The 56110-nt window shown below is 66.1% G+C and carries 51 protein-coding genes and 1 tRNA gene (2 of these 52 only partly in view); 18 read left to right on the top strand and 34 right to left on the bottom strand.

Annotated features, from left to right (window positions below):
* The 4 genes from ACQR1X_RS04740 to ACQR1X_RS04725 all read right to left on the bottom strand — a co-directional run.
* Window positions 1-39 carry the start of a methyl-accepting chemotaxis protein gene (locus ACQR1X_RS04740; protein WP_434893274.1) on the bottom strand. It extends 1977 nt beyond the left edge of the window, so the window shows 39 of its 2016 coding nt (coding positions 1-39); it begins with the start codon at window positions 37-39; the stop codon falls past the left edge of the window.
* Between the two features lie 35 nt (window positions 40-74).
* Entirely contained in the window at window positions 75-1052 is a 978-nt protein-coding gene (locus tag ACQR1X_RS04735; RefSeq protein ID WP_410051989.1) for a TRAP transporter substrate-binding protein, read from the bottom strand.
* Between the two features lie 180 nt (window positions 1053-1232).
* The gene (locus tag ACQR1X_RS04730; protein ID WP_316216805.1) at window positions 1233-1877 is read right to left on the bottom strand and encodes an NAD(P)H-binding protein; all 645 of its coding nucleotides are present in this window, start codon (window positions 1875-1877) and stop codon (window positions 1233-1235) included.
* 165 nt (window positions 1878-2042) lie between these two features.
* Window positions 2043-4355 carry a Tex family protein gene (locus ACQR1X_RS04725; RefSeq protein WP_316216806.1) on the bottom strand — a complete coding sequence of 771 codons (2313 nt, stop codon included), beginning with the start codon at window positions 4353-4355 and terminating at the stop codon, window positions 2043-2045.
* Between the two features lie 196 nt (window positions 4356-4551).
* On the opposite strand from ACQR1X_RS04725, the gene ACQR1X_RS04720 reads away from it, so the two are divergent.
* On the top strand, window positions 4552-6612 hold the full coding sequence (locus ACQR1X_RS04720) for an ATP-dependent helicase (protein WP_434893236.1): 2061 nt from the start codon (window positions 4552-4554) through the stop codon (window positions 6610-6612).
* A gap of 246 nt (window positions 6613-6858) precedes the next feature.
* On the opposite strand, the gene ACQR1X_RS04715 is transcribed toward ACQR1X_RS04720, so the two are convergent.
* Together ACQR1X_RS04715 and ACQR1X_RS04710 are read right to left on the bottom strand one after the other, a co-directional pair.
* The gene (locus tag ACQR1X_RS04715; protein ID WP_434898422.1) at window positions 6859-7812 is read right to left on the bottom strand and encodes a fatty acid desaturase family protein; all 954 of its coding nucleotides are present in this window, start codon (window positions 7810-7812) and stop codon (window positions 6859-6861) included.
* Window positions 7813-7826: 14 nt separating this feature from the next.
* A complete protein-coding gene (locus tag ACQR1X_RS04710; RefSeq protein ID WP_434893238.1) occupies window positions 7827-8858 on the bottom strand; it encodes an alpha/beta fold hydrolase in 1032 nt (343 codons plus the stop codon).
* 876 nt (window positions 8859-9734) lie between these two features.
* On the opposite strand from ACQR1X_RS04710, the gene ACQR1X_RS04705 reads away from it, so the two are divergent.
* Both ACQR1X_RS04705 and ACQR1X_RS04700 read left to right on the top strand, forming a co-directional pair.
* Complete coding sequence (locus tag ACQR1X_RS04705; RefSeq protein WP_434893239.1) at window positions 9735-10772, top strand: LLM class flavin-dependent oxidoreductase; 1038 nt, start codon at window positions 9735-9737, stop codon at window positions 10770-10772.
* Between the two features lie 234 nt (window positions 10773-11006).
* Window positions 11007-11390: a hypothetical protein gene (locus ACQR1X_RS04700; protein ID WP_316216811.1), complete on the top strand. Its 384-nt coding sequence runs from the start codon at window positions 11007-11009 to the stop codon at window positions 11388-11390.
* Between the two features lie 10 nt (window positions 11391-11400).
* Here ACQR1X_RS04700 and ACQR1X_RS04695 read toward each other — a convergent pair whose 3' ends face one another.
* The 3 genes from ACQR1X_RS04695 to ACQR1X_RS04685 all read right to left on the bottom strand — a co-directional run bounded on the left by ACQR1X_RS04695 (window position 11401) and on the right by ACQR1X_RS04685 (window position 14568).
* Complete coding sequence (locus ACQR1X_RS04695; protein WP_434893240.1) at window positions 11401-13536, bottom strand: tetratricopeptide repeat protein; 2136 nt, start codon at window positions 13534-13536, stop codon at window positions 11401-11403.
* Window positions 13537-13618: 82 nt separating this feature from the next.
* Window positions 13619-14311, bottom strand: a complete 693-nt coding sequence (locus ACQR1X_RS04690; protein ID WP_434883770.1) for a flavin reductase family protein — start codon at window positions 14309-14311, stop codon at window positions 13619-13621.
* A gap of 180 nt (window positions 14312-14491) precedes the next feature.
* Window positions 14492-14568: transfer RNA gene (locus ACQR1X_RS04685), tRNA-Arg, on the bottom strand.
* 390 nt (window positions 14569-14958) lie between these two features.
* Here ACQR1X_RS04685 and ACQR1X_RS04680 point away from each other — a divergent pair.
* Genes ACQR1X_RS04680 through ACQR1X_RS04670 form a run of 3 tightly spaced genes read left to right on the top strand, consistent with a single transcriptional unit; the run spans window position 14959 to window position 17466 of the window.
* Complete coding sequence (locus ACQR1X_RS04680; RefSeq protein WP_434893241.1) at window positions 14959-15882, top strand: spermidine synthase; 924 nt, start codon at window positions 14959-14961, stop codon at window positions 15880-15882.
* Window positions 15879-16496 carry a fused MFS/spermidine synthase gene (locus ACQR1X_RS04675; protein WP_434888166.1) on the top strand — a complete coding sequence of 206 codons (618 nt, stop codon included), beginning with the start codon at window positions 15879-15881 and terminating at the stop codon, window positions 16494-16496. The genes ACQR1X_RS04680 and ACQR1X_RS04675 overlap by 4 nt, the downstream gene beginning before the upstream one ends.
* A gap of 25 nt (window positions 16497-16521) precedes the next feature.
* On the top strand, window positions 16522-17466 hold the full coding sequence (locus ACQR1X_RS04670) for a M28 family peptidase (protein ID WP_434898421.1): 945 nt from the start codon (window positions 16522-16524) through the stop codon (window positions 17464-17466).
* A 9-nt stretch (window positions 17467-17475) separates the two neighbouring features.
* On the opposite strand, the gene ACQR1X_RS04665 is transcribed toward ACQR1X_RS04670, so the two are convergent.
* The gene (locus ACQR1X_RS04665) at window positions 17476-19602 is read right to left on the bottom strand and encodes an FAD-dependent oxidoreductase (RefSeq protein WP_434898420.1); all 2127 of its coding nucleotides are present in this window, start codon (window positions 19600-19602) and stop codon (window positions 17476-17478) included.
* 353 nt (window positions 19603-19955) lie between these two features.
* Here ACQR1X_RS04665 and ACQR1X_RS04660 point away from each other — a divergent pair, with 353 nt between their 5' ends.
* From ACQR1X_RS04660 to ACQR1X_RS04650, 3 genes are all read left to right on the top strand, one after another.
* Entirely contained in the window at window positions 19956-20672 is a 717-nt protein-coding gene (locus ACQR1X_RS04660; protein WP_316216817.1) for a hypothetical protein, read from the top strand.
* A 101-nt stretch (window positions 20673-20773) separates the two neighbouring features.
* Window positions 20774-21370, top strand: coding sequence for a YidB family protein (locus tag ACQR1X_RS04655; protein WP_315800563.1), 597 nt, complete (start codon window positions 20774-20776; stop codon window positions 21368-21370).
* A 27-nt stretch (window positions 21371-21397) separates the two neighbouring features.
* Window positions 21398-21664: a GlsB/YeaQ/YmgE family stress response membrane protein gene (locus ACQR1X_RS04650; protein ID WP_315800564.1), complete on the top strand. Its 267-nt coding sequence runs from the start codon at window positions 21398-21400 to the stop codon at window positions 21662-21664.
* Between the two features lie 131 nt (window positions 21665-21795).
* Here the strand turns inward: ACQR1X_RS04650 and ACQR1X_RS04645 are convergent, their stop codons facing one another.
* Entirely contained in the window at window positions 21796-22575 is a 780-nt protein-coding gene (locus ACQR1X_RS04645) for an SDR family NAD(P)-dependent oxidoreductase (protein ID WP_315800565.1), read from the bottom strand.
* 246 nt (window positions 22576-22821) lie between these two features.
* Between ACQR1X_RS04645 and ACQR1X_RS04640 the strand changes: the two genes are divergently transcribed.
* The 3 genes from ACQR1X_RS04640 to ACQR1X_RS04630 all read left to right on the top strand — a co-directional run bounded on the left by ACQR1X_RS04640 (window position 22822) and on the right by ACQR1X_RS04630 (window position 26103).
* Window positions 22822-23886 (top strand): acyl-CoA dehydrogenase family protein, encoded by a 1065-nt coding sequence (locus tag ACQR1X_RS04640; RefSeq protein ID WP_316182930.1) that lies wholly within the window; start codon window positions 22822-22824, stop codon window positions 23884-23886.
* A 19-nt stretch (window positions 23887-23905) separates the two neighbouring features.
* On the top strand, window positions 23906-25063 hold the full coding sequence (locus ACQR1X_RS04635) for an acyl-CoA dehydrogenase family protein (RefSeq protein WP_316182929.1): 1158 nt from the start codon (window positions 23906-23908) through the stop codon (window positions 25061-25063).
* A gap of 233 nt (window positions 25064-25296) precedes the next feature.
* Entirely contained in the window at window positions 25297-26103 is an 807-nt protein-coding gene (locus ACQR1X_RS04630; RefSeq protein WP_316182928.1) for an enoyl-CoA hydratase/isomerase family protein, read from the top strand.
* A 57-nt stretch (window positions 26104-26160) separates the two neighbouring features.
* On the opposite strand, the gene ACQR1X_RS04625 is transcribed toward ACQR1X_RS04630, so the two are convergent.
* The 3 genes from ACQR1X_RS04625 to ACQR1X_RS04615 form a co-directional block, all read right to left on the bottom strand.
* Complete coding sequence (locus ACQR1X_RS04625) at window positions 26161-26931, bottom strand: hypothetical protein (RefSeq protein ID WP_434890430.1); 771 nt, start codon at window positions 26929-26931, stop codon at window positions 26161-26163.
* 68 nt (window positions 26932-26999) lie between these two features.
* Complete coding sequence (locus tag ACQR1X_RS04620; RefSeq protein WP_434840307.1) at window positions 27000-27794, bottom strand: enoyl-CoA hydratase; 795 nt, start codon at window positions 27792-27794, stop codon at window positions 27000-27002.
* Window positions 27795-27903: 109 nt separating this feature from the next.
* Window positions 27904-29088, bottom strand: coding sequence for an ABC transporter substrate-binding protein (locus ACQR1X_RS04615; RefSeq protein WP_316182943.1), 1185 nt, complete (start codon window positions 29086-29088; stop codon window positions 27904-27906).
* 222 nt (window positions 29089-29310) lie between these two features.
* Between ACQR1X_RS04615 and ACQR1X_RS04610 the strand changes: the two genes are divergently transcribed.
* Together ACQR1X_RS04610 and ACQR1X_RS04605 are read left to right on the top strand one after the other, a co-directional pair.
* Window positions 29311-30087, top strand: a complete 777-nt coding sequence (locus ACQR1X_RS04610; protein ID WP_434898419.1) for a thermonuclease family protein — start codon at window positions 29311-29313, stop codon at window positions 30085-30087.
* Between the two features lie 48 nt (window positions 30088-30135).
* A complete protein-coding gene (locus ACQR1X_RS04605; RefSeq protein WP_315800914.1) occupies window positions 30136-31602 on the top strand; it encodes a M48 family metalloprotease in 1467 nt (488 codons plus the stop codon).
* A gap of 92 nt (window positions 31603-31694) precedes the next feature.
* Here the strand turns inward: ACQR1X_RS04605 and ACQR1X_RS04600 are convergent, their stop codons facing one another.
* Window positions 31695-32480 carry an N-acyl homoserine lactonase family protein gene (locus tag ACQR1X_RS04600; protein WP_315800915.1) on the bottom strand — a complete coding sequence of 262 codons (786 nt, stop codon included), beginning with the start codon at window positions 32478-32480 and terminating at the stop codon, window positions 31695-31697.
* Between the two features lie 34 nt (window positions 32481-32514).
* On the bottom strand, window positions 32515-33270 hold the full coding sequence (locus ACQR1X_RS04595; RefSeq protein ID WP_434846531.1) for an SDR family NAD(P)-dependent oxidoreductase: 756 nt from the start codon (window positions 33268-33270) through the stop codon (window positions 32515-32517).
* A gap of 136 nt (window positions 33271-33406) precedes the next feature.
* On the opposite strand from ACQR1X_RS04595, the gene ACQR1X_RS04590 reads away from it, so the two are divergent.
* Window positions 33407-34297 carry an AraC family transcriptional regulator N-terminal domain-containing protein gene (locus ACQR1X_RS04590; protein WP_434898418.1) on the top strand — a complete coding sequence of 297 codons (891 nt, stop codon included), beginning with the start codon at window positions 33407-33409 and terminating at the stop codon, window positions 34295-34297.
* A gap of 130 nt (window positions 34298-34427) precedes the next feature.
* Here the strand turns inward: ACQR1X_RS04590 and ACQR1X_RS04585 are convergent, their stop codons facing one another.
* The 5 genes from ACQR1X_RS04585 to ACQR1X_RS04565 form a co-directional block, all read right to left on the bottom strand.
* Window positions 34428-35258, bottom strand: coding sequence for a CarD family transcriptional regulator (locus tag ACQR1X_RS04585; protein WP_315800572.1), 831 nt, complete (start codon window positions 35256-35258; stop codon window positions 34428-34430).
* Between the two features lie 499 nt (window positions 35259-35757).
* Window positions 35758-36096 (bottom strand): ferredoxin FdxA, encoded by a 339-nt coding sequence (gene fdxA, locus ACQR1X_RS04580; protein ID WP_035660174.1) that lies wholly within the window; start codon window positions 36094-36096, stop codon window positions 35758-35760.
* 113 nt (window positions 36097-36209) lie between these two features.
* A complete protein-coding gene (locus ACQR1X_RS04575; RefSeq protein ID WP_315800916.1) occupies window positions 36210-36467 on the bottom strand; it encodes an RNA-binding S4 domain-containing protein in 258 nt (85 codons plus the stop codon).
* Between the two features lie 73 nt (window positions 36468-36540).
* The gene (locus tag ACQR1X_RS04570; RefSeq protein WP_434898417.1) at window positions 36541-40098 is read right to left on the bottom strand and encodes a helicase-related protein; all 3558 of its coding nucleotides are present in this window, start codon (window positions 40096-40098) and stop codon (window positions 36541-36543) included.
* Between the two features lie 534 nt (window positions 40099-40632).
* A complete protein-coding gene (locus ACQR1X_RS04565) occupies window positions 40633-41409 on the bottom strand; it encodes a DUF3108 domain-containing protein (protein ID WP_315800917.1) in 777 nt (258 codons plus the stop codon).
* 608 nt (window positions 41410-42017) lie between these two features.
* Here ACQR1X_RS04565 and rpmB point away from each other — a divergent pair.
* Together rpmB and ACQR1X_RS04555 are read left to right on the top strand one after the other, a co-directional pair.
* Entirely contained in the window at window positions 42018-42326 is a 309-nt protein-coding gene (gene rpmB / locus ACQR1X_RS04560) for a 50S ribosomal protein L28 (RefSeq protein WP_172114511.1), read from the top strand.
* A gap of 342 nt (window positions 42327-42668) precedes the next feature.
* Window positions 42669-43931 carry a T6SS phospholipase effector Tle1-like catalytic domain-containing protein gene (locus tag ACQR1X_RS04555; RefSeq protein ID WP_434898416.1) on the top strand — a complete coding sequence of 421 codons (1263 nt, stop codon included), beginning with the start codon at window positions 42669-42671 and terminating at the stop codon, window positions 43929-43931.
* A 60-nt stretch (window positions 43932-43991) separates the two neighbouring features.
* On the opposite strand, the gene ACQR1X_RS04550 is transcribed toward ACQR1X_RS04555, so the two are convergent.
* The 3 genes from ACQR1X_RS04550 to ACQR1X_RS04540 all read right to left on the bottom strand — a co-directional run bounded on the left by ACQR1X_RS04550 (window position 43992) and on the right by ACQR1X_RS04540 (window position 44972).
* Window positions 43992-44240: a hypothetical protein gene (locus ACQR1X_RS04550; protein WP_315800575.1), complete on the bottom strand. Its 249-nt coding sequence runs from the start codon at window positions 44238-44240 to the stop codon at window positions 43992-43994.
* Window positions 44241-44392: 152 nt separating this feature from the next.
* A complete protein-coding gene (locus tag ACQR1X_RS04545; RefSeq protein WP_434840300.1) occupies window positions 44393-44629 on the bottom strand; it encodes a transcriptional regulator in 237 nt (78 codons plus the stop codon).
* Between the two features lie 136 nt (window positions 44630-44765).
* The gene (locus ACQR1X_RS04540) at window positions 44766-44972 is read right to left on the bottom strand and encodes a cold-shock protein (protein ID WP_315715242.1); all 207 of its coding nucleotides are present in this window, start codon (window positions 44970-44972) and stop codon (window positions 44766-44768) included.
* Between the two features lie 466 nt (window positions 44973-45438).
* Here ACQR1X_RS04540 and rpsU point away from each other — a divergent pair, with 466 nt between their 5' ends.
* Window positions 45439-45762 (top strand): 30S ribosomal protein S21, encoded by a 324-nt coding sequence (rpsU, locus tag ACQR1X_RS04535; protein ID WP_434898415.1) that lies wholly within the window; start codon window positions 45439-45441, stop codon window positions 45760-45762.
* A gap of 47 nt (window positions 45763-45809) precedes the next feature.
* Here the strand turns inward: rpsU and ACQR1X_RS04530 are convergent, their stop codons facing one another.
* The 10 genes from ACQR1X_RS04530 to cobT form a co-directional block, all read right to left on the bottom strand.
* Window positions 45810-45998 (bottom strand): hypothetical protein, encoded by a 189-nt coding sequence (locus ACQR1X_RS04530; protein WP_315800577.1) that lies wholly within the window; start codon window positions 45996-45998, stop codon window positions 45810-45812.
* A gap of 261 nt (window positions 45999-46259) precedes the next feature.
* The gene (locus ACQR1X_RS04525) at window positions 46260-47870 is read right to left on the bottom strand and encodes an ABC transporter ATP-binding protein (RefSeq protein ID WP_434898414.1); all 1611 of its coding nucleotides are present in this window, start codon (window positions 47868-47870) and stop codon (window positions 46260-46262) included.
* A gap of 131 nt (window positions 47871-48001) precedes the next feature.
* A complete protein-coding gene (locus tag ACQR1X_RS04520) occupies window positions 48002-48841 on the bottom strand; it encodes an ABC transporter permease (RefSeq protein ID WP_434846535.1) in 840 nt (279 codons plus the stop codon).
* Window positions 48838-49809, bottom strand: a complete 972-nt coding sequence (locus ACQR1X_RS04515; protein WP_315800580.1) for an ABC transporter permease — start codon at window positions 49807-49809, stop codon at window positions 48838-48840. The genes ACQR1X_RS04520 and ACQR1X_RS04515 overlap by 4 nt, the downstream gene beginning before the upstream one ends.
* A gap of 80 nt (window positions 49810-49889) precedes the next feature.
* The gene (locus ACQR1X_RS04510) at window positions 49890-51437 is read right to left on the bottom strand and encodes an ABC transporter substrate-binding protein (protein WP_315800581.1); all 1548 of its coding nucleotides are present in this window, start codon (window positions 51435-51437) and stop codon (window positions 49890-49892) included.
* A gap of 311 nt (window positions 51438-51748) precedes the next feature.
* The gene (locus ACQR1X_RS04505) at window positions 51749-52174 is read right to left on the bottom strand and encodes a hypothetical protein (RefSeq protein WP_315800582.1); all 426 of its coding nucleotides are present in this window, start codon (window positions 52172-52174) and stop codon (window positions 51749-51751) included.
* A 194-nt stretch (window positions 52175-52368) separates the two neighbouring features.
* Window positions 52369-53469, bottom strand: a complete 1101-nt coding sequence (locus ACQR1X_RS04500; RefSeq protein WP_316182913.1) for an LLM class flavin-dependent oxidoreductase — start codon at window positions 53467-53469, stop codon at window positions 52369-52371.
* Window positions 53470-53686: 217 nt separating this feature from the next.
* Window positions 53687-54799 (bottom strand): NADH:flavin oxidoreductase/NADH oxidase, encoded by a 1113-nt coding sequence (locus ACQR1X_RS04495; protein ID WP_434898413.1) that lies wholly within the window; start codon window positions 54797-54799, stop codon window positions 53687-53689.
* 103 nt (window positions 54800-54902) lie between these two features.
* Window positions 54903-55979, bottom strand: coding sequence for an esterase-like activity of phytase family protein (locus tag ACQR1X_RS04490; protein ID WP_434898412.1), 1077 nt, complete (start codon window positions 55977-55979; stop codon window positions 54903-54905).
* Window positions 55980-56043: 64 nt separating this feature from the next.
* Window positions 56044-56110, bottom strand: the 3' portion of a protein-coding gene (gene cobT, locus ACQR1X_RS04485) for a cobaltochelatase subunit CobT (protein ID WP_315800586.1). The gene runs 1835 nt beyond the window's last position; 67 of the gene's 1902 nt are visible here — the last part of the coding sequence; the start codon falls outside the window, past its right edge; the stop codon is at window positions 56044-56046.

The following is a 56110-nucleotide window of genomic DNA, read 5'->3' as shown; positions in this document are numbered from 1 at the left end:
GCCGCCGAAGATTCGCGGGCGGACACCGATCCAAGACATCAGAGAAGACAGTTTCATCGATTTGCCCGGCTGTTTCACGGAGTGGACCTGATGGTGGCGAGCAGCTCCTTGCCGAAGCGCTTCTCGAAGTCGGCATCGAGCGGCCTGACCGCGTCGACGAAGGTCTTGCGGTCGAACGTCTCGATCACCTCCATGCCGGCCTTGCGCAACTCATCGAGCTTCTGCGCATCGAGCTGGGCCTGCCAGGTGACCTCCGCAGCCGCCTTGGCGGCGGCAACCAGCGCATCACGGTCCGCCGCATCGAGATGGTCGAACATCGCGCGGTTGGCGACGAAAGCGATCGGCGCGAAGAAATGCCCGGTGAGCGTCAGATATTTCTGCACCTCGTCGAAGCGATTGGCCGCGATGGTGGCGACCGGATTTTCCTGACCGTCGAGCCGGCCGTCCTTGAGCGCGGCATAGACCAGTGGGAAATCCATCGGCATCACGTCGGCGCCCAGCGCCTTGAAGGTCATCTGGTAGACCGGATTGGGGATGACGCGGATCTTGAGGCCCTTGACGTCATCGACGGTACGGACCGGACGCTTTGAGTTGGTGAGATTGCGAAAGCCCTGCTTGCCCAGCGCCAGCAGCACCAGTCCCTTGTCGGCGAACTTGGCGCCGATCGCGGCGGCGACAGGCCCTTGCGCAACCGCCTTGGCATGCGCGGTGTCACGAAACAGGAACGGGATGTCGAAGACGCCGAGCTCGGGCACCACCGCGCTGGCGATGCCGCCGGACACCACGGCCACGTCCACCGCGCCGCTCCGGGTTGCAGCCAGCACCGCCGCCTCGCTGCCGAATGCGTTGCCCGCACGCTCATCGATGATGAGCCGCTTGCCGGCCAGCGCCTGCAGCTTCACGCGAAATTCGTCCGACCCGACCTGCTGCGGATTCTGAACCTGCGAGTTGAAGACCAGCGACACCATTCGCGGAGACGCCGTCGCCGCTTGGGATCCGAGCAGGGTTCCCACCAATGCCAAGAAACAAAATTCAAGCAGCTGTCTGCGCATGAAACACCGGGCTCGTTTTTCCTCGATGCACAACTAACAGCCAGATATGGTTAAGATGTTAAGACCCCGACAGTCGCAGGCGATGAGCCGTATAACTACGGAGATCGCCGAACCCACCAATCGAATTCGATTTTTCATAAATGGCGAGACCAGGCCGCTACGCAAGAGCGGCAGGCTCGATCATCGGCGCATGGCCCCTGACAGCATCACTCGCTTGCCGGCAACTGTAGGAACAGCCATGAGCAGCGCGTTGGCGACGTCCGCCGCGGCGATGGGCTTGTAGTTCGCCGGGATCAGGAAGCCGATGATGTTGTTCAGCCTGTTGCCCCATTCCTCGCCCGGCCGGCTCGGCTGTCCCAGCTCCGTCCGCGCGCCGACCAGCAGCGAAGGCCGCGCGATCACCAGTCCCTCGAAGGGCAGCGCGGTGAGCTCATCCTCGAGCTCACCCTTCACCCGGCTATAGAAGACGCGCGACGTGCTATCTGCCCCCATCGCGCTGACCAGACCGACGCGCCTGGTGCCGCTCGCGAGCGCGGCCCTGGCGACGGCGAGGTTTGCGTCGTGATCGATGGCGCGGAAGGCGGCCTGGCTCCCGGCCACCTTGATCGTGGTCCCCAGAGCCAGATAGAGCTCGTCGGCCGGCGGCAGGGACGGCAGCGCGGTGAAATCCACGACATGGGCCGTCAGCTTGGGTGAAACGTCAGGGGGCGCACGGCGGCCGACGACGTGCACATGATCCACGGTCGGATCGGCGAGCAGACCGCGAAGCAGCTCCCGTCCCACCAGCCCGGTTGCGCCGGCAATGATCACGGTCCGGTTCGTCATGCGCGGTCCCCACTCACAACCCGCCGACCAATGTACGCGTGGCCGCGGAGATAGGGAAGGCGGCAACGACACGACGCCGAATGCCACGACGCCGAATGCCATGGCGCCGCAGAGATGGCGCCGCAGACGGGACATGCCCTCCGCGGCGCCTCATCACCATCCGCCTCAGGCGCCCTTGCGCCGCTCCGCGGCCTTGGCCATCGCCGCGGCGAACGCGCCGCCGCCGGACGGCTTCTCCTCACGCGTGGTCATGCGCCCCGCAGGCGGCCGTGCGCTGGTCCGCTTCTCGCCCTTGGCCGGCAGCGGATCGGACAGCCGAAGCGTCAGCGAGATGCGGTTGCGCGGCACGTCGACGTCGAGCACCTTGACCTTCACGACCTGCCCCGGCTTCACCACCTCGCGCGGATCGTTGATGCGCTTCTCGGACATCGCCGAGATGTGGATCAGGCCGTCCTGGTGCACGCCGATATCGGCAAAGGCGCCGAAAGCCGCGACGTTGGTGATGGTCGCCTCCAGGATCATGCCCGGCTTGAGATGGGTGATCTTCTCGACGCCCTCCTGGAAGGTCGCGGTCTTGAACTCCGGACGCGGATCGCGGCCCGGCTTCTCCAGCTCCTTGATGATGTCGGTGACCGTCGGCACGCCGAAGCGCTCGTCGGCGAACTTCGCCGGATTGAGCGTCTTCAAGGTCTTGGTGTCGCCGATCAGCACCTTGATGTCGCTCTTTGTCGTCTCCAGGATCTTCTTCACGACCGGATAGGATTCCGGGTGCACGCCGGAGGCATCGAGCGGGTTGTCACCGTCGCGGATGCGCAAAAAGCCGGCGCACTGCTCGAACGCCTTCGGACCCAACCGCGGCACCTCCTTAAGCTTGTCGCGGGTCGGGAACGGACCGTTGGCATCGCGATGCGCGACGATGTTCTGCGCCAGGCTCTCGCCGATGCCCGACACCCGCGCCAGCAGCGGCGCCGAGGCGGTGTTGAGATCGACGCCGACGGCGTTCACGCAGTCCTCGACGGTGGCATCGAGCGCGCGGGCCAGCTCATACTGGTTGAGATCGTGCTGATACTGGCCGACGCCGATCGAGGCCGGCGGCACCTTGACGAGTTCGCCGAGCGGATCCTGCAGGCGGCGCGCGATCGAGACCGCGCCGCGGATCGAGACGTCGAGATTGGGGAATTCCTTGGCGGCGAACTCCGAGGCCGAATAGACCGACGCGCCGGCTTCCGACACGATCGCCTTGGTCAGCTTGAGATCCGGCTTCAGCTTCATCAAATCGTTGACCAGCTTCTCCGTCTCGCGCGACGCCGTGCCGTTGCCGATGGCGACGAGATCGATGCCGTGCTTCACGCAGAGTTGCGCCAGTGTCAGCATGCTCTCGTTCCACTGCCGCTGCGGCTCGTGCGGATAGATCGTGGCGTGATCGACGAACTTGCCGGTGCGGTCGATGACCGCGACCTTGACGCCGGTGCGGAAGCCGGGATCGAGCCCGAGCGTGGCGCGGCCGCCGGCGGGGGCGGCGAGCAGCAGATCGCGCAGGTTCGCCGCGAACACGCGCACCGCCTCCTTCTCCGCCTCCTGCCAAAGACGCATGCGGATATCGAGCGCCAGCGAGGTCTTGATGCGCGTGCGCCAGGCCCAGCGCACGGAGTCCGACAGGAACTGATCGGCGGGGCGGCCTTGGCGCGAGATGCCGAACGTCACCGCGATGCGGTTCTCGTACAGCGACGGATCCTTCGAATCCTCCGGCTCCCCATCGCCGAAATCGAGCTGCAGCACCTCTTCCTTCTCGCCGCGCAGCATCGCCAGGATGCGGTGCGACGGCAGCTTGGTGAAGGGCTCGGCGAAATCGAAGTAGTCGGCGAACTTGGCGCCCTCGGTCTTCTTGCCGTGCCGCACGGACGATTTCACAGCTCCGCGAGTCCACATCTCCTCGCGCAGCGAGCCGACGAGGTCGGCATGTTCGGCGAAGCGTTCGACCAGGATCGCGCGGGCGCCGTCGAGCGCGGCCTTGACGTCCTTGACCGGATTGTCGCCGTCCTTCTTGATGAATGCCTTCGCTTCGTCTTCCGGATTCTTCATGGGATCGCCGATCAGCATGTCGGCAAGCGGCTCGAGCCCGGCTTCCTTCGCGATCTGCGCCTTGGTGCGGCGCTTCTCCTTGAACGGCAGATAGATGTCCTCGAGCCGGGCCTTGGTGTCGGCGGTCGCGAGCGCCAGCTCGATCTCCGGCGTCATCTTGCCCTGCGACTTGATGCTCTCGATGATCGCGGTGCGCCGTGCATCCATCTCGCGCAGATATCGCAGCCGTTCCTCCAAGGTGCGCAACTGCGTGTCGTCCAGCATGCCGGTCGCCTCCTTGCGGTAGCGCGCGATGAACGGCACGGTCGCGCCGCCGTCGAGCAGGTCGATCGCGGCCTGGACCTGGGCATCCCTGACGGCGAGCTCAGCGGCAATGATGGAGGCAAAATTCGACACGGTGTTCTTCCGAGATTCGTGACGGGGCTGATTGGATAGGAGTGCACGCGCGCCAGCGCAAGCGGCTGGCGGACGCTCTGTGGGCAACCGTGGCAAAAAAGACCGGTTGCGAATCATGTAAAACGCTGCCGCGACCGGGCCATCGCGTTGCACATGCGGCGCAAATCACTGATTCTTGCAGGCTGAGGGACGATTCGTGCAGGCCACGGCTGCGACATATCTCGACGATCTCAATCCGGAGCAGCGCCGCGCCGTCGAGCATGGCGGTGCCTGCGCCGCGCCGGGCCCGCCGCTGCTGATCATTGCCGGCGCGGGCTCGGGCAAGACCAACACGCTCGCGCATCGCGTCGCGCATCTGCTCGTCAATGGCGCCGATCCGCGCCGCATCCTGCTGATGACGTTCTCGCGCCGCGCGGCGAGCGAAATGAGCCGCAGGGTCGAGCGCATCGCCCGCAAGGTGCTGGGCGGCCAGGCCGAGGCCGTTACCACGGGCCTGACCTGGGCCGGCACGTTTCATGGCCTCGGCGCGCGGATGCTGCGCGACTACGCCGAGCGCGTCGGCCTCGACCCTGTGTTCACGATCCATGATCGCGAGGATTCCGCCGACCTGATGAATTTGGTGCGGCATGAGCGCGGCCTGTCCAACACGCAGCGGCGCTTCCCGACCAAAGGCACTTGCCTTGCGATCTACTCGCGTTGCGTCAACGCCGACATGCCGCTGGAGGAAGCGCTGGTGCGGCATTTTCCGTGGTGCGCGGAATGGGCCGGCGAGCTGAAGGGCCTGTTCGCCGCTTACGTCGAGGCCAAGCAGGCCAATGCCGTGCTCGACTACGACGATCTGCTGCTGTACTGGGCGCAGATGATGGCGGACGACACGATCGCGCGAGAGATCGGCGATCGATTCGATCACGTGCTGGTCGACGAATATCAGGACACGAACCGGCTGCAGTCGCAGATCCTGCTCGGATTGAAGCCTGATGGCGCGGGACTCACGGTCGTCGGCGACGATGCGCAGTCGATCTACGCGTTCCGCGCCGCCACCGTGCGCAACATCCTGGAATTTCCCGATCAGTTCAGCCCGCGCGCCGACATCGTCACGCTCGACCGCAACTACCGCTCGACACAGCCGATCCTCACGGCGGCCAATGGCGTGATCGGGCTGGCGCGCGAGCGCTTCACCAAGAATTTGTGGACGGACCGCACGAGCTCGCGCAAGCCGCAACTCGTGACCGTCAGCGACGAGACCGACCAGGCGCGCTACATCGTCGAACAGGTGCTGGCGAAGCGCGAGGAAGGCATCGTGCTGAAGCAGCAGGCCGTGCTGTTCCGCACGTCCTCGCACAGCGGTCCCTTGGAATTCGAGCTCACGCGCCGCAACATCCCGTTCGTGAAGTTCGGCGGGCTGAAGTTCCTCGATGCCGCCCATGTCAAAGACGTGCTGGCCTGCCTGCGCTTCGTTGCCAACCCACGCGACCGCATCGCCGGCTTCCGCGTGCTGCATCTGATCCCGGGCATCGGGCCGGCTTCGGCGCAGCGCCTGCTCGATGCCGTGAGTGAAAGCGCCGACCCGATCGCGCGGCTGTGCGAGCAGCCAACGCCGGCGCGCGCCGGCGAGGACTGGACCGCGTTCGTGCGCACGCTGGAGCAGTTGCGCGTCTCGGAATGGCCCGGAGATATCGAGCGCGTCAGGCACTGGTATCAGCCGCATCTCGAGCGCGTTCATGAGGATGCGGAGGTGCGCACCGCCGATTTGCTGCAGCTCGAGCAGATCGCGAGCGGCTATCCCTCGCGCGAGCGCTTCCTCACCGAGCTGACGCTCGATCCGCCCGACGCCACATCCGACCAGTCCGGCGTGCCCCTGCTCGACGAGGACTATCTGATCCTCTCCACCATCCATTCCGCCAAGGGGATGGAGTGGAATTCCGTACACGTCCTCAACGTCGTCGACGGCTGCATGCCGTCCGATCTCGGCGCCGGCTCCAGCGCCGAATTGGAGGAGGAACGCCGGCTGCTCTATGTCGCGATGACCCGCGCCAAGGACGATCTGCATCTCCTGGTGCCGCAGCGCTTCTTCGTCCATGGCCAGCCGGTGCGCGGCGATCGTCATGTCTATGCCTCCCGCACGCGGTTCATTCCCGAAGCGCTGGTGCCGCTGTTCGAGCGGACCAGCTGGCCGCGGGTGCAGAGGGGCGCGGCGGTGGCGAGCCAGGGGCCGCGCATCGATCTCGGCGCGCGGATGCGCGAGCGGTGGCGGTGAGGAGATGGCACGCGCAATGACATCAGCGCGTCGCCCGTGACTGCACCCTCTCCCCTTGTGGGAGAGGGCATCGCTACCATCAGCGTCATACTCGTTCGGGTGAGGGGTCTCTCTCCACAACAACACCTTTTCTGCGGAGAGAGACCCCTCACCCGGCTTTCATGCTTCGCATGAAAGCCACCCTCTCCCACAAGGGGAGAGGGTGCACCGTCTGCGTGGCGATGGCTTAAGCGCGAACTCATTTGCTCAGGGCTTCGCCCCATCAAAGTGCGCGCGAAACCAGGCCCAGGTCTGCCGCGTCACTTCGATGTAGCCCTGCCCGCGGTACTTGATCTCGCCGTCGACGATCGCATGCAGCTTCGGCAGCGCGTGGAACGGCACCGCCGGATAGGCGTGGTGCTCGACGTGGTAGGGCATGTTCCACGCCAGCCAATGCACGATCCGCGTGGTGAAGGTGGTGCGGGTGTTGTGGAAGGCGCTTCTGGTGTGATCACAACCGGTGTGCTCGGCGTAGAGATAGGGCCGGAGGATCAGTTGGCCCAGCAGCAGCGGCAGCACCCAGATCCACAGCAATAACGCGCTGTGCAGCGCGAACGAGCCGATCAAGAGCAGCGCGTAGCCTGCGACGTAGGCGCGCGCCTCGCGCACGATGGTGGCGCGGCGGCCGGCGGGGACCCAGGGCACCGTCACCTCACCGGTCACCGCATGCTTCAGCAGCAGCCTGAGACGGCCGGCCACCTGGACCAGGCCGGAATAGGCGATCGCAAGCTGGGTCTCCGAGCGCGGCTTGGGGCCGACGATCAGCTCCGGATCGCGGAGGGGATCCTGGGTGTGGCGGTGATGCTCCCAGTGGAACAGGCAGTAATAGTCATAGGGCAGTCCGATCAGGAAACCGGAGAGATTGCCGATCGCGAGGTTGAGCCTGCGGCTGTCGAACGCGGTCTTGTGCGCGGTCTCGTGCACCGCCATGAACAGGAAGGCGATCAGCACGCCCTGCACCGGCAGCAAGGGCAGCGCCCAGAGCACACCATGCGTTGATGCGATCACTCCGATCAGCGCACCCACTCCGATGATCGCGCCGTAATGGCTGAGCGTGCGCAGCGCGCCTTGCGCGTTGGAGCGCGTGCAGAGCTGCTGCAACACCTGCGGTGTCAGCAGCTTCGGGCGGGGCGCGAATTCGTCGGCGGGCACATCGGTCATGTCGAACTCAGCCATCAGCTCTGGAGAAGGGTCGAGACGTGGGCGTTGATGAAGTCGCGATCCGCGGGAATGCGGATCGGGTTGCCGGCACGATGGCCATGGATCGATGGGATCGGCCGCAGCTCCGCCGAGCGGGCACCGACCAGCTTGGGCAGCTCGCGCTCGTTGTCGCGCCAATCGAAATAGCGGTCGGTCCGGCCCGGCATCAGCAGCATCCGCGCGGTGATCGCGCCCAGCGCCCGATCGAGATCGCCGCCAAACGCCGCGCAGGCGCTGATGTCGCCACCCTGCCAGATCGCGATCTGCGCCAGCAGATTGTCGGCATCGCGATGCGCGAAGGCGGTGTCCCAGGTCGCGGCGAGATAGTCCTCCTGCGAGCCAAAACCCTGCTCGCGCCAGACCTCGTCGCGGTAGAACTCATAGGACATCGCCCAGCCCGCGTAGATCCGCCCCATCGCGCGCAGGCCGGCCACCGGCTTCTCCACGAATCGGCCATTCTGGAACGCGGGATCGGCCATCAGCGCTGCCTTCACCGCGTCGAGGAACAGATGATTGTAGGGCGAGCAGCGCGCGCTGCCGCACACCACCGCCGCACGCTCCACCATGTCCGGATGGCGCGCGGCCCAGTGATAGGCCTGCATGCCGCCCATCGACCAGCCATAGACCAGCGCGATCCGGCTAATCCCGAACTGCTCCTCCACGAGCCGGCGCTGCACCGCGACCGCGTCGTGATAGTTGATCGACGGGAACGGCGCGTCGCCGAACAGTTCGCGCGTATTCGAGGGCGACGACGACAGGCCATTGCCGAACAGGTTCGGAATGATGATGAAGTAGCTGCTCGGATCGAGCGCGCCGCCGGGCGCGACCAGCCACTCGGTGTCGACGTGCTGGGCGCCGAACGAGGTCGGATAGAGGATGACGTTGTCCTTGGCCGCGTTCAGCGTGCCATAGGTCTTGTAGGCGAGCCGCAGTGACGGGAACGTCACGCCCGATTGCAGCACGACGTCGCCTGCCTCGAAGATCTGATAGTCGCTGCCGGTCGCCATGTGCGTCATCCCGTGTGATCGATGATCGGAGCCTAGGTGATGCGCGGCCGCGCCACACGCCCATTTTTTGGCATGGCATGACCGCACAACAGGCGCGGCCGGCCATCGCATCGGCCGAGGTCATGCGTTCGCGCTCTCGCGGCCGCGCTAGCCCGAGCCTTGTCCGGATCGTTCGCCCTCGGAAACGTGAGGGCGCAGGGAAGACCGGGAGCTCGCCGCCCCCATGGCCCGCCTGCGAAAAAAATGCAGGCGGCAGGAACCACAGGTTCGGCTGGAACATCCCGGCCTTCCCTGCGCGATGGTTTTACAGCTGCTTCGCGATCTCCCTGGGGACCGGCTGTCTTGCCCCCATCGTCGGCGCGCTGCGCTTCCGCACCGCCGTCCGGCTTGACCTCAGCATCGGGAGGCCAGGACCACGCGACTTGACTGTCCGCAACGGATCGTTCGTCGGCGCGAAACCGCGCTGCGACCCGCTGCGGCCACCGCATCCCCGCCTCGCGTCTCGTGACGACCGCGCGTACGCCCCTCATCGATGAGGCAGGATAGATGCAATAGAGCACACTTTCTGGAAAAACGAAAGAGAATTTTTTGCCGCCTTGACATTCACGCGGACGGTGACCGAGCCGCCTTCTCCCCCTCCCTCCACCGTCATGGCCGGGCTTGTCCCGGCCATCCACGTCGTTCGCCGGATGTCGATGGGCGTGGATGCCCGGGGCATGACGTGCCTCAAGCCAACAGGCGAGCTCTCCACAGGGGATTCTGTCGTTGCCGCAACATCGAAACCCTGTGTTTCGTCCCAGCCGCTTGCAATCCGGTTCCGCCCCTTCCAGCTGACAGCGGGACGCCGTATGACGGCCCGACGCAATGGAATGAGATATGACCACACGGATCGAATTCGGCCTGGACACGTTCGGCGACGTCACCCGCGGCGCTGATGGCGACATGGCCTCGCATGCCCAGGTGATCCGCGACGTGGTCGAGGAAGCGGTGCTGGCCGACCAGCTCGGGCTCGATTTCATCGGGCTCGGCGAGCACCATCGCGGCGATTTCGCGATCTCGGCGCCCGAAGTGGCGCTGGCCGCGATCGCGGCGCGGACCTCGCGCATCAAGCTCGGCTCGGCGGTGACGGTGCTGAGCTCGGACGATCCGATCCGCGTGTTCCAGCGATTTTCGACGCTGGACGCCGTCTCGAACGGTCGCGCCGAGGTGATCCTCGGCCGCGGCTCCTTCACCGAATCCTTCCCGCTGTTCGGCTTCGATCTCAAGGACTACGAGGCGCTGTTCGAGGAGAAGCTCGATCTGTTCGTCAGCCTGCTGCCGCAGCAGCCGCTGACCTGGCAGGGCAATCTGCGCCCGCCGCTGCGCGAGCAGCTGGTCTACCCGCCGGTCGAGCACGGCCGGCTGAAGGCCTGGATCGGCGTCGGCGGCAGCCCGGAGTCCGTGGTGCGCGCGGCGCATTACGAGCTGCCGCTAATGCTCGCGATCATCGGCGGCGATCCGAAACGCTTCGCTGCCTATGTCGAGCTGTACCATCGCGCGATCAAACAGTTCGGCCGCGAGACGAAGCCGATCGGCGTGCATTCGCCCGGCTATGTTGCCGACACCGACGAAGTGGCACGCGAGGAGCTGTGGCCGGACTACAAGACCATGCGCGACCGCATCGGCCGCGAGCGCGGCTGGCCGCCGATGGGCCGCGACGAATTCGTGCAGGAGGCCGACCACGGCTCGCTCTATGTCGGCTCGCCGGAGACCGTGGCGCGGAAGATCGCCGCGACGATCAAGGCCCTCGGCCTGTCGCGCTTTCAACTGAAGTATTCGGCCGGCCCGCTGCCGCATGCGAAGCTGATGCGCAGCATCGAGCTGTATGGCCGGGTGGTGGTGCCGCGGGTGCGGGAGTTGCTGGCGGAGCAGTAGGCCGCCTCCGCGGTTCTTGACCATGTCCGCAACCGCGCCTGGCTCCTGCATCACGGGACCTGGATCAAAGGCGGGCGGCTCGTTCAGGACAATCCAAGCGAGCCGATTAAGAGAGCCTTCGTGACACGCAGCATAAGCTCGACGTCGCGCACGCCTGCTCCGATCAAGGGGGCGCAATCCGATCGGCTGCCCGGAGGCAGACGACGATCTCGCGGGCCTGGGAACGAACTGATGTTGCTGAAGATCATCGCGGTGGTTTACGGACTCTGGTTCGTCCAGGCCGCCCTGGACTCCGGCTTCTACGATACGCCGGCTCACATGGTGAGCTCGACGCTCGCGCTCGGCGGGTTGCTCGCGCTGTTCGATCATGCCTTCAGGATGGGCTTGCTCTCCGCCAACATCTGGCGGGTGGTTGCGCTTGTCTACGTCGCCGACGGCCTGGTCCACGTGGTACCGAGCGCCAAGGCTCTGATCGAGGCGCAACGTTTCGAGGTGCTGGCAGGCGCTGCGGCGATCAGCTTCGTTTTCCAACTCCCGATGCTGTTCAGCTTGTGGCGATTGTCGTTTCCGTCCACGCGCTCGGATCAGACCGGTCTCGCACGCATGGCCACGCGATAGGCGTCGGGCCTCATAAGCCTTCGACGTCCGCTCTCGGCCTCATACCCGGCCCGGGCGACAGCAGCCCGCGCTCACCTGCTACCAGCCGCGCAAGCTCCCCGGCCGTCCGCGCCAGCACACCATCCCAGGCCATCGGCTTGTCCTGGCGGAACAGCCGCATGGTCGGATACCACGGGCTGTCGGCGCGGTCGCGCAGCCAGCGCCAGTCGAGCGCGTAAGGCAACAGCACCCAGACCGGGCGGCCGAGCGCGCCGGCGAGATGCGCCACCGATGTGTCGACGGAGATGACGAGGTCGAGTGCGGCGACGGCGGCCGCGGTCTCGGCGAAGTCGCTCAGCAGCGGCGCGAGATCGATGACGTCGGAGCCAAGCTCGGCGAGCCCTAGCGCATCGCCCGGCCGCGGCTCCTTCTGCAAGGAATAGATCTGCACGCCCGGCATCACCAGCCGCGGCAGCACCGCCTGCGCGGTCAGCGAGCGCTGCCGATCGCCCTTGTGCCTGGGATTGCCGGCCCAGACGACGCCGACTTTCAACGACGGCGCGCGGCCCAGCACGCTGCGCCACGCGGCCATCTTGATCGGATCAGCTGCGAGATAAGGCACCTCGGCCGGGATCGTCTCCAAGGTCGTGCCGAAGATCCGCGGCAGATCCATCAGCGGCAGTTGCAGGTCGAACGGCGGCAGCTTCTCGCCGCGCCCGACCACCGTGACGCCGTCGAGGCTGCGCAGCAACGGCGCGATCGCCGGCTGCACCTGCAGCACGATGTTGCCGCCCATCGCCTTGGCGCGATCGACATAGCGCACGAACTGCAGCGCATCGCCGATGCCATATTCGGCGAACAGCAGCAGGGTGCGTCCGTCGAGCGGCGCGCCCTGCCATTCCGGCGCGTCGAAGCGCGGCATGCCCGCGGAGAGGTCCGGACAGTCGCGGCCCCAGCGATGCTCGGCAAAACCGTTCACGAGGTCGCCGCACATCAGCAGGAAATGCGCGTGATTGTAGCGGGCGAGCGCATTGTCGGGCGCCAGCGCGATCGCACGATGCGAGGCGGCCAGCGCCGCGTCGATGTCGCCGGCGTTGCGCAGCGCCACCGCGAGGTTGGCGTGGCCCTTGGCGTAACCGGGATCGGAGGCCACGGCGCGGCGATGCGCCGCGACGGCCTCGATGGTCTCGCCGCGCATCTCATGGATGATGCCCAGATTGGTATGCGCCGGGGCGTGATCGGGCAGCAAGGCCAGCGCGTGCTCGCAGGCGGCAATCGCCGCATCGAGCTGGCCGGTCCCGCACAGGCAGGCCGCGAGATTGCTGAGCACGACCACATCGGTGGGATCGAGCACCGCGGCGCGCCGATAGGCCTCGACGGCCTCGGCCGGGCGGTCGGCCTCATGCAGCGCGTGCCCGAGCAGCCGTGCAGCGTTGGCATCGCCGGGCGCGAGATCGCAGGCCCGACGATAATGGACCGCGGCCTCGGCAAAGGCGCGCTGCTTGTAGAGCACATCGCCAAGGCTGAGATGCAGGCCGGCATCGTCCCGCCGTGCGGCGAGCGCATGCTGATAGGCCGGCACCGCCGCTGCATAGTCTGCCTGGTCGGCGAGCACATGCGCCAGCGCCCGCCACGCCTCGGGGTGGGCCGGGTCGCGTTCGAGCAGCGCACGGTAGACGGCTTCGGCCTCCGCGAGGCGGCCCTGACGCGTCAGGGCCAGCGCGAGATTCCAGCGCGCATGCGCGAGCGCAGGATCGAGCGTCAGCGCCTGGCGATAGGCGGCCTCGGCCTCGGCGAAGCGCGACAGCTCCAGCAGCGCGCTGCCGAGCCTGCTCTGAATCGCCGCATCGAGCGGCCGCAACGCCGCTGCGCGCGCGAACGCATCGGCGGCGCCGTTGCGCTCGCCTTTCACCGCGAGCGCATCGCCGAGCGTGACATAGGCCGCCGCATGCTGGGGATCGCGGGCGAAGACGCGCCCGAGCAGCTCCGCGCCCTCGGCCATGCGGCCGTCGGCAAAGGCGAGGATCGCGGACAGATGCAGCGCCGGCAGATGATCCGGCACCGCCTGGAGGATGTCGCCGCACAGTGCCTTGGCCGGTCCGGCGCGCCCCGCATTGTAATGATCGGCCGCCTCGATCAGCAGCCGGTCGACAGCCACAGCCCCCATGATGTCCTTGACCTCTTGCACCCGGATGCAAGCTTGAACGGGCGGCCGGGTGATTCCAGGCGAGACTCGAGGCCGAGCCGGCTCAGCCGGCCGCCGCCTCCATCCGCGTCGGCACCTTGCGCGCGCGCTCGACATCGGGCGTGCGATAGGCCGCCTCTGGGATGGTGCCCAGCCGCGAATCGTGAAGGCGCGGGCCGAGGCCATAGAACTGCTGGAAGCTCATGATCAGCGGCCGCCATTTGTCGGGATCGATGCGGTCGCGCGCGCCGTCCACCAGGAGGGCGCCGTCGACATGAACGCGCTGGACGCGGACCTCGAAGCACAGGATGTGCCCCTTCAGCAGCGCGTCGTCATCGGCGATGCCATGCACCGCTTCGACCCGCGCTTCGAGTTGCACCGGACATTCGGCGACGCGCGGCGCGGCGACCGTTTCGGACCTGACCGCAGTGAGGCCGGCCGCGGCGAACTTGTCCGGCTCATGGCGGTAGCCCTTGCGCTGCTTCATCGCCGGCACCGGGTCCGATCCCGTGGTCAGCGCCAGGCGATCGACCGCGGCGGCGAGATCGACCGACGCCAGGTTCAGCACGCACTCGCCGGTGCGGCGCATGTTCTGCGGCGTCTTCGATCCCGCCGCGAGGCCCAGCATGCAGCGCCAGCCGAGCCAGAATGCCGACGACATCGGCGCGAGATTGAAGCCGCCGTCCTCGTTGACGGTGCTGATGAGGACGACGGGCGTCCCGAAATAGAGGATGCCCGGCTCGATCGTCGTGTGCATGGATAGCTCTCCAGGGTGATGCATTCGGCGGCGATGGCGCGCCGCGCGGACGGGGCTCGGGCCGCCGTCTCACCCGGAGAAGCTCCTCGATCGCGGCGGCGCGCTCCACCCGTTTCCCGAGCGGATCACACGCGCGACGGTTTGATCTGGAGAGGTCTGCGCGCGCAAGGCTGCGGCAGATGGCGATCCCGGCATGACTCGAACATGCGACCTACGGTTTAGGAAACCGCCGCTCTATCCAGCTGAGCTACGGGACCGGAGCCTGCACCGAAGTGCACCTGCTTCGCTGCCTCCATAGCAGACCCGGCCACCGACCGGAAGCCTCTCCGGTCAATGCCTGGACCGGACAGCCGGCCGTGGCACAACGACGCTCGGGTCCTGCGATGGGAAGACGGTGGGAACGCGGCCGCGCGATCCCGGTTGAGGCGGCGCCGACCGATCACACCCCCGTTTGGGAGGGGCGGTTTGACTATCCGGACGGCAGCCGATGGTCTAAGAGAACGGCGCCGATCCGGAACCCGGCCTCGGGATTGCCGTATTGGTCGTGCCTGAGCGCATCTCGTGGCCGGGCCAGCCGGCCGGCGCCGCGAGATCCGACTTGATTCAAGCGCGCCTGCCCATTTCAGCCGAGGGAAACAGACAAGTCGATGCTCATCCGGTCGGTCATTTCAGGCGCGCTCGCAAGCTTCCTCTCCATCGCCGCCGCAAGCGCGCAGGACACCCGCAATCTGCTGGAGTCCAAGGAGTCGCTCTACAACAACATCTATGTCTATGAGCAGCCGCCTTACCGCAGCATGACGTTCGGTCACAACCGCCGCATCTATACCGAGAGCGTCTACAACACCCGCGACGAGCTCGACCTGCCGGTCGACTATACCCGCTTCATGACCGCGAGCGTGATGTACGCCAAGAATGTCAGCTCCATTCTCGAGATCGGCTTCGGCGGCGGCCGCACCGCGTGGTACCTGCACCGCTTCCTGCCCAAGGTGCAGGTGACCTCGGTCGAGCTCGATCCGACGGTGCTGGAGCTCGCCAAGAAATATTTCGGCATCAAGGAGGAGCCGAACTTCCACGTCGCCAACCGCGACGGCCGGCTGTTCGTGCAGGAATCCAAGGACCGCTACGACATCATCCTGATCGACGCCTATCGCGGGCCGTTCGTGCCGTTTCATCTCCTGACCAAGGAATTCTACCAGCTCGTCAAGGACCATCTCGCCGAGGGCGGCGTGGTGGCGCAGAACGTCGAGCCCTCGACCATGCTGTTCGACGCCGCGGTCAAGACCATCCACAGCGTGTTCCCGCAGGTCGACTTCTACGAGGCCGGCGGCAACATCGTCATGGTCGCCTATCCCGGCGACGAGCGGAAGGCGGAAGATCTCGCCGGCATCGCGCAGGAGCGCGACAAGGAATTCGGCTTCCGCTACAAGCTCGCCGACATGCTGGCGCAGCGCAAGCGCATCGACATCGACAACGGCCAGGTGATCGACGCCAAGGCCAAGGTGCTGACCGACGACTTCGCGCCGGTGGAGGCGCTGAAGAGCATCGAGCGCCACAACAAGAAGCTGCCATGAGCGAGCACGTGTCCCGCGCCGGCATGCTGGCGATCTATGTCTGCTCGTTCCTGGTCGGCTGCGTGCTGATGGGCTTCGAGATGCTCGGCAGCCGCTACCTCAACCCGTATTTCGGCAGCGGCATCGGCGCCTGGGCGAGCCTGATCTCGACCGTGCTGTGCGCGCTCGCGATCGGCTATTTCGCCGGCAGCGCCATCGTCGACCGGCAACCGTCGACGCGCACCATCGGCACCATGATCCTGATCGCCGCCGCCTACATGGCGCTGGTGCCGGCGACCGCCGATACCGTGATGGCCGACATCCTCGACAGCATCGGCGACGGGCCGATGGCGACGCTGATGGCCTCGACCGCGCTGCTGCTGGTGCCGCTGACCCTGCTCGGCACCTTCTCGCCGATCGCCGTCAGCCTGCTGACGCGCTCGGCCGGCGAGGCCGGCCGTGTCGCCGGCCTGGTCTACGGCGTCTCGACCATCGGCAACGTCGTCGGCACGCTGGTCACGACGTTCGCGCTGATCCCGACGATCGGCTCGCGCGCGATCACCTATTATTTCGCCGCGGCGCTGGCTGGCTGCGCCGGCATCCTGTTCATTCCCTTCGGCAAGAAGCCGTCCTGATTTTCATCATTGAAGAGCTTTGCGGATGACTGAGTTCTGGCCTCGCCTCGCCGCCACCGCGACAGCGGCCGTATTGCTGCTGATGTCGCCGACCGCCAACGCCGCGGACGCGCAGATCGAATTGTGGGACGGTCAGCGCGCGCTGGCCGTCATCGCCGATCTGCTGCGCTTCACGCCGCGATCGATGGGCGAGCCGGGGCATCAGAAAACGATCGACTACATCAAGGACGCGATGGCCAAGAGCGCGGCGGATGCGGTGCTCACGCAGAGCTTCTCCGCCAAGGGTGACGACGGCAAGGCGATCCCGCTCACCAACATCATCGCCCGCTTCCAGGTGCAGAACCCGCGGCGCGTTATCGTCGCGACCCATTACGACAGCATCATCAAGGCCTATCGCGATCCGAAGTCGCCGGATGCGCCGATGCCGGGCGCCAACAACTCCGCCTCGGCGGTGGCGCTGCTGCTGGAGACCGCACGCGTGCTGTCGCTGTCGCCGCGGCCCGACGTCGGCATCGACCTGATCTTCTTCGACGGCGAGGAAGGGCCGAAATCGCTCGGCGCCGGCGATCCGACCTGGCGTCCCCTCGGCTCGCCGCATTTCGCGGCCAACCTGAAGACCTATTATCCGACGCACAAGCCGGAGAAGGCGGTCGATTTCGACATGGTCTGCGACAGGGATCTCAAGCTGCAGCCGGAGCCGTCGTCGCTGGCCTCGGCGCTGCCGGAGGTCAAGAAGTTCTGGAGCATCGGCAGCCGGATCGCGCCGCAGGCGTTCTCGCCGGAGCCCACGGCCTATCCGATCAGCGATGACCACACGGCGCTGCAGCAGGCCGGAATTCCGAGCTTCCTGGTCATCGACTTCGACTACGAGCCCTATTTCAACACCACGCAGGATACGATCGAGCAGTGCTCGGCGCAGAGCCTGGAGACCGTCGGCCGCACCCTGCTGCGCTACCTCTACACGCCCTGATCGCCGCGCTCATGCCGCCTTCGGCGGCGCTGTCATTGCGTCCGATGCGACATCTGATACGCGCGCCAGCAGGCCGGGCACGAGCGCCTCGGCCGCCTCCGCGCCCGAGATCACCACGGCCTCGACGCCGGCTCCGGCATTGCCGCCGCCGGCGATGACGAGATTGCGCACCGGCGCCTTGGCGCCCTTCAGCCGTCCCGACCGGGCCACGCCATAGATCGCGCCGGCACTGGCGAGGTCGTAGCGCGCATAGGTCACGGGGCTGGCGTCGGTGCGGTAGACGATATGCTGCGACAGGCCGGGAATGATGGTCTCGGCGGCGGCGACCATGGCATCGCCGAGCTGCTGCTTGCGCGCCTCGTAGTCCGGCGAGCGCCGCCACGCCTTCCAGTCGTCGCCGCCCTCGTCGGGAAACCAGCTCTTGGCCTGTTCGTGAGGAACGAGGGTGATGATCGTCATCGTCGCATGGCCTTCCGGCGCCGCCGACGGATCGAGCTTGGACATCACGGCGAGACCGATCCCCATCGGCGTGTCGAGATGCGTGGCGGGCGCGATGTCGGGCACCATGTCGAGGCCGAGATGCACCGAGAAGCACGACGTGGCGGGCGCGAGGGCGCGGGCACGCTCACGAAACGTGGCGGGCAGATCGTCGGCCTTCAGAAGCTCGGTGAAGGTGCGGCCGAGATCGGCATTCGAGACCACCGCCTGCGCGCGGATCGTGCGGCCATTGCCGAGCACGACGCCGGCGGCGCGGCCCTGCTCGACCAGGATGCGGGTGACCCTGGATTTCAGATGCACCTCGCCTCCCCGGGCGGTGACCGCCTCTGCGAGCACGTCCGCGAGGTGGCCGGAGCCGTCGACCGGATAGAAGCCGCCCTTGAAATAGTAGCCGAAGATCGGGACCATCTGCGCGCAGCTCAGCGTCTCGCTGCCGTCGCCGAGATAGCCCGACAGCGCATTGAGAGTGGCGATCAGCTCGGGATCGGAGACGTGGGCGGCGACGAGCTCGTCGAACGGGCGGTTCATCCAGCGGTACGCCTGCGGATGCTTGCGCGGGAAGGCCAGCATCTCCTCCAATGTGGCGGGCATGCCGGGAATGCCGCTGCGACCCTGCCCCGTCGCATACATGCTCTCGAAGATGGCATGGATGGTGTCGAACAGCCGGGTCAGCCCGTCCGCGCTGGCTGGAAACATCTCGCAAAGCAGTCGGACATAGGCGCGCCAGTCCTCTGGCACCTCGATGCGCCGGCCGGCGAGACGGTAGGAGTGGGTGACCCGCCGCCATTGGATACGGTCAGCGACGCCGAGCCGGCGCAGCACGCCGTCGACCGGCCCGCCGGGCCAGACGCCGGAGAAATCGTGCGGCCCGGCATCGAAGCGATACAGCACCGGCTTGTTGTCGTGGTGCGCCTTGCGAAGATAAGTGTGGCAGAAGCCGCCGGGCACGACGTGGTGGTCGAACACCTTCACCTTCAGCCCGGACTCCGCGAGCAGGGCCGCGGCCGTCAGCCCGCCGATTCCAGCGCCGATCACCGCGACATCGCAATCGGTCTCGGCCGCGGAGGCGAAGCCCGGCGCCGGCCAATGGCACTCCTCGCGCGCGGCCCGCATGCGCAGCAAGGCCTGGCGAATTGCGAAGCGGGGGCCGAAGATCGAGATCAGCGCGCCGCCGACGACGATCGCCGTCGTGATCCAGGAGGCGACGCTGGCCCAGCGGCACAGGCCGAGCACCAGGAACAGCACGCCCCAGAGCCCGGTCATCAGCATGTTGATCAAATGGAATTGGGGCGTCGAGGCGCTGTCGGCATAGGCCGACCGGGAATAATCCCCGGTCCAGGGGCGGCCGACGGCGAGCGAAGCGAAGCTGATGAGGCCGAGCCCAGCGAAGGACAGCCACAGGGCATTGCCGGCCGTCCAATTCGGCGCGACGTCGTTGGCGATCGCCAGCACGACGAAAAGGGCGAGGCTTCCGAGTTCCAGCAGCGCGAGCTCGCTACGGGAGGCGCGCCAGACATTGGCGGCCAGCGCCAGGGCCAGCGCGGACCACACCGCCCATGCCGGCTGATGCCAGGCCAGCAGGGTCCAGAACACGACGAACGGCAGCAGCGCCAGCTTGACCGTGAGGAACACTTTCATCGCAGCCTCCTCCGCGCCGGGCGGCGCAAGTCATCTTTCCAATGTCAAGATATTCATAAAGGCGCTCGCCCGGCCCCGTCAACACCAATCTTTCCATCGTCAAGATTAGTTTCGTCAACTACGGCGGGATGAAAATGGTGGAAAAAAGCTGCGTATCGTTCCGGCGCCACAGCAAGGTGCGATTCACGAACGGCGCCGCCGTCATTGCCGACCCGACTGTGGCAACGAGATCACGGAACCACGGCAGATAAAGAAGAAAGTCGCAAATTACGCAGCATTGGAGTCACACATCGCCGCAAATTGGCGACAATCTCCCGTCATCTGAGGCGGGGAGCCGCTGAGGATTGCCGTTCGTGTACCGACCCCACTTGCCAATTCTGGTCTTTGCAGCGATCACCTGCCTGCCTGCGGTGCAACCTCAACGCGCGCATGCGGAATGGTGGAGCCGCTCCCCGACGGATTTCGAGGAGTGCGCCGACGCCGCCGAGAAGTCCGCCTCCAAGGAGGAGAAGACCGCGGCGCTGGCGCAATGCAACGCCAAATTTGCCGGGAGACGGAAGCCGGGCGGCGGCTATGTCTACTACGACTTCATGCAGGACCGCAGCTTCGACATCGCCGGGCCCAATCCCACGGCCGAAGAGCAGAAGTTCATTGACCAGCAGTATACGCAATACCTCGAGCGCCAGCGCCACGCCAATATGAGCTCGGCAATGATGTCGCGGCCGCAGACGCAGGACCTCCAGCCCTCGCTCCGGGACATGACGGCGCGGGCCGCGATCGAGCCGCCGAAGCCGGCCATGCCGGCGCCGCCGCCGCAACGGCCGAGCAAGCCGCCGGCCGCGACCGCGCAGGGCGGCTTGCCACCGCCGGCGTCGAACGTGGAGGCACGCGCCCGCATCAAGGCAGCGCAATGCGCCAAGGATGGCTGGCGGCGCGATTCGTTCTCGTGCAACTTTCCGGTCCTGTCGGAGAAGCTCGACGAGCTGAAGCGGATGTTCACCGGCCCGAGCCAGACTGCTGCCGCACCGCCCGGAGCCAAGGCGCCGAAACGGGCCGAAGCCCGGAACTGAGCCGCGCGCGACACGTTCCCCTGTGCGACCCTTCTGACCGCGGCTTGTAACGCTCCGTGCAAGCCAATAGCTTTGTCGGCGTGGGGCGCAGGAGGCAGGTCATGGGTCTACTCGATATCCTCAACGGCATGCAGAACGGCCCGAATGGGCCAAGTCATCCGGCCACGCAGAAGAGCGGCGGCATGTCGCCAATGACGATGGCGATCCTCGCTTTGCTGGCGTGGAAAGCGGTGAAGCATTTCTCGCAGAATGGGCAGCAGCCGAATGCGGCGCCCGCGCCGGTCCCGCCGTCTCAGCCGACCGGGAATCAAGGCGGACCGCTCGGCGGTGCGCTTGGTGGCGGATTGAGCGGCGGCCTCGGCAACATCATCGCTGGCGGACTCGGCGGCCTGCTCGCCGGCGGCGCCGCCGGCAGCGTCTTGTCCGGCGGGCTCGGCGATCTGCTGCGCCAGTTGCAGGACAAGGGCCATGGCGACACCGCGAACTCCTGGGTCTCCCCCGGCGAGAACAAGCCGATCTCGCCCGGCGACCTCGCCAATGCGCTCGGCGCCGACCAGATCGATCAGCTCACCGCGCAGAGCGGGCTGTCGCGCGATGAGCTGTTGAACGGGCTGAGCCAGTACCTGCCGAAGGTGGTCGATCAGCTCACGCCGGACGGGCGGCTGCCGACCGAGCACGAGTTGGCGAGCCGGATCTGAGCGCGACCTTCAGGCAAGGATCATGTCATGCTCTATATTTTGATCGTCGGGCTGGTCGCCGGCTTCCTCGCCCGGCTTCTGTCGCCGGGACCGAACAACCCCTCCGGCTTCATCCTGACCGCCGTGCTCGGCATCGTCGGCGCATTCCTCGCCACCGCGGTGGGACAGGCGATCGGGCACTATGGTCCGAACCAGGGCGCCGGCTTCATCACCGCGACGATCGGCGCCGTGGTGGTGCTGTTCATCTGGAACAGGCTGGTCGCCAGCGGCACGATCCGCGATTTCAATCGCTAGCGCGCTCGCTCCAAGCGCTCTCACTCCAAGTCATTGCCAGCCAGGCGGCGACGCAATCCAGCACCAACAAGGTCTGGACTGCGCCGTCGCGTCGGCTGTTCACCACGACGGCGTCGCCCCAAGAAACGGCGTCACCCCAACAGATGCATCCCCGCATCCATGCGCACGACCTCGCCGGTCATGTGGCCTGACGCCGGGCTCGCCAGGAACGCCACGAGCTGCGCGATATCCTCGGCGGACGAAGCCGCGCGCAGCGGCACCCGCGCCACCACCGCATCGCGCACCTGCTTGGCGCCGGCCTCGCCGCGGCCCTTGGTGAACCACGGCGTATCGATGTAGCCGGGGCAGACGGTGTTGATGCGGATCGCTGGCGCCAGGGCGCGCGCCAGCGACAGCGTCATCGTGTTCAGCGCGCCCTTGCTGGCGGCATAGGCAACCGACGAGCCGACGCCGCTGATGCCGGCCACCGACGAGACGTTGACGACCGCGGACGCACGCGCCGTCGCCTTGGCCGCTGCTTCCAGCAGCGGCCGTGCGGCGCGCACCATCTGGAAGGGGCCGATGGTGTTGACCGCGAAGATGCGCTGGAAATCCTCCGCCGAAAGGCCGTCGAGCTGATCGTGCGGGACGTGCTTGGTGGTGCCGGCATTGTTGACGAGGGCATCCAGCCGGCCCCAGGCCGCGGCGGCGGCGACGATCTTGCGGCAATCCTCGTCGCGCGACACGTCGCCTTGAATGACGACGACCTCGACTCCTTCCTTGCGGCAGAGATCAGCGGTCTGCTCGGCTTCACTCTTGCTGTTCGAATAGTTCACGACGATGCGCATGCCGGCCTTCGCCAGCAGCAACGCGGTCGCGGCTCCGAGGCCGGACGCCGACCCCGTCACGACCGCGCACAGACCTTCAGCCATTCCGCACCTCCCTGTTTGCCTTTGCCTGTTACCTTGCTTCTTCTTAGCCAACATCGCTGCATCTGCAAAATCGGCAAAATCTCCGCAGCGCGGAAATCGCTCGCCTCCATGCGGCGAGCGGACGGGGCCCTGCAGCGCGCTACGCTTGTCAGGGCCATCGCTTGCGCCCATCATGCCGGCAAGACATCGCCGGCGCGCGCAGGACATGGCGCGCCGAGACCGACGATAACGAGGGCGAGGAGCGCTGTGGCGGAAGCTGAGAACATCGTCGTTGCGACCGCGGAGAAGATCTTCGCCGATCTCGCCGACCCGCAGACGATCAACCACGACAAGGACGGCCGCTGGACGGCGCCGCTGTGGCAGGCGCTGAGCGAGGCCGGCCTGACGCTCGCCTGGGTGGGCGAGGAGTTCGGCGGCGCCGGCACTGACCTCGCCGACGGCTTCGAGATCATCAATGCCGCGGGCCGTTTTGCGATTGCGGTGCCGCTGGCCGAGACGCTGCTCGCCGGCTGGCTGCTGCAACAAGGCGGCATTGCCTCGCCCGACGGCGCCATGACGATCGCGCCGGCTCATCCGAGAGACCGGATCACGCTCGACGCTGACGGCACCTTGTCCGGCCATGCCCGCGGCGTGCCGTTCGCCAGAGCCGCGCAGCATGTTGCCGTGCTCGCGCAAGGCGGCGACGGCGTGTCGATCGCGCTGGTCGAGACCGCGCGGCTGCGCATCGACGCGGGCCTCAACCTCGCCAACGATCCCAGCGACACGGTGACGTTCGACAAGATCACGCCGCTGGCATGCCGGCCGGCGCCGGCCGGCTTCGACGCCACGACATTGATGCTGATGGGCGGCGTTGCCCGCGGACTGCAGATCGCCGGCGCGCTGGATCGGCTGCTCGCGATCAGCGTCAACTATGCGGGTGAGCGCGTCGCCTTCGAGAAGCCGATCGGCAAATTCCAGGCGGTGCAGCACAATCTCGCACGGCTGGCCGGTGAGAGCGCCGCTGCGAGCGCGGCCGCGACATCGGCCGCCGATGCGATCGCGCGGGCCGCCGCATTCGACGACGCGGTGTTTCTCGAAGCCGCCGCGGCCAAGATCCGCTGCGCCGAGGCCGCCGAGAAGGGCGCGGCGATCGCGCATCAGGTGCACGGCGCCATCGGCTTCACCACCGAGCACATCCTGCATCGCTTCTCCTTGCGCGCGCTGGGCTGGCGCGACGATTTCGGCTCCGAGAGCCATTGGGCCGTCGAGCTCGGCAGGCGCGTCGCCGCACACGGCGCCGATGAGCTGTGGCCGCTGGTCGCCTCGCGCTGACGACGAAGAGGATTGCCGCATGACCGCACTTCGTTTCGATCCGATCCGCCTGCCGAGGGAATGCGAGGAGCTGCGCAAGGAGGTGCGCGCCTTCCTCGCTGATGAGATCGCGGCCGGCACCTTCAACCCGTACCAGCCCAAGCGCGAGGATGCCGACGCGCGCGAGTTTGCGGCCCGCGTCGGCGCGCGCGGCTGGATCGGCATGACCTGGCCGAAGCAATATGGCGGCCACGAGCGCTCGTTCCTGGAGCGCTACGTCGTGACCGAGGAGATGCGGGTTGCCAACGCGCCTGTCAGGCGCTTCTTCGTCGCCGACCGGCAGAGCGGGCCGATCCTGCTGCGCTACGCGCCCGAGCATATCAAGACGGACATCCTGCCGCGCATCTGCCGCGGCGAGCTGTGCTTCGCGATCGGCATGAGCGAGCCGAACTCGGGCTCCGACCTGTTCGCCGCCAAGACGCGCGCGACCAGGACGGACGGCGGCTGGCTGATCAACGGCTCGAAGATCTGGACCACGTCGGCGCACATGGCCGACTACATGATCGCGATCTTCCGCACGTCGCCGGCCACCAAGGAGAACCGTCGTCATGGCCTGACGCAGTTCCTGGTGAACATGAAATCAACGGGAATCAAGGTGAACCCGATTGGGCAGATCACCGGGCAGAAGGAGTTCAACGAGGTCGTCTTTACCGACGCCTTCGTGCCGGACGATCATCAGCTCGGCGAGATCGACGGCGCCTGGAAGCAGGCCACCTCCGAGCTCGCCTATGAGCGCTCGGGGCCCGAGCGTTTCCTCGAAACCTACTATGTGCTGACCGAGCTGGTGCGCGCGGTCGGTCCCAACCCCGACACGCGCAGCGCGGAGGGCATCGGTCGCCTGGTGGCGCAGCTGCACACGATGCGGCGGATGTCGGTGTCGGTCGCCGGCATGCTGCAGGCCGGCAAGGAGCCGGTGGTCGAGGCCTCGATCGTCAAGGACGTCGGCACGGTCTGGGAGCAGCAGCTGCCGCACCGCGTCCGCGACCTCGCCGCGTTCGTCGAGGACAACGCAGGAAATCGCGAGACCTTGGAGAGCCAGCTGACCTTCGCGATGCAGACCGCGCCGAAGCTGACCATCCAGGGCGGCACCACCGAGGTGCTACGCGGCATCATCGCGCGCGGGCTGGGGTTGAGGTGATTGTAGGAGCCAATTCGGCTTGCTCGGTGCACCCTCTCCCCTTGTGGGAGAGGGTGCCGGAGATGCGAAGCATCGGAGGCGGGTGAGGGGTCTCCATCCGCACGGCCAACTGCCGAGAGAACCCCTCACCCGGCTCGCCGTCGCTTTCGCGTCGGCGATCCACCCTCTCGCACAAGGGGAGAGGGTGCACCGGCCGTACCGCTGCATTAGGTAACTAATCAGGAGACCCCACCATGACCCACTTCCCTGACATCGGCGTCGAGATCCACGGCCATGTCGGCCTGATCGAGATCCGCCGGCCGCCGCTCAACTTCTTCGACATTTCACTGATCAACCAGATCGCCGATGCGCTGGAGGGCTTCGACCGCGACATCGAGATCCGCGCCTCGGTGCTGGCGGCGCAAGGCAAGGCGTTCTGCGCCGGCGCCAACTTCACCGATCCGGCGCGCCAGGCGCAGGAAGCGGCCGGCGCCAAAGGCGATCCGGCCGACAGCCTCGGGGCGATCAACCATCTCTACATGCAGGCGGTGCGGATCTTCCGCTGCAAGAAGCCGGTGGTCGCCGCGGTGCACGGAGCCGCCATCGGCGGCGGGCTCGGCCTCGCCGTCTCGGCCGACTTCCGCGTCACCTGTCCGGAGGCGCGGTTCTCGGCCAATTTCACCAAGCTCGGCTTCCATCCCGGCTTCGGGCTGACGGTGACGCTGCCGGAGCTGGTCGGCAAGAACAACGCCGAGCTGATGTTCTACACCAGCCGCCGTGTCACCGGCGAGGAAGCGCTCAGAATCGGCCTCGCCAATGAATGCGTGCCGCAGGACGAGGTGCGGACGGCCGCGATGAAGCTCGCCGCCGAGATCGCCGAATGCTCGCCGCTCGGCCTGCTGTCGACCCGCGCGACGATGCGCGCCAATCTCGCCGACCGTGTGATGGCGGCAACCGAGCACGAGCTCGCCGAACAGACCCGGCTGCGCGCGACCGAGGATTTCAAGGAAGGCGTCAAGGCCACCGAGGAGCGGCGCTTCGCGAACTTCAAGGGGCGGTGACGAACCGCGAGCTTCGAACGTCGGCATGGCCGGGCTCGTCCCGGCCATGCCGATCGACTAGTTGGCGACCGCCCCCTGCAACGCGAAGGCAACGCCGCCAATTGTGAAACAGCCGCCTGAAACTGCATAGCCACGGGCGCGCGCAGCGTCGGCCACACGCGCAGCATCGGCGACGCGGAACGTCAGGCCGCTCATGAGCTCGCGCTCGCCGGGTTCGACACGAATACCGGCGTTCGGCAATTTCAACTGCTGAACACCATCTCGGGCAGACGGCACCACATCGAGAATGCGCCCCCAATGCCCGGCGAGCGCGGCCGGCTCGGGGCTCTGCAGCACCACCTCGGTCATCGCCGTCGTCACGTCGCTGCGAATCGCGCGCGTCCAATCCGGCCCAGCGGGCGGATAGGCGCCGAGCACATCGTCGCTGCCCGCGGTGTGATTGAGCTCGATGAAGGCGGCGCGGCAGTCGCGGGGATGTAGTTGCACGCCGTGATAGGGCGGATGATCGATCACGTTGGCGGTGCGCACGCCCATCGCATTGGCTCGGGACGCGCGGCCATCGGGATCATCGCAGGCGAAGATCGCCATGTAGCCGCCGCGGCCGCCGGTCTTGTCGAGGAAGCGTCCGGCCGCGGTGTCCTCGCGGGTCGGCGCGATCACCTCGAGCAGGATCGGCCCGACCGGCAGCAGCGCGTTCTCCAGCCCGTATTTGCCGACATGCGGGTCGCGATAGCAGATCTCGATGCCCATGATCGCGGCGATGTCCGAGACGACGGGCTCGAGGCTGCGGGCGACGAGACAGATCTGGCGCAGGTGGAGGTAAGGCATGCAGTCCTCCTCGAGGCTTTGCCTGTTCACACAGGCCAGCGGCCTCAGCAGCGTCATTGCAAGCGACGCTACCGTCCCTGAAACAGCGGCGCGCGCTTCTCGACGAAGGCTTTCGCCGCCTCCCTGTGGTCCTCGGTGTCGCTGCAGCGCGAGTGATGCATCGCCTCGGCGTCGAAGCAGGCCTCCAAGGTCAGCGTCTCGGCGTTGTTGATGTTGCGCTTGATGTAGCCGAGCGTCACGCTCGGCCCCTGCGCCAGCGACATCGCCAGCGCGCGCGTGGCCGCCTCGACCTCGGCGTCGGGCACGACCTTTGTCACCATGCCCAAGGCGAGCGCCTCCTGCGCCGTCAGGACCGGCGAGGTCAGATACAGCTCCCGCGCCTTGGCGCTGCCGAGCAGTTGGGTGAGGAAGTAGGTGCCACCGAAATCGCCCGACAGCCCGACCTTGGCGAAGGCTGTCGTGATCTTGGCCGACTCGCCGGCCACCCGCAGATCGCAGGCCAGGGCGATCGACAGGCCGGCGCCGGCGGCGGCGCCGTCGATCTGCGCCACCACCGGCTTCTGCATCTGGTGCAGCAGCCGCGACACCTCCATGCGCTCGCGCAAGGTCGTCACCTTGGTCTCGAACGAGGGCGCGGTCTTGGCTTCGGCCATCGCCTTGACGTCGCCGCCGACGCAGAACGTGCCGCCGGCGCCCTTGAGCAGCACCGCGCGCACCTCCGGATCATTGGCCGCGCGATGCGCCGCCTCGACCAGCCCCTTGGTCAGGTCGCTGTTGAGCGCGTTGCGCCGCTCCGGCCGGTTCATCGTGATCGTGAGCAGGCCGGACTCGAGATGCTGCAGGACGGTGGTGTTGGTGGTCATGGCGGACGTTCTCCGGTTTTGGCCGTCATTGCGAACAAAGTGAAGCAATCCAGAGTCGCGCGCGCAGTCCTGGATTGCTTCGTCGCTTCGCTCCTCGCAATGACGGCAGCTACTTCTTCACCAGCGGGCAGCGCGACGCCTCGAGCGGCTGGAATGCCTCGTTGCCCGACACGGTCGCGAGCAGCTTGTAGTCGTCGGACTTGGCCTTCGACTCCGACGGCTTCTTGACCTCGAACAGGTACATGTCATGCACCATGCGGCCGTCCTCGCGGATGCGGCCGCCCTTGGCGAACATGTCGTTGATCGGCGTCGCCTTCATCAGCTTCATCACGGCGTCCGCGTCGGTCGTACCCGCAGCCTTCACCGCCTTCAGATAGTGCGTCACCGAGGAGTAGACGCCGGCCTGGGCCGAGGTCGGCACGCGCTTGGTACGCTCCATGAAGCGCTTGGTGAAGGCGCGGGTGTCGTCGTTGAGATCCCAGTAGAACGCTTCCGCGACCAGCAGCCCCTGCGCCGTCTCCAGCCCGACGCTGTCGATGTCGGAGACGAAGGCGAGCAGCGGCGACAGCTTCTGTCCGCCCTTGGTGAGGCCGAATTCGGCCGCCTGCTTGATCGCGTTGATGGTGTCGCCGCCGGCATTGGCGAGCCCGATCACCTTGGCCTTGGAGGCCTGCGCCTGCAGCAGGAAGGAGGAGAAGTCGGAGGTGTTGAGCGGATGGCGCACGCTGCCGAGCACCTTGCCGCCCGACTTCACCACCACGGCGGTGGTGTCCTTTTCGAGATCCTGGCCGAAGGCGTAGTCGGCGGTCAGGAAGAACCAGCTGTCGAGGCCGGACTTCACCGCCGCCAGGCCCGTGACGTTGGCCTGCGCGAAGGTGTCGAACACGTAGTGCACGGTGTAGGGGCCGCACGCCTCGTTGGAGAGCCTGACAGAGCCGGGACCGTTGAAGATGATGATCTTGTTGCGCGCCTTGGCGATCTCGCCGGCGGCCAGCGCGGTGGCGGAGGCGGCGACATCCCAGATCATCTCGACGCCCTGGTTGTCGAGCATGTCGCGGGCGATGTTGGCGGCGAGATCGGCCTTGTTGAGATGGTCGGCGGCGATCACCTCGATCTTGCGGCCGAGCACCTCGCCGCCGAAATCCTCCACCGCCATCTTCGCCGCGGCCTCGCTGCCCGGACCGGTGATGTCGGCGTAGAGGCTCGACATGTCGAGGATGCCGCCGATCTTCAGCGGCGGCTTGCTCTGCGCATGCGCCACGCCTGCGGACAACGTCAGCGCCGACGCCAGCATGAACAACGACGCCGCCGCGCCGCGGATGGTTCTGCTCATCGATATCCTCCCTGCCGGGCACATCGCTACATGGCGACGGCCTCTTTGATAGTTCGCATCATGGCGCACGTATTGGCATGCGGCAAGCGCTCAGCACGCTCAACAAAGCGTCGCCGCCCGCCGCTTTCCGCTCAGTGGAATGGAAATTTCGTGCGATGATGCAGCATGACGAGAGAGCGCAGGATGAGGAGCAGACGGAGGCTGATTGCGCTCGGTGCAAGCGTCGCGATCGTCACGATGATGTCGCCGAGTCACGCCACGCCGTGCATGTTCGCGGAGCTCGGCGAAGGCCACGTCAGCGAGATCATCGATGCACGCAGTTTCCGTCTCGACGACGGCCGCGAGGTCAGGCTCGCCGGCATCGAGGTGCCGCCGGAGGAGCAGCGCGCGACGTCGGTGGATGCGCTGGGCGCGCTGCTGCGCGGCCGCGACGTCGTGCTCCGCGGCGAGGACGACACCCCCGACCGCTACGGCCGGCAGCGCGCCTTCGTCTTCGTGGCCGGCGCGGACCAGCCGGTGCAAAGCGAGCTGCTGCGGCAGGGCGCCGTGCTGCGCGGGATCGACCTGCCCGACCGGGATTGCGCCCTCAGCCTGGGCGCGGCGGAAGCCGAGGCCCGCAACGCCAGGCGTGGTCTCTGGAAGATTGCGACCGTCATAAAAAACACGGAAAGTCCAGACGATATTTTGTCTCGCGTAGGGCTATTTACGGTTGTCGAAGGGAAGGTGTTGTCCGTACGACAGACGGGGACAACAACTTATCTGAACTTCGCTCGTAACTGGACACGGGGCTTCGCGGTGACTATTCCAAAGCGTATGATGGCGGTATTGGAAGGTGCCGGCATCGACGTCAAATCACTTGCGAATCGGCAGGTTCGCGTGCGCGGTTGGATTGAAGCGCATGCGGGTCCGAGACTGGAACTGACGCAGACCGCCCAGATCGAGATTTTAAGCGGGAATTGACCGCTGAGGTACATGAGTAGCGACGTGAACCTGTCTGTTCGAAAGCGCATGACGGTGATGAACTGCGGTTCGCGGATCGCACCGGCGCTGCTGTGCCTGGGGCTGGCGCTGGCCGGTTGCAGCGACATGGGCAAGTTGCAGCAGGCGACGGCGCCGTTGCCGACGCCGCGGCCGAAGCCGGCGATGGTGCAGACGACGCCGGCAAGCGATCGCGAGCACGAGCGCATTCTTGCAACCTATGGCGGCGCCTATGAGGATCCTCAGCTCGAGGGCCTGATCTCCAAGATCGTCGACCGGCTGGTGGCTGTGTCCGATCGCCCCGACCAGGGCTACAAGGTCACGATCCTGAACTCCGGTGCGGTCAATGCTTTCGCGCTGCCGACCGGCCAGCTCTACGTGACGCGCGGGCTGATTGCGCTCGCCAACGACACCTCCGAATTGTCCTCGGTGCTCAGCCACGAGATGGCGCATGTGCTGGCGCGCCATGCTGCGATCCGCGAGGACCAGGCGCGGCAGGCTGCGGTCGTGACCCGCGTCGTCTCCGACATGGGCAACGATCCGGACCTGACGGCGCTGGCGCTCGCCAAGACCAAGCTGACGATGGCGAGCTTCTCGCGCACCCAGGAGTTCGAGGCCGACGGCATCGGCGTCGGCATCTCCGCCAAGGCCAAGTTCGATCCCTACGGCGCGGCGCGCTTCCTGACCTCGATGGAGCGCAACGCAGAGTTGAAGGCCGGCAAGGTCGCGATCGACCCGCGCGCGCAGGACTTCCTGTCGTCGCATCCGGCGACGCCGGAGCGGGTGCAGAACGCCGCCGCCATCGCCAAGCAATACGTCTCCCCCGAGGCCAGGGAGCATGACCGCGAGACCTACTTGGCTGCAGTCGACAACATCGTCTATGGCGAGGACCCGAGCGAGGGCTTCGTGCGCGGACGGCGCTTCCTGCATCCGAAGCTCGGCTTCACCTTCCAGGCGCCGGAGAACTTCACGCTCGACAACACCGCGCAGGCGGTGATCGGCGTACGCGAGGGCGGCGCCCAGGCGATGCGCTTCGACGTCGTGCGCGTGCCGGCGCAGCAGACGCTCGGCGACTATCTGAACTCCGGCTGGATGGAGAACGTCGACAAGTCGGCGACCGAGGAGCTGACGATCAACGGCTTCCCGGCGGCCTCCACGACGGCGAGCGGCGATCCCTGGCAGTTCAAGGTCTATGCGCTGCGCGTCGGCAGCGACGTCTACCGCTTCATCTTCGCCTCGCGGCAGAAGACCACCGAGAGCGAGCGCAATGCGCGGGAGACGGTGAACTCGTTCCGCCGGCTCAGCCTGGAGGAGATCCAGTCGGCGCGGCCGCTGCGCATCAAGGTGATCACCGTGCAGCCGGGCGACACGGTGGAATCGCTGGCGCACCGCATGACCGGCGTCGACCGCCCGGTCGAGCGCTTCCGCGTCCTCAACGGCCTCGACGCCCGCGCCCAGGTCAAGGTCCGCGACCGCGTCAAGATCGTGGTGGAGTGAGCGCGATTTCCCCCTGAGCAAACCCTCAGGGCTGCCGCTCGCTCGAGCAGCTCGGCTGATCGGTCGAGGGGCGGACGGACGAGTGAACGCCCCTAGTCGAAATACGCCGGCGCGTGCGCAAGCCCCGCCGACTGCGCCGTATCATGGTTGAGCCACAGCTGCGCGCGCTCTGCATCGACGATGGCGGCGATCCGCTCCATTGATGTCAGGGTCGCCTCGGCGCTTGCATTCATCGTCGGCACGCAGCGATGCGCCATGTTGTAGCGGTCATGCGCGGCGTCGCCCGATAGCAGGACCGCCCCGGAGCCGGCGAGCCGCACCAGCAGCGAGCAGTGGCCCGGCGTATGGCCAGGCGTTGAGATGACGCGCACCGAACCGTCACCGAACAGATCGACATCCCCGTCCATCAATTCGAGGCAGGCTTGCCGGAGGCAATCGTAGAGCAATGGCGCGTAGCCGAAGGTGCTGAAGTCCTTGCCGAACATCGCCGCGTGCTCCCGCCGCTGGATGTACCAGCGCGCATCGCGGAACAGCCTGGCATTGCCGATGTGATCGAAATGGGCATGGGACAGCAGCACCATCGCGACATCGGCCGGCGCGAGGCCGATTTCGGCAAGCTGAGCAGTGAGAGGCTTAGCGACGAGGCCTCTGATGCCGTGGGCGATGATCCGGCCTTCCGGCGCATCGGCCAGCCTCTGGTCGATCCCGGTGTCCCACAGGATCCATTCGCCCCGTCGCTGCAGCAGATAGGCATGGCAGCTCAGCGTCACCGGCTCGCCCTGCCATTTGCCCGGCGTGTAGACGGACCGATCCGGCGCGATCGCCTTGCCGGCATCGAGCACGTACAGACGATCGATCGTTCCCAACTGTCCAGTCATGGCGCTCACGGCAATTTCCTGCTTGCGGGCTCGATCAGATCGCCTGGCCGCCGGAGACTTCGATTCGCTGCGCATTGATCCAGCGGTTGTCCTCGGACAGCAGGCTCGCGATCATCGGGCCGATATCGTCGGGCACGCCGACGCGGCCGAGCGCAGTCATGCTGGCGAACACCCTGTTGATCTCGGGATTGTCGCGCACCGCACCGCCGCCGAAGTCGGTTTCGATCGCCCCTGGCGCCACGGTGTTCACCGCGATGCCGCGGCTGCCCAGCTCCTTCGCCAGATAGAGGGAGAGAACCTCCACTGCACCTTTCGCGGCCGCATAGGCCGCATAACCTGGAAACGAGACCCGCGTCAGGCCGGACGACAGATTGACGATGCGGCCGCCATCGGCGAGTAGCGGCAGCAGCGCCTGGGTCAGGAAATAGACGCCCTTGAAGTGAACATCGACCAGTCGGTCGAACTGCGCCTCCGTTGTGTCGGCGATCAGCGCATGGTCGCCATGGCCGGCGTTGTTAACGAGGTGGTCGAACGTGTCGCGCTGCCAAGTCCGGCGCAGCGCTCCGCGCAGCGTCTCCGCAAACGGCGCAAAGGCGGCGACATCACCGGTGTCGAGCTGGAAGGCCAGCGCCTTGCGGCCCATCGCCTCGATCTCTTCGACGACGGCCGCCGCGTCCTCGGCCCGGTTCTGATAGGTGAGGATGAGGTCACTGCCGCGATGGGCAATATGACGTGCCGCGCTACGGCCGAGCCCGCGGCTGGCGCCGGTCACGAGTGCGATCCTGGTCATGATTTTTTCTCCGGTCGGGTTTGACTGGTCGGATATTGGACACCGACCACCGGCGGAGTTGCCGGAACCGCGCCGTTCCTTGCCTGATCCTCCAAATCGGGGTGTGTGGAGAGCGAGAGCGGGCTAAGTTACGGACATGACCAGCCTGCTCAATGCCGTCAGCCGCTATGCCGCTGTCCACGCCGATACAGCCGGGATTGCCAGGACCCCGATCCCCGGACTCACGACGGTGCGCGCGACCGCACCGAGCGAGCTCGTCTACGCCATCTCGCGACCGCTGGTGTGTCTAGTTGTGCAGGGCAGCAAGCAGGTCACGATGGGGCTGCAGGGACTGACGTTTTCCGCAGGCGATTCGCTGATCATCACCGCCGACGTGCCGACCGTCAGCCAGATCACGCGCGCGACCCGCGCGGCGCCCTATCTGTCGCTGGTGCTGGAGCTCGATTCGGCGCTGATCGCGGAGCTGATCCTGCAGATGGACGGCACGACGGCGACGGACGGTTTTGCTGTCCGGGTCGAGCCGACCGACGCGGAAGTGACGGACGCGGCGCTACGCCTGATGCGCTTGCTCGATCGTCCTGCCGGATTGCAGGTGCTGCAGGCTCAACTCTTGCGCGAGATGCATTATTGGCTGCTCGCCGGCCGGCACGGCGCGGCGATCCGCCGGCTCGGCGGCCCCGACAGCCACGCCCAGCGCATCGCCCGTGCGGTAGCCCTGTTGCGCGCCGAGTTCACCCACACCCTGCCGGTCGAGCGGCTCGCGGCTGTCGCGGGTATGAGCCTGTCCGCCTTCCACCAGCACTTCCGCAGACACACCTCCCTGTCGCCGCTGCAATTCCACAAGCAGCTTCGGCTGATCGAGGCGCGCCGGCTGATGTTGGCCGAAGGCATCAGCGCGAGCAGTGCGGCGTTCGCCGTGGGTTACGAAAGCGTGCCGCAGTTCACGCGCGAATATCGTCGCCTGTTCGGCCGTCCGCCGGTGCAAGACATCAAGGCGGCACAGGCCAAAGTCGAAGCTGTCGCGTGAGCTGCGTGCGGGTGCCGTGCCGGGGACTTGCCGGTCTCGACAGCGTCCCCTTTGAGCCAGGCAAACAAAAAGCCCGACCTTGCGGCCGGGCTTTCGTAAGCAACTAATTCGAAAACGCTTGAACGGTCGATCAGGCGGCCTCGTCGGCCACGGCGGTATCGTCGCCGTCGATGTCATCACCCTCGCCTTCCGCATCGCCCTCGGCGACCGCATCGGCTTCGGTCTTGGCGCCGCGGCGCGGGCTCTTGGCGAGCTGCGTCTCGATCTCCTTGACGGCCTCGGTCTCGGTCGAGTGCTGCACGACCGCGATCTCGCGCGACAGCCGGTCGAGCGCCGCTTCATAGAGCTGGCGTTCGCTGTAGGACTGCTCCGGCTGCGACTCCGAGCGATACAGATCGCGCACGACCTCGGCGATGGCGACGATGTCGCCCGAATTGATCTTCGCTTCGTACTCCTGGGCGCGGCGCGACCACATCGTGCGCTTGACGCGGGCGCGGCCCTTGAGGGTCTCCAGCGCCTTCTTGACCAGCGCCGGGTCGGACAGCTTGCGCATGCCGACATTGGCGACCTTGGCGGTCGGCACGCGCAGCGTCATCTTGTCCTTGATGAAGTTGATGACGAACAGCTCGAGCTTCGCACCCGCGATCTCCTGCTCCTCGATGGCCAGGATCTGGCCGACGCCGTGAGCCGGATAGACGACGAATTCGTTGGTCTTGAAGCCCTGGCGCTGGGTCGGCAGCTTCTTCTCCTCGACGCGCGGCGCGGCCGCGACGGGAGCAGCCGGCTTGGCGGCGACGGCGGGCTTGGCAACAGGGGCAGCAGCCGCAGGAATGGCGGTCTTGGTGGCAGCCTTGGGCGCAGCGGCGGCCTTGGCGGGCGCAGCCTTGGCAACAGAGTCCTTTGCAAGAGTGGTCTTCGCGGCGGATGCTTTCGCGGCAGTCTTGGCAGTCTTTTCAGGCATTGCGCTTCTTTTGTTCTTGGTGGACTTGGCAGCCGAGGCCTTCGCGGCAGCCCGAATCTCCTTTACAGGAGCCCGGGCACGGCCCTTGGAAACGCTGCGGCTGGCCGCGGCGGCTTTTTTTGTACTCTTGGAAGCACTCTTTTTACGCGTTTTCTGTGACACAGCCTGCGCGCGGAACTGCCACGCCCCTGTTTGATGTTGCGGGAACCTAAAAGGGCGGCCAAAAAAAGGTACGCATGGCCGGGTTCGGCTCTGAGAATGTGCTATATATAGCACATTTACCGCAAAAATCAATGATTTAGAGGCCGCAGGGGCGGTATTGTGACGGGTCCACGAAGTTAGGGTTAAGTGAAGCGTGCCGGAATAGAACAACTCATGCGGCGGTTCCCGCTCGCCGCAATCTCGTTCTAGGCCATTGTTTCCGCGTGGCGATTCCAATCAGCCACGGCCAGCGGCAGAATTGCCGGCGCCGCTCTCGCGCCAGCGCAGAGGTGACCCGTCAGTCTCCGGCGCCCGGCTTCGATGAAAAATATTTCTCGAATTTTCCGTCCTCGCCGTCGTGCTCCTTGGCATCCGCCGGCGGGTCCTTCTTCTGCGTGATATTGGGCCAGGACTTGGCATATTCGGCGTTCACGCCCAGCCATTTCTCCAGCCCCGGCTCGGTATCCGGCTTGATCGCGTCGGCCGGGCATTCCGGCTCGCACACGCCGCAATCGATGCATTCGTCCGGATGGATCACCAGCATGTTGTCGCCCTCGTAGAAGCAGTCTACCGGGCAGACCTCAACGCAATCGGTGTATTTGCATTTGATACAGTTTTCGGTGACGACGTAAGTCATCCAGGGCTCCGGAACGGATCGACAAATCGGCTGGCTTGGACTAGCGCAGGACGTGGTGTGCCGCAAGTGAAGCGGGGCGAAGAACTGAATTGGAATTGCGCCGGCGCAACCAATCAACTTCGGCCGCGACCTTCGAGGTCGTCGTAGAGCCCGCGCACGGACGCGGCGTCGCCGCGACGCGCGGCAAAGCCGGTCACCTTGAGCACGCGCACGCTGCGATCGAGCGCGATGGTCAGCACATCACCGGTCTTCACCCCATGGCCCGGCGAGGTCTCGCGCACACCATTGACCCGGACATGCCCCGACGACACCAGCGCCGCGGCGCTGGTGCGCGCCTTCACCAGCCGCGCATGCCACAGCCATTTGTCGATGCGCTGGCGCTCTGACGGGGTGTCGGACGTCGGCGTTGTCCTTCCAACCAATCTTGCCAACCGATCTTGCCGCTCAGTCCTTGCGGTTGTTCCCCGCGAGCTGCTCCTTGAGCGCAGCAAGCTTGGCAAACGGCGAATTGGGATCGACCGGACGGTCGCGATCCCGGCCGCCGCCGCTGCTCGATGCGTAGGGCCGCAGCGCCGGGCCGCTGTCGCGCTTGTCGCGGCCGCCCTTGCCGAAGTCGCGGCCACCGCGCCCCTCGCGGTCGCCCCCGAACTTGCCGCCCTTGTTGCGATCCCGGTTCTGGTCGCGCCCCTTGGCATCATGATCGCGGCGCGGCCCGCGATCCTCGCGCGCCGGCGCCGATGCGCCCTCGGCTGGCGCCGCACCCGCCTCCGGCGGGCCCTTGCGGAAGTCCTTGCCGAACTCCTTCATCCGGTCGCGCCGGCCATGGCCGCGGTGATGGCGCTCGCGCGCCTCGCCGCCCTCGGCCGGAGCGGTCCCGGCCGATGCCTGACCGCCGCCGCCCCCCTGCCCGCGCTCATGCTGCGGACGGTTGGGCCGGCCGCGATGATGATGGTCGTGGCGCGGCCTGCGCTCCTCCGACCGCCCGCCCGGCCGCCAGACCTCGACCAGGACGGGCTCGGCAGCAGGCGAGGCCTCGGCGGGAGAAGCCTCGGTGGCGGTCGATCCAGCAGCAGTTTCCGCCGCGGCAGCTTCAGCCGAAGCGTCGCCGATGCTTGTTGCCTCGTTCGCAACGGCCTCCGCGGCTTCTGGCTGCGGCGCATCCGCAGCGACGGCGGTTTCCGCCTCGGCGACGACGCTTTCGGCAGCCGTCTCGGCCATGGAAGCGGCGTCCGCCACATCCGGCGTGACGAAATCGACGGTCGGCAGCGATGCCAGGGCCGATCCCGGCGTGGTTTCCGGCTGCTCCTCACCGACCATCGCGGGCACGGCGACGGCCTGCTCGGTCACCGGAGCGACGGCGGCCTCCGCGACGGTGGGAACCTGCTCGTCGGCCGGCTCGCCGGCGACAACTGCGAGGTCCTCGCCCGGCACAGCCTGCGCATCTGCCGGAGCGGCTTCGGCAGCAGCAGCGTCCGCGATGGCAGCAGCCTCGACGGGCTTCTCAATCGGCTTGGGCGGCAGCGGCGGACGCTTCTCCATGCGATAGCCGAGCGCGCGCAGGATGGAGGCGAAGTCCTCGCCGGCCGAGCCGGTGAGCGAGGTCATCGCCTGCGTCACCACGAAGCCGCGGCCGTCGAAGGCGCCGGCCGGCTTCTCGCCCGGCGCATTGTCGCGCCAAGCCAGGGCGGGACGAATCAGGTCCGCCAGCCGCTCCAGGATGTCGACGCGCACGGCGCGCTCGCCGGCCTGCTTATAGCCGAGCACGCGATAGGCATCGCGCGGCAGCGCCTTGTCGACCGGGAACGAGGTACGGCCCGAGCTCGCCAGATGCTGGGCGCCGGTCAGCGCGGACATGTCGACATTGCCCTGCTTCTCGGCCCACAGCAGCGCGGCGAGCGCGCGCGCCGCCGGCTTGAGCAGTGCCGGGACGTAGATGTGATAGGCCCCGAAGCGCACGCCATATTTGCGCAAGGTGGCGCGCGACGGCTGGTCGAGATCCTTCATCTCGGCGGCGATCTTGGCGCGCTCGATGACGCCGAGCGCCTCCACGAGCTGGAACGCGATGCCGCGGCCGATGCCGGTGATGTCCTCGGCCTTGGACAATTCGAACAGCGGGCCGAGCAGCTTCTCGATATGCGTCTTCAGCCACAGATCGAGCCGCGCCTGGACCTTGTCGCGCGCGGCACCCGTCAGCCGCTCGTCGGCGATGATGCGCAGGCGCGGATGCAGCGCGTCGTCGGCCGCGACCAGCTTGGCGACCGCGTCGCCGGTCCAGCGCATCGTGCCGTCGGCGGTGAGCACGATGTGCTCGTCGGGCGCGCCGGACAGCTTCTCGGCGCGCGCCTCGATCTCGCCGGCCAGCGCCTTCTGGGCAGCAGCCTGCAAGGCCTTGGCCTCCGAGCCGGCTTCGGCGGCGTCGGGCGCGAAGGTGAATCCATCCAGGCGGCCGATCGCGTGCCCTTCAACGATCACTTCGCCGGTCTTGCCGATTTCCGTATTCAAAACACTGTTCTCCCGCAGGCGCCGCATCAATACACTGGTACGACGATCAACGAAACGCTCCGTGAGCCGTTCATGAAGGGCGTCTGACAATTTATTTTCGAGTTCGCGGGTAATCCCCTGCCAATAATCAGGGTCGCGCAGCCAGTCGGGCCGGTTGGCCACGAAGGTCCAGGTGCGAATCTGTGCAATCCGCCCCGACAGCGTATCGATGTCGCCATCGACGCGGTCGGCCTGATCGACCTGGGCCGCGTACCAGGCGTCCGGAATACGCCCCTTCTGCATCAGGAAGCCGAACACGGTGGTCACCAGCTCCGCATGGGCAGCCGGCGACAGCCTGCGATAGTCGGGAATCTGGCAGGTTTCCCAGAGACGCTCGACCGCTTCAGCGCCATGCGCCATGTCGCGCACCTCGGCATCGCGCGCGGCATGATCGAGCACGCGCAGATCCTCCGCGGTCGGCGCGCGCGTCAGCGCGTCATGCCCCGGCGTAATCGCCAGGGAGACCTGGAGCGCGCTCAAGGACGCGAAATCAAGCCTGGAGTTGCGCCATTGCAGCACCTTCACGGTATCGAAGGTGTGGTTCTGGAGCGCATTGACCAGCTCGGGCTCGAACGGCGCACAACGTCCGGTGGTGCCGAACGTGCCGTTACGCGTCGCGCGTCCGGCACGGCCGGCGATCTGGGCAAACTCCGACGGCGTGAGCCGGCGGAACTGATAGCCGTCATATTTGCGGTCGGATGCGAAGGCGACGTGATCGACGTCGAGATTGAGCCCCATGCCGATCGCATCGGTGGCGACGAGATAGTCGACGTCGCCGTTCTGGAACATCGCCACCTGCGCGTTGCGCGTGCGCGGCGACAGCGATCCCAGCACCACGGCGGCGCCGCCATGCTGGCGGCGGATCAGCTCGGCGATGGCGTACACCTCGTCAGCCGAGAACGCCACGATGGCGGTCCGGCGCGGCTGCCGCGTGATCTTCCGGTCGCCGGCGAATTCGAGCTGCGACAATCGTGGCCGTGTCACCATCGACGCACCGGGCAACAGCCGCTCGATGATGGGGCGCATCGTCGCAGCCCCGAGCAGCAGCGTCTCGTCGCGCCCGCGGCGATTGAGGATGCGGTCGGTGAAGACATGGCCGCGCTCGAGATCGGACGCGATCTGGATCTCGTCGACGGCCAGGAACGACACGTCGAGATCCCTGGGCATCGCCTCGACCGTCGACACCCAATAGCGCGGGTTCTTCGGCTTGATCTTCTCCTCGCCGGTGATCAGCGCGACGGCCTCGCTGCCGACGCGATCGGCGATCTTGTTGTAGACCTCGCGCGCGAGCAGCCGCAGCGGCAGTCCGATGATGCCGGAGGAATGCGCGAGCATGCGCTCGATCGCCAGATGCGTCTTGCCGGTGTTGGTGGGGCCGAGCACGGCGGTGACGCCGCTTCCGGGAGCACGGTCGGACGTGCGCTCGAAAGGCGAGGCAGCCGAAGAGGACGAAAAAGCCATTCGTTAAATGTGGGTCTCGAAGCCGGCGTTGGAAGCGCGTCGTTCACGCGCGACGGATGCGGAATTGTCGTGTGTCTGGAGAGGCTGAGATGCTGACCCCTGTCTCACATTGTGACGCATATAGTGCCGCAGCTTAAGCTTCGGAACGCCTTGAGAACGAATCGCGAAGGAATCGCTGACTCTGTCGGCTTTCAGGCTTCGTTCACCGCAACATCTCGCGCTCTGCGATCAAGCCAGCACTAGATCAAGTTTTCGCGGGCTCCACAAGCAACGCTTTCGCGATGGAACTGGCGCGCATTTCAGGGCGTCCCGAGTCGAATCAGAATCAGGGAAGAGTCAAACGGATTCACGCGCAGCAGACAGCATCCATACGGGGACCGGCAAATCGGAGGTCAACGCGGAATCTCCATCGCATTCAAGCGCGGACGGCATGCCGCCAGACCTTCACGCCACGGCCGCTGTTGCGGCTCAGCCGCTGACGGGGCCGTGCCACAGCGATGAGATTCGGATGTGGAGGAGCAGCGATACGAGGCGCTACTGGGTCTTGGCGACGTGCGGCGCCGCCTGGGTGATGAACGACGTCGCCTCCAGCATCGCGGTCCCCAGCGGGGTCGGGATCACCATCTTGAACGGCACCAGCACGCGGGTGCCGGCGATCGGCACGAAGAAGATCTCCATGTTGCGGGCCTGAGCCAGATATTTGATGACCGGCCGGTCCGGGATGTAGCCCGCGACCGGCGTGAAGTAGATCGCGCAGACCAGCGCCGGACCGCGATAGCCCTTGTCAGCCTTGACGTTCTCCATGCGCTTGTAGTCGAGCTTGAGCTCGTAGCGCATGCGGCCGTCGAACACGGGCGCAGCGCCGCGGCAGGAGTCCGGCGACAGCAGTTCGCCATTGCCCGGCACCCGCACCAGAGAGGCCGTCATCGGATCGAGCACGCCGCGCTTGTGGGCATCCGTCACCGGAATGCGGTCGGGATCGACTGGAGGCGCCGGCTCGATGGCGAAGTCCTTCACGGTGCCGTTCTGCAGATTGATGCGGATCTGCTCCGATTTCTTTCCCGTGGAGGTCGAGGCCTGGTAGCTCTGGCCGACCAGGGCGCCGTTGACGACGCGTCCCTGCACCGAGCCCGTGCCTGATCCTTGCGAGAAGCTCTTGAGCAGGCCGGCGGTGCCGCCCTGAGCCGCAGCACCATACTGATCATCCCCGATCTCGACCGCCCAGGTGCCCTTGCCGACGGGGATGCCGGCCAGGGAAGCCTCGTATTGAGCGTCCAACCGAGCCTGCGCCTGGGCGCCTTGCGCCAGCAACAACAGGCAGAGCGCTGCCCCGGCCGCGGCCAGGCGGCCCGAGAGAAATGAGGGAACCGAGATGATGGTCACGTGACGAATGATCCTGCCGATCCGCCTGCCTGAGCGCCGGACCGATCCGACGCGCCGTCCTTGCTACTTAAGCCAAAAACGCCTTCAAACAACGCGAACCGTCCGACAATGGCGGTTTGTCCAGCGCTTTGCGCCTGAACAGCACTCAGAACCGTCGTCCGCAGCGCTGCCGGAACCGAGCCGCGAACCTCCGACCGCGCCAGCATGCCGCCATTCCGGACCGTTCGCGGGATATCCATCCATCACGTCCGAATGCGCCCTTTATATGGTCTAAACTGCCGGCTATACTATTGATTACACGCCTGCTTTTCTGCTGGTCGGCGATTTCGGCCCGACCAGGAGGAGGCATGGGTCGCGTCCTCCGGGTTCGCCGGCCCGGCTCTCGGTATCTGCTGCGGCCTTCAAAACCTTGACGAAAAGCCGCATCCCCCCTATAGGACCGCATCTCCCAGAGACGAGCTGGACGAGTTTTGGACCCCCGCGGCCCGCCGACATAGGCGGACGAAGGGTGCGGGGACGAGAGAGGATTTATTGCCATGTCGCGGCGCTGTGAACTGACGGCCAAGGGTCCCCAGGTTGGCCACAAGGTCAGCCACTCCAACATCAAGACCAAGCGGCGCTTCCTGCCGAACCTGTGCAACGTGACCTTCATCTCGGATGCACTCGGCCGCAACGTGCGCCTGCGCGTTTCGACCAACGCGCTCAAGAGCGTCGACCACAATGGCGGCCTCGACGCCTATCTGCTCAAGGCCAACGCCGCGACCCTGTCGCCGCGCGCGCTGGAGCTGAAGCGCGCCATCGAGAAGAAGGCGGCGGACGCTGCCCCGGTCGCCAAGGCGAGCTGAGAGAGCCAACCGAAATTCAAGATTGATGCAGAAGCCGGACGCGTCACGAGCGGGGCTTCGAGCTGAACGAGATGTCGAAACGGCCGGGTCGAGAGATCCGGCCGTTTTGCTTGCGGATGCCGTGACCAACTGACAACTCTGGACAAGGCAGCCGGCGCGGGGCGGCAGGACAGGTCGGGTGACCATCCGTTCGTACAACGGCGTCCAGCAGTCACTCCGCCATGTCGGCCGCGCCGCGCGCAACAGCGACCCAGACGAAGTGCCATAGGGAACCGACCTCCCCAACGCCAGCCGGATGCTCTACACTCGTTGCGGTAGCATTATTGCGGACATTCCTTTGCCATGAAGAATATTGTCATCTGCTGCGACGGCACCGGCAACGAGATCAGCGAGAACATCTCGAACGTACTCAAGCTCTATCGCTGCCTGCGCAAGACCGACAAGACGACACCGCATCAGGCCGTATTCTACGATCCCGGCGTCGGCACGCTGACCCAGCCCGACACCTGGCACCGCTTCAAGGCCAATTTCAACATGGTGCTGGGGCTCGCGACCGGCTACGGCCTCGACGACAACGTCATCAACGCCTACTCCTTCCTGGCCACGCATTACGAGGACGGCGACCGCATCTTTCTGTTCGGCTTCTCGCGGGGCGCCTACACCGTGCGCGTGCTGGCCGGGCTGATCCACAAGATCGGGCTGATCTCGCCGGGTCAGATCAATCTCGTCGGCCCTGGCGTGATCGCCTACAAGAAGTACTCCTCGGACAATCCGAAGGCCGGGCGCGGCATCACCAAGGAGCTCGAGAGCACCGAGGAGGACGGGCCGATCCCGGAGAGCCGCGACGACCACGCCGCGCAGTTCGCGCGGATCACCTCGGCGCGCTGGCCGACAATCCATTTCGTCGGCGTGTGGGACACGGTGGCGAGCGTGATCGTGCCGCGCACCGACCGGCTGTTCGCGCTGCCGAGCCTCGAGGAGCTCGCCTTCACGATCGAGAACCCGAGCGTGAAGATCTTCCGCCAGGCTGCGGCGATCGACGAGCGCCGCTGCATGTTCCGGCTGAAGCCGTGGGGCATGCCGCAGACCTTCACGCCGAACCGCTTCAACAAGGCGCAGGCGCGACCGCAGGACGCCAAACAGGTGTGGTTCGCCGGCGTGCACGCCGACGTCGGCGGCGGCTATCCCGAGGTCCGGTCGGCGGCTTCGAAATATCCGCTGCTGTGGATGATCGACGAGGCGGTCGAGGCCGGACTGACGGTCAATCCGCGCACGGTGAATCAGCTGGCCTGGGGCGTGCAGCGCAAGAACAGTCCGTTCTCCTATGTGGCGCCGAGCGTCCAGGGACCGCTGCACGATTCGATGACAGCGGCCTGGCGGGTGCTCGAATGGCTGCCGAAGAGCGCGACGTACAAGGAATGGCCGGAACGCAAGGCGCATTTCGGCTTCTACATTCCGAATGGCGAACCGCGCTTCATCCCCGACGGCGCCTTCGTTCATGAGAGCGTGCTGATGCGGATCGCGGAATCGAAGGACTATCGCCCCGTCAACCTGCCCGCGTCCTATGAGCGCATTCCGCTTCCGGTCAAACAGAAGGCGGAGTAGCAGCAACAGCGCGTTGCGCGTCGAGCACGGCCTTCGGAGGCCCGCGTGTGGCGGATCGCCTCAGATCATGCGCAGATGGATGACGCCGTCGGTCACCTCGCCACGGGCAAACTGCTCGCGCGCCATCTGCTCGAACGCCGTGCGGTTCCGTTGCAGATAGGCGAACGCCTGGTTGCGCGTGCAGAAGCAGGTCTCAAGATGACAGACCTGCCGTGTGGCGCCGATTGCGAGCGCGAATGCGATCGTCTGGGCTCCACGCTGCGTCTCATCCTTGGCAATGCGAACGTCTGTAGCGGTCGGCTTGGCCACGTCAGCCTCCTCGGTACGAAGGTCGGGTCTGTACGCGGGACACGGTTGGGGCGTAGTAATCAGGCATGGATCGCCCGTCTGTTCGAGCACCGGCAACGAAGTTCCGATAATTCAACGGGGCACCCGACGCCGGAAGGCGAGATGAAGCAGCCCTAGCGAACGACCTTCTTGCGCCGCTTCGGCGCAGGCGCCGCATCAGACACCGCTTGCGCAGCTTCCGCTTCCTTGGCGAGCCGCAACACGCGCAGCCGCTCCATGTTCTTGCGGACCGCCATCGCGCGCTGATCCCATTCGGCGCGCGCCTTCGCCCCGTCCTCGGCGGCGACGCGCTGGCGCTCCGACCGCGCGATGCTTTCGGGGGAGCGCTCTGACATCTTCTTGGTAGCCATCGACTGATCCTTCCGGAGATGCGGGTTACCGTCGAGACGCAGAAAGCCCGCTCAATACAGGATCGAGCGGGCAAACCAGCCATTTCAGTACATCCGTGAAATGGCCTAAGACGTCAGAGACGTCTGATCAGTACGGTCAGACCAGCGCGAGGTTTTCTGCGCTGGTTTTACCGCGCATCTTGTCCGTCTTGACCTCAAAACTGACTTTCTGGCCCTCAGCCAGACCGGCGAGACCAGCGCGTTCAACCGCGCTGATGTGAACGAACACGTCGTTCCCGCCATCCTGCGGCTGAATGAAACCAAAGCCCTTCTGGCCATTGAACCACTTAACGGTACCCTGCATGTCTATCTCCAAATCATTCATCGCGCGACCATCACGCGATCTCATTCAACTGAGCGATGACTTTTGGAAATAGCCCACAGGCACATTCAGAAAGGCACAGCGGCTAATCGAACTACCTCAAGGTAGAGATTTTCTGAGGAATTACAAGGCCGCGCGGCAAATATAGTTTGCCGAGGGCCGGAACCGTTGAGTCGGCTCGCGCTGGCAATATCAGCAGATTGCCCTTATCTTCACAGCACCATCGGTAACGGCCTGGCCATCGATGGCTGAGAGACACTCGTGCTCCCGCCTTCCGACGAAGGGGATCACCGTGTCTCGCACGCATCGTGACTCATCACATTGTGAGCAACACGTTTCATTGGTGCCGCTCAGCTGATCAGCTGAGCGCGCCGCTCTCCCCGCCACAGCGCCGATCGGCTTCGCCAACCGAATTTCATCGATAGAGATGAAGACAAGGAGGATACTTTTGCAGGTTCTTGTTCGTGACAACGACGTCGAGAAGGCGTTGCGCATCCTGAAGCGGAAGATGCAGCGCGAAGGCGTATTCCGCGAGATGAAGCGCCGCAGATCCTACGAGAAGCCATCGGAGCGCAAGACGCGCGAGAAATCCGATGCGATCAGGCGCCAACGCAAAGTCGCGCGCAAGCAGGCCATCCGCGAAGGCTTGCTGCCGGCGCCGGTCAAGAAGGTGACTGCGACGCGGCCGGGCGCGCTCCCCTCAACGACCTCGACGCGCACCGATCGTGAACGGCCGCAGGGCCAGCTCACCGCTACGCCTCCGCGCAGCTGAGCGAGCGACGGCATGCCCGCCGAAATCGACGGGACGAGGCTGGCGGATCACGCCAGCTTCTTCGGCTGTTTGCCGGCGCTGTCAGCCGCTTCACGCGCCAAGCGCTCGGCCTTCAGCCGCTCGCGGTTCTGATCGAACGCGGCCTGCGCCTTTTCATAATCGCTTCTCGTCGGCTCGGCCGGCTTGAAGGCCTTTTGAGCCTCGCGCACGGCGGCCGTTGGCTTGCGCTCCGACATGATGAGAGTCCTCGTTGGGATGGTGAACGCCGCTGCGACATCCTGTCGAGACTGGCGCTTCATGGGCACGGTTCAATGACAGCCTCGGGTAGAGGGAGCACGAGCCCGCTGTCTTGGCGCGGACCAGCTAGGGCGACCACCCTGCGGCCTCATCGGGGTCCAATGCTATTATAATCCAAATACGCCGAAGATGTTGCAAGTCATTGAACCCGGCCCGGCACGATGCGCCATGGTTCCGACCGGCGGTCGGTTTACGCACAATCACGCCATTCCGTGCTTGCGGCCGGGAACGGCAGCGAGCAGCTCGCGAGTATAGGCGTGTTCGGGATTGGCGAACAGCGCGGCGGTCGGCTTCAGCTCGACGATCTCGCCCTTCTGCATGACGGCGATCCGATCGCAGATCTGCGCGGCCACCCGCAGGTCATGCGTGATGAACAGCATCGACAGACCGAGGCGCGCCTTCAGATCTTCCAGCAGCCGCAGCACCTGCGCCTGGACGGACACGTCGAGCGCCGACACCGCTTCGTCCGCGACGATGATCTCCGGATCGAGCGCGAGCGCGCGCGCGATGCCGATGCGCTGACGCTGGCCGCCGGAGAATTCGTGCGGATAGCGGCCGATCGCGCCCGCGTCGAGCCCGACCATGCCGAGCAGCTCCTGGGCGCGCTTCAGCGCGGCATCGAGCGGCGTGCCGCGCGCGACCATGCCGTCGGCGATGATGCGGCCGACCTTGCGGCGCGGGTTGAGCGAGGCGAACGGATCCTGGAAGATCATTTGGATGCGATGACGCTGCGCACGCAAGGCGCCGCCCTCCAGCGCCGTGAGATCGACGTCGCCGATCCGCACCGTGCCGCGATCGGCCTCGATCAGCCGCATCACGAGACGCGCGACGGACGACTTTCCCGAGCCGGACTCGCCGACGAGGCCGAGCGTCTCGCCCTGATGGATCGCGAAATTGACCGCATGCGCAGCGCGCGTCTCGCGCTTCGGGCGGAACCAGCCGGTCGGCGTCACATAGGTCTTGTCGAGGCCGATCACGTCGATCGCCTTCGGAACGTCCTCGCGGGATTGCCGCGGCGGCGGATCGAAAGAGGGCACCGCGGCGAGCAGCGCCTTGGTGTAGTCGTGCTGCGGATTGCCCAGCACGGACTCGGCCGCGCCTTCCTCCACCACCTTGCCATGGCGCAACACGACCACCTGGTCGGCGATGTCGGCGACGACGCCGAAATCATGGGTGATGAACATCACCGCCATGTTGTGGCTGGCCTGGAGGCTACGGATCAGCTTGAGGATCTGCGCCTGGGTCGTCACGTCGAGCGCGGTGGTCGGCTCGTCAGCGACCAGCACCGCCGGCTCGAGCGCCAGCGCCATTGCGATCATCGCGCGCTGGCGTTGGCCGCCGGAGAGCTGATGCGGATAGGCGCGGATGATCCGCTCGGGATCGGGCAGCCCGACCTCGCGCACCAGCGCCAGCGCCTTGGCGCGGCGCTCGCGGGGGCTCAGCAGATCATGCGCCTCGAACACCTCCATCAGTTGGTCACCGATGCGCATCAAGGGATTGAGCGCGGTCATCGGCTCCTGGAACACCATGGCGATGCGGCGACCGCGCAGATCGCGCCAGCCGTCCTCATCGACGGCAAGCAGGTCGTGCCCTTCGAAGCGGATCTCGCCGCTCTCGACGTTCACCGTATCGGGCAGCAGCCCGAGCAGCGCGTGCGCGCACATCGACTTGCCCGAGCCGGATTCGCCGACCACGCAGACGATCCTGCCGGCGGTGAGATCGAACGAGACGCCGTCGACCGCGTGGGTGCGCTCGGCGCCTTTGGGCAAGGCGATGAGCAGGTTCCTGATGGCAACGACAGAGTCAACCATGGCTCACCGCCACAGCGTCGTAGGGTGGGCAAAGCGAAGCGTGCCCACCATCGGCAGATGAGGTAGAAAAATCGGTGGGCACGGCGCGGTGCGCCTTTGCCCACCCTGCGGACTCATGGTCGATCATGGCCTCACCTGCCCTCGCGCGACAGGCGCGGGTTGAGGGCATCGTTCAGTCCCTCGCCGATCAAGTTGAGGCCGAGCACCGACAGCAGGATCGCCACGCCGGGAAAGACCGTGATCCACCAGGCCTGGCGAATGACGGTGCGACCGGCGCCGACCATGTAGCCCCAGGAGATCAGGTTGGGATCGCCGAGCCCGAGGAACGACAGCGAGGATTCCAGCAGGATCGCAGTCGCGACCATCAGCGAGGCCAGAACGATGACGGGCGACAGCGCGTTGGGCAGGATCTCGCGCCAGATGATCCACGCATTGCTCTGTCCGGTGACAATGGCGGCCTGGACATATTCCCGGGTCCGCAGGCTCAACACCTCGCCGCGGACGAGGCGCGCCACCGGGGGCCAACTGACGAGGCCGATCGCGGCGACGATCGAATAGATCGAGGGCTGCAGGATCGCCACCAGCACGATCGCGAGCGCGAAGCTCGGGATGGTCTGGAAGAACTCCGTGAAGCGCATCAGCGCGTCGTCGACACGGCCGCCGAAATAGCCGGCGATGGCGCCGAGCGGCACGCCGACGATCAGCGCCACCAGCGTCGAGACCAGCCCGACCAGCAGCGAGACGCGAGCCCCGAAGATCAGGCCGGCCAGCACGTCGCGCCCGAGCGCGTCGGTACCGAGCGGGACCCTGGACAGCGTGAACGGCGGAACGAACGGCCGCTGTACCATGCGCCACGGCGAGTTCGGGAAGTAGAGCGGTCCGGCGACCGCGATCACGATCGCGAGCACGAGAATGATCAGCCCGATGACGCCGCTCGGGCTGCGCAGCATGGTGCGCCAGAACTGCCTCATGAGGCGTACTCGATGCGCGGATCGACCAGACGGTAGACGAGGTCGGTGACGAGGTTGAAGATCAGCACCATGGCCGAGGACACCACGAACACGCCGAGCAGGAGATTGTAGTCGCGCTGGATCAGCGCGTCGTACATCAGCCGGCCGATGCCCGGCCATGCGAACACCGTCTCCGTCAAGACCGCGCCGCCGACCAGCGTACCGGCATGAACGCCGGCCAGGGTCACCACCGGCAGCAGCGCGTTGCGCAGCACGTGGCGGCGCAGGATGACGCCGTCGCGCAGCCCCTTGGCGCGCGCGGTCTTGACGAAATCGAGCCGCTTGACCTCGAGCATGGAAGCGCGGGTCATGCGGGTGTAGGTCGCCATGAAGAACAGCCCGAGCGTCGCAGCCGGCATCGCGAGATGCGCGGCGACGTCGAGCGCGTGGCGAACGCCGGTATAGCCGGCACCGATCGTCTCATAGCCGAAGCTCGGCAGCCAATCGACCCAGACCGAGAACAGCAGGATCGCGATCAGCGCGATCCAGAACAGCGGCGTTGCGTAGAAGATCAGCGCGAGCACCGTGATCGCGGTGTCGAGGATGGTGCCGGCGAAGCGCGCGGCGAGCACACCGAACAGGATGCCGAGACCGAGCGAGATCGCGAACGCCGTCAGCGTCAGCAGCAGCGTCGCCGGCAGCCGCTCGGCGATCAGCCTGGCGACCGGCGCCTGCTGGCGGAACGAGAAGCCGAGATCGAGGCTGGCGATGCCCTTGACGTAGATCAGCAGCTGCTCCGGCAGCGGACGGTCGAGGCCGAACTTCTCGCGCAACTGCGCCACGAAGATCTGGTCGGAGGCGCCGGCCTCGCCGGCCATGACCACGGCCGGATCGCCCGGCGCCAGCCGGATCAGGAAGAAATTCAGCACGATGATGGCGAGAAGGACGATGATGCCTTTCACGACGCGCTGAGCGATGAAGGAGAGCATGAAAGGTCCGTGAAGGTCAGCTCGGGAGGACAGCGAAGCACCGGAGCGCGGGGATCATGGCCGCGCCCCGGAGTGCACCGCTATTTGTCGAGCCAAGCGTCGCGGAAGCCGTCGTTGACGCCGATGCCGGTGGTGATCAGGTTCTTCACCTTGCACTTGGTGATGGTCGGGAACTGGAGCTCGAGCAGCCAGGCCACCGGCACGTCCTCGGCCAGGATCTTCTGCACCTTGTCATAGGCCTCCTTGCGCTTGGCGTCGGTCGGCGCCGTCGCGCCCTCGGCGAACAGCTTGTCCACTTCCGGATTGGAATAGCCTTCGACATTGTTGAACAACTGGCCCTTGGCGATCGCCGAGGTGATGTAGTTGCGGGACACGCCGAGCGCGGGATCGCCGTACTGATAGAGATAGGTGAAGGCGATGTCGTAGTCCCACTCCATGATCTTCTGGTTGCCGCCGGGCACGTCGGTCGCGATCGTCTCGATGTTCATGCCGACATCCTGCAGGTTCTGCTTCACCGCCTCGCCCCAGCGCTGCCAGGTCTCGCCATAGGCGAGCGGCAGCATGCGGATCTTCTCGCCCTTGTAGCCGGCTTCCTTCAAGAGCGCCTTGGCCTTGGCCGGATCGTACGGATATTTCGGCACGTCATCGGAATAGAACTTGATGGTCGAGGCCGACGGACCGGTCGCCACCTTGCCAAGGCCGTTCCAGATCACGTCCTTGGCGAAGTCGCGGTCGATGGCATACATGATCGCCTGGCGCACCTTCTTGTTGGCCAGGATCGGATGCCGGTTGTTGAGCCACATCCAGGCCAGCGGCGAGAAAAACTCCCAGCCGGCACCGGTGACGCAGGCGCCCGGCAGCTTGGAGACGCGCGGCACGTCGAAATTCTCGATCGAGCCGCCCGGCAGCACATCGACCTTGCCGGTCTCGAAGGCCACCGCGCGCGCCGCCGCGTCGGGAATGATCTGCCAGTAGACCTCGTCGAGATAGGGCTTGCCCTTCTCGTGGTAGTTGGGATTTTTCACCATCCGGATGAAGGAGCCCTTCTGCCATTCCTTGAACATGAAGGGACCGGTGCCGATCGGCGCGTTGTTGTTCGGATTGGTCTTGTAGTCGGTGCCTTCATACAGGTGCTTCGGCACCATCGGCATCGAGCCGACCTCGAAAATACCGATGAAGGGACCGAACGGCTCCTTCAGCGTGAACACCACCGTGAGATCGTCCGGCGCCTCGACCTTCTCGACGATTGCGAGGTTGTTGCGGGCGCGCGCATGCGTCTGCTTCAGCATCTCGATCGAGAACAGCACGTCGGCCGACGTGAACGGCTTGCCGTCGTGCCAGGTCACGCCAGGCTTGAGCTTGAAGGTGTAGACCTTGGCATCCGGGCTGATCGTCCAACTTTCGGCGAGGCCGGGCAGCGGCTCGAGCTTGGGGCTGTAGCGCAGCAGGCCCTCAAAGATGTTGCCGGCGACCATCTGCGTCGGGCCGTTCTGGACCATCGCCAGCATCAGGCCCGGCGGCTCGGGCTGAATGACGGCATTGACCACGCCGCCGACCTTCGGCTCCTCCGCTTGCGCCGCGGACAGTCCGCAGCCAATGACCACACCCAGCAGCACCCGTTTCAACATGATGAACTTCCCAAATGTCCTTGCCGCCTGCAATGCATCAAGCGCGCCAACGCGCGCGGAATCGCCATGCGGCGTTTTGATGCTGCGCTTGCTCTGGGCGCATGGACGCCGGCTTTGTCGCGACCCCGCGCCGAAATGCAGCCTGATCATTTGCCGGATCACCGGCCGGCAAGTTGGCTCGCCGACGGTGCCGTCGCTGCTCAGTATCAGCTAGTTCCGCAGAGCAGAACTCAACGAGGAGCCTATGCGCCACCTGTTCGCCGCAAGATGAAACTCGCGACAGCGTCAGCCCAAAAATTGAACAGGGAAAATCAGCGCCGCAGACGCGCGATCGCGCCGGCAACGATCTGCATGATCACGCCGATGATCCAGCCGACCATGATCAGCGACGTCCAGACGATGTGCGGATCTTCGCGCAGGATGATGATGGCAACGGCGAAGAACGCCGTGAGGGTTGCGAGGAAGGTCCCGACGGCGCTCAGAAATTCGGCCGTGTCGATCTTCGTCTCCGTCGGCGAGTTCTCGTCATGAGGATGAAAAGGCAGTTGCGGCGTGTCGATGCCGAGATAGAAGCCCAGCGCCCCAGACAGCATCATCACGATCAGGAAGCCCTGCGTGGTCAGCAACGGAACGCTGGAGCCGACATGGGCCCCGACGAAGACGCCGCAGGCGGCGCCTGCCAGAGCCAGACCCGAGCGTTCGAGGATATGGGCAAACTTCCTGACGCGAAACCGCATGACCTGCCCCCAGATGTCAGACCCGCCACGCGCATGCAGCGGATTCGACGCCTGGATCCGTCCTAACGGCAAGACCGTCACCCAAACGTCAAATCTGAAGCTGCACTCGCGCGAAAATTTTAGCTACATTTCTTTTGACGCCAGCATTGCCCGAAAGGGAGGGGGAATGCTGGCGTCAAGATACTAGGACGTTACTAGGCAGCCTTGGTCAGGCCGGCATTGAGGTGGCTCAATCTCGGCATCACCTCCTGCTTCAACAGGCGCAGCGAGTTGTGCCAGGCTTCCGGCTTGTGCTTGTAGTCGAAGCCGAACACGCACAGCGTCCCGAAGCCGCCGACCTCGTGCCAGATCTTCTCGATCTTCTCGGTCACCGTGGCCGGCGAGCCGACTATCCAGTTGCGCTTGGCGCAATAGTCCACCGTCACGTCGGAATCCGGCACCTCGGGTGAGTGCTTCAGATAGTCCTTGAAGCCGAAATGGCCGAGCAGTGGCAGGAAATATTCGCCCATCATCCGCCCCATCATGTCGCCGGAGGACAAGCGCCAGGCTTCCTCGTCGGTCTCGGCGACGAACACCTCGCGCACCAGCCGCCAGTCATTGCGGCTGGGCTTTCGCCCGGACTTGGCCGCGCCGGCCTCGACCGAGTCCCAGTGCGACGACACATAGGCCGGGTTGAGGTTGAGGCTCATCGGGATGAAGCCGCGCTCGCCGGCGAGCTTGAGCGTGTCGGAGTTCTTCGACAGGCCGGCGACGCCGATCGGCGGATGCGGCGCCTGCACCGGCTTGATGTGCGGCTTGAGGAAGTCGAACATCACGTCGGGCTTGGTCACCGTCCAGTATTTGCCCTTGTGCGTGAACGGTGCCGGCTCGGTCCACAGACGCAGGATGATCTCCAGCGCCTCGCGCGTCATCTCGCGGTTCTGGCCGCTCATGCCGTCGACGTTGAACATCGCCCAGTCGCTCGGCAGACCGGATGCGGCAATGCCGAAATTGAGCCGGCCGTCGGACAGATGATCCAGCATCGCAACGCGGTTGGCGAGCTCGGCCGGGTGATGATAGGGCAGAAGGAAGCCGCCCGGCCCAAGCCGGATGTTCTTCGTTTCACGGAAGGCCTGCGCCAGAATGAGATCGGGTGCCGGGTGCGGCTCCCAGGGCGCGGTGTGATGCTCGCCGATCCAGGCTTCCTGATAGCCGAGTTCGTCGAGCCACCGCAGGACCTGCAGGTCCCATTCCTGCCCCTCCTTCAATCCGCACTCCGGCGGATGCGAGGGCATCGTGAAGTATCCGATTTCCATGGCGCTTTCCTCTCGCGTTTGTATTGCGGCGCATCTTTGTGATGCGCTCATCGTCACGCGAGACGAAACACGACCAGACGAGTCGGCATCGCCGCACGTGGTCTGCGAAGTCTAGCACTTCGTCCGACAGCGACAATCGTCAGCCGTGTCGCGGGCGGAATGATGACCGCAGAATTTTGCAACGCTGGTGCGCAACATTGCGGTCATCAATTGCACGTCAGCGTGCGCCGAACGTCGTCTTGCCGAACAACTCCTTCTGCGTCGACGGCTGCGAGCGCCAATATTGCGGAGGTGCGGCGACCTGTCCGCCGAGCTCCGCTGCCGCGTGCCAGCCCCAGCGCGGGTCATAGAGCATGCCGCGGGCCAGCGCGACCATGTCGGCCTTGCCCGAGGCCACGATCTCCTCGGCCTGCTGCGCCTGCGTGATGAGACCGACCGCCATGGTCGGAAGCCCCGTCGCCTGTTTCACGGCCGCGGCAAACGGCACCTGGTAGCCGGGTCCGAGGGCGATCTTCTGCAACGGCGACACGCCGCCCGAGGAGACGTCGATCCAGTCGGCGCCGCGGCGCTTCAGCTCTTGCGCAAATATGATGGTCTGCTCGAGATCCCAGCCGCCGTCGACCCAGTCGGTGGCCGAGACACGCATGCCGACCGGCTTGTCCGCAGGCAAGACGGCGCGCACCGCATCGTAAACTTCGAGCGGAAAGCGCATGCGGTTCTCCAGAGACCCGCCATAGCTGTCGGTGCGCTGGTTGGCGATCGGCGACAGAAACTGATGCAACAGATAGCCATGCGCGCCGTGGAGCTCGATCGCGTCGATGCCGAGGCGCGACGCCCGTTGCGCTGCAGAAACGAACGCATCGCGAATGCGGGCCAGGCCCGCGAGATCGAGCGCCTCCGGCGCGAGCTCGCCCGCCTTGTGCGGCAAGGCCGATGGCGCGACCGTCTGCCATCCGCCGTCCGCGAGCGGAATCTGCTGTCCGCCATCCCACGGCTTGTAGCTGGAGCCCTTGCGGCCGGCATGGGCGAGCTGCATCGCAACCGCGGTCTTCGAATGTTTGCGAACCGAGGCCAGGATCGGCTTCAACGCAGCTTCCGTCACATCGTCCCACAGCCCGAGACAGCCGGGCGTGATGCGCCCGATCGGCTCGACATGCGTCGCCTCGATACAGAACATCGCCGCGCCCGACAGCGCCAGCGTGTTGATGTGGGTGAAGTGCCAGTCATTGGCCACGCCATTCTCGGCCGAGTACTGGCACATCGGCGACACCATGATGCGGTTGGCGAGTTCGAGACTGCGCAGCTTGATCGGAGTGAACAGGGCGCTCATGCTGAGTTCCAGGTTGTGACGGTTGACGCGATGATCCGATGGCCGCGAGTGTCGATCATGGACGAGCCGCGGTCAACGCGAGCCGCCGCAGCGGTATCGCTGCTCACTCCATCAGCGTGAACTGCAGCAGCAGCGTGCGCTGGATCATCGAGAAGTTGTCGTCGGACACCAGCGTCAGCACGGTCTCGCCGTCCGGCGTGACATGCGCATCGATGCCCTCGAGATTGTCGATCTCCTGGCCGAGATCGGCGGAGAAGATCGCCGGACCATCGACCAGCGCGCCCGGCGCGATCTGCGCTAGCGTCAGCCGGCGGATTCGAATGCCGACCCCGTTGAACAGCGAGAACTTGCGTTCGAGCACCAGAAGATCACCGGACGGCAGCAGCACGGCATCACTGACGTCGAACTCGTTGCTACGGACGATGCTGAACTGTCCCGCGGCCGGTCCGCCGATCAGGAAGGCCAGCAGATTGCCGTTCGCGTCCAGACCGCGCTCGGACAGCGCGATCAGGGTGCCGGCGAGCGGCAGGCCCTTCGGCACGACCACCAACGCCTCCAGTCCCTTGTTGTGGGGCAGCCGCTTGGCGGCCGGCGGCAGCGGCACGATCTCGCCGCGCGCGCCGGTTCCACCCTTGGCGAAGTCGTAGCGCAGGAGCTGGTTGACGCGTTCGAGGCCGACATAGACGATGTCTCCATCGCGCGCGAGCGACTCGGAATCATACCAGCCGCGATCGGTGATGGGCCGTCCGTCCGGACCAAGCAGCGGCGCCGCCTCGACATCGGCGAGCCCCGCGATCTCGCGGCCGGAATAGGCAATGCGGCCGGTGAACCAGCCGCCCTTGTCGCTGACCGCGAGGAAGCGTTCACCGCTGGCATCGAGCCGGATGCCGGACAGGCCGCCGAAGCCGGGAAAAGACGAGGTCAGCGCCACGCCGCTGCGATATTGCAGCATCCCGAAGCGCAGATGCGTCCGATCGCGAAGGTCGAACGAGGGCAGCGGTCGCGCGTTGACCTCGATCTTGACCGCCGATGTGACGGAGTGCTCGTCGATGGTGACGCGTCTGCGGACCGGCGCCGGCGCAAGCTGCGCACGAGCCGTCCTGGAGCATGCGAATGCCGACACTCCGCCGATGGTCAGCGCGAGAAAGCGCCTGCGGTCGGCAATCGCCTGCAGCGACATCGTCAGCGGAGCCCCCTCCCCCACCTCCTCCAAGACGGAGGAGACGCAGCCGGCCGACGGCCGCTTACGAATGCAGCCTGCGCTTTGGTCCCGGCGCAGGCTGCGGTGCCGCGTGGGTCTCCGTGAACAAT

It is taken from the genome of Bradyrhizobium sp. HKCCYLRH3073 (assembly GCF_051167995.1).
Taxonomy (GTDB): domain Bacteria; phylum Pseudomonadota; class Alphaproteobacteria; order Rhizobiales; family Xanthobacteraceae; genus Bradyrhizobium.
This window is presented reverse-complemented; position numbering and strand designations above follow the sequence as displayed.

What these genes read in the sequence shown, in the direction of transcription:
- ACQR1X_RS04715 (WP_434898422.1), bottom strand. Translation starts at nt 7,812, where the DNA reads ATGACCGATGTGCCCGCCGACGAATTCGCGCCCCGCCCGAAGCTGCTG.
- ACQR1X_RS04730 (WP_316216805.1), bottom strand. Translation starts at nt 1,877, where the DNA reads ATGACGAACCGGACCGTGATCATTGCCGGCGCAACCGGGCTGGTGGGA.
- ACQR1X_RS04605 (WP_315800914.1), top strand. Translation starts at nt 30,136, where the DNA reads ATGACGGTGATGAACTGCGGTTCGCGGATCGCACCGGCGCTGCTGTGC.
- ACQR1X_RS04650 (WP_315800564.1), top strand. Translation starts at nt 21,398, where the DNA reads ATGCTCTATATTTTGATCGTCGGGCTGGTCGCCGGCTTCCTCGCCCGG.
- ACQR1X_RS04665 (WP_434898420.1), bottom strand. Translation starts at nt 19,602, where the DNA reads ATGAAAGTGTTCCTCACGGTCAAGCTGGCGCTGCTGCCGTTCGTCGTG.
- ACQR1X_RS04585 (WP_315800572.1), bottom strand. Translation starts at nt 35,258, where the DNA reads ATGCCTGAAAAGACTGCCAAGACTGCCGCGAAAGCATCCGCCGCGAAG.
- ACQR1X_RS04555 (WP_434898416.1), top strand. Translation starts at nt 42,669, where the DNA reads ATGAAGAATATTGTCATCTGCTGCGACGGCACCGGCAACGAGATCAGC.
- ACQR1X_RS04590 (WP_434898418.1), top strand. Translation starts at nt 33,407, where the DNA reads ATGACCAGCCTGCTCAATGCCGTCAGCCGCTATGCCGCTGTCCACGCC.
- ACQR1X_RS04615 (WP_316182943.1), bottom strand. Translation starts at nt 29,088, where the DNA reads ATGCTGGCGTCGGCGCTGACGTTGTCCGCAGGCGTGGCGCATGCGCAG.
- ACQR1X_RS04625 (WP_434890430.1), bottom strand. Translation starts at nt 26,931, where the DNA reads ATGCCTTACCTCCACCTGCGCCAGATCTGTCTCGTCGCCCGCAGCCTC.
- ACQR1X_RS04680 (WP_434893241.1), top strand. Translation starts at nt 14,959, where the DNA reads ATGCTCATCCGGTCGGTCATTTCAGGCGCGCTCGCAAGCTTCCTCTCC.
- ACQR1X_RS04610 (WP_434898419.1), top strand. Translation starts at nt 29,311, where the DNA reads ATGAGGAGCAGACGGAGGCTGATTGCGCTCGGTGCAAGCGTCGCGATC.
- ACQR1X_RS04500 (WP_316182913.1), bottom strand. Translation starts at nt 53,469, where the DNA reads ATGGAAATCGGATACTTCACGATGCCCTCGCATCCGCCGGAGTGCGGA.
- ACQR1X_RS04635 (WP_316182929.1), top strand. Translation starts at nt 23,906, where the DNA reads ATGACCGCACTTCGTTTCGATCCGATCCGCCTGCCGAGGGAATGCGAG.
- ACQR1X_RS04675 (WP_434888166.1), top strand. Translation starts at nt 15,879, where the DNA reads ATGAGCGAGCACGTGTCCCGCGCCGGCATGCTGGCGATCTATGTCTGC.
- ACQR1X_RS04545 (WP_434840300.1), bottom strand. Translation starts at nt 44,629, where the DNA reads ATGGCTACCAAGAAGATGTCAGAGCGCTCCCCCGAAAGCATCGCGCGG.
- ACQR1X_RS04690 (WP_434883770.1), bottom strand. Translation starts at nt 14,311, where the DNA reads ATGCACACGACGATCGAGCCGGGCATCCTCTATTTCGGGACGCCCGTC.
- ACQR1X_RS04570 (WP_434898417.1), bottom strand. Translation starts at nt 40,098, where the DNA reads ATGGCTTTTTCGTCCTCTTCGGCTGCCTCGCCTTTCGAGCGCACGTCC.
- ACQR1X_RS04645 (WP_315800565.1), bottom strand. Translation starts at nt 22,575, where the DNA reads ATGGCTGAAGGTCTGTGCGCGGTCGTGACGGGGTCGGCGTCCGGCCTC.
- ACQR1X_RS04495 (WP_434898413.1), bottom strand. Translation starts at nt 54,799, where the DNA reads ATGAGCGCCCTGTTCACTCCGATCAAGCTGCGCAGTCTCGAACTCGCC.
- ACQR1X_RS04490 (WP_434898412.1), bottom strand. Translation starts at nt 55,979, where the DNA reads ATGTCGCTGCAGGCGATTGCCGACCGCAGGCGCTTTCTCGCGCTGACC.
- ACQR1X_RS04520 (WP_434846535.1), bottom strand. Translation starts at nt 48,841, where the DNA reads ATGAGGCAGTTCTGGCGCACCATGCTGCGCAGCCCGAGCGGCGTCATC.
- ACQR1X_RS04705 (WP_434893239.1), top strand. Translation starts at nt 9,735, where the DNA reads ATGACCACACGGATCGAATTCGGCCTGGACACGTTCGGCGACGTCACC.
- ACQR1X_RS04600 (WP_315800915.1), bottom strand. Translation starts at nt 32,480, where the DNA reads ATGACTGGACAGTTGGGAACGATCGATCGTCTGTACGTGCTCGATGCC.
- ACQR1X_RS04655 (WP_315800563.1), top strand. Translation starts at nt 20,774, where the DNA reads ATGGGTCTACTCGATATCCTCAACGGCATGCAGAACGGCCCGAATGGG.
- ACQR1X_RS04510 (WP_315800581.1), bottom strand. Translation starts at nt 51,437, where the DNA reads ATGTTGAAACGGGTGCTGCTGGGTGTGGTCATTGGCTGCGGACTGTCC.
- ACQR1X_RS04710 (WP_434893238.1), bottom strand. Translation starts at nt 8,858, where the DNA reads ATGGCGACCGGCAGCGACTATCAGATCTTCGAGGCAGGCGACGTCGTG.
- ACQR1X_RS04505 (WP_315800582.1), bottom strand. Translation starts at nt 52,174, where the DNA reads ATGCGGTTTCGCGTCAGGAAGTTTGCCCATATCCTCGAACGCTCGGGT.
- rpmB (WP_172114511.1), top strand. Translation starts at nt 42,018, where the DNA reads ATGTCGCGGCGCTGTGAACTGACGGCCAAGGGTCCCCAGGTTGGCCAC.
- ACQR1X_RS04540 (WP_315715242.1), bottom strand. Translation starts at nt 44,972, where the DNA reads ATGCAGGGTACCGTTAAGTGGTTCAATGGCCAGAAGGGCTTTGGTTTC.
- ACQR1X_RS04620 (WP_434840307.1), bottom strand. Translation starts at nt 27,794, where the DNA reads ATGACCACCAACACCACCGTCCTGCAGCATCTCGAGTCCGGCCTGCTC.
- ACQR1X_RS04695 (WP_434893240.1), bottom strand. Translation starts at nt 13,536, where the DNA reads ATGGGGGCTGTGGCTGTCGACCGGCTGCTGATCGAGGCGGCCGATCAT.
- ACQR1X_RS04530 (WP_315800577.1), bottom strand. Translation starts at nt 45,998, where the DNA reads ATGTCGGAGCGCAAGCCAACGGCCGCCGTGCGCGAGGCTCAAAAGGCC.
- ACQR1X_RS04630 (WP_316182928.1), top strand. Translation starts at nt 25,297, where the DNA reads ATGACCCACTTCCCTGACATCGGCGTCGAGATCCACGGCCATGTCGGC.
- ACQR1X_RS04515 (WP_315800580.1), bottom strand. Translation starts at nt 49,809, where the DNA reads ATGCTCTCCTTCATCGCTCAGCGCGTCGTGAAAGGCATCATCGTCCTT.
- ACQR1X_RS04670 (WP_434898421.1), top strand. Translation starts at nt 16,522, where the DNA reads ATGACTGAGTTCTGGCCTCGCCTCGCCGCCACCGCGACAGCGGCCGTA.
- ACQR1X_RS04595 (WP_434846531.1), bottom strand. Translation starts at nt 33,270, where the DNA reads ATGACCAGGATCGCACTCGTGACCGGCGCCAGCCGCGGGCTCGGCCGT.
- fdxA (WP_035660174.1), bottom strand. Translation starts at nt 36,096, where the DNA reads ATGACTTACGTCGTCACCGAAAACTGTATCAAATGCAAATACACCGAT.
- ACQR1X_RS04735 (WP_410051989.1), bottom strand. Translation starts at nt 1,052, where the DNA reads ATGCGCAGACAGCTGCTTGAATTTTGTTTCTTGGCATTGGTGGGAACC.
- ACQR1X_RS04525 (WP_434898414.1), bottom strand. Translation starts at nt 47,870, where the DNA reads ATGGTTGACTCTGTCGTTGCCATCAGGAACCTGCTCATCGCCTTGCCC.